Below are 55,969 nucleotides of genomic sequence, written 5' to 3'. Positions count from 1 at the left end.
GCGATCACCTTCATGATTCCGTACGGGCTGATTTTCGCCGAAACCGGCGGCGCTTTCACCGAAGAGGGCGGTGTCTATGTATGGACCAGAATGGCATTCGGCCGTATCGTCGCCGCCATTGCCTCGCTATTGACCTGGGTTACCCAGCCGGTTTGGGTGGGCGGAGCGATGGCATTCGTCGCGGTGGAAACATGGTCGGAATACGTGACGCCGGTTGAGTCTGGCTCGGTGTGGGACTATCTTTTCAAGCTCGCCTTCATCTGGATTACCGTCACCTCGGCAATTGTCAGCCTCAAGCACGGCAAATGGCTCCCATCGTTAGGGGCGATCTGCAAAGTCGGATTCCTGGTGTTCTTCCTGGCGGTCACCCTCATTTACGGGTTCGTCAATGGCTTTAATGGATTGTCCTTTGGGGATTTCACGCCGAGCATCGGTGGATTCCTCGGCTTGACGCCACTGTTGCTGTTCTCATTCCTTGGATTTGAATCCGGCAATAGCGCCGCAGGGGAAATGAAGAACCCCGCCAAGGATGTGCCGATTTCCATCGCGCGCACCTCCCTGCTCGCTGCCGGCAGCTACCTGCTGCCAGTGCTGGCAATCTTGCTGGTGGTACCACTGGAGCAGATCACCGGCATCGGCGGGCTGTTCGGCGCCGTGGAGGAGGTCTTCTCGATCTTCGGTGCCGGTGCGCCTGTCATGCTGGCCATTGCCGCCATCGTTTTCTGCTTCGTGCTGGTTTCCCAGGGAGGCGCCTGGATGATCATCTCAGACCGCATGCAGGCAATGGCGGCTGCTGATGGTTCGTTCTTTGGCGGCTACTTCGGCCGGTTCAATCCCAAGTTGGGCACTCCAATGCGGGTCAATACCCTCTCCGGTGTCGTGGCAACGATCTTCATGCTGGTCGCGATGCAGCTGAACGGCTCCAGCGCTGCAGTTTTCGGTATCGTGCTGAGCATCTCCATCTCCACTTTCCTGCTCAGCTATCTGATTGCGATTCCAGCTGCCGTGCGTCTGCGCGCAAAATTCCCGGCGGTCCAGCGTCCTTTCCGAGTCCCGGTTTCGAACGGTGTCTTCAAGATCCTCGGCTACGTTTGCTTCAGCTGGATCCTGCTTGGTTCATGGGTCGCGGTTTTCCCTGGCACCTTGGAAGCTCTGCTGGGCGTGGACTACGACTTCGAAGCAATCTGGGGCGTGTCTCCGATGGAGTTCGAGCTCTTTGCCGTGGGAACGCTGGTGGCGATCTTGGCCTTGGGCATCGTGGGCTACCTTCGCGGTGGAAAGGTCCGCAGGGCGGATCCCGGTTCCCCGGGAGTAGCAGCCGGCGAGCAATTGAAGCTTGAAGAGCCATCCCAGCCATGAGCCCTGTTGCAGCCAGAGACCGCCGCCAGGCTGGCCAATGGGTTCCTTGGGTTGTTGGTGTGCTGACTGGAGCTTCGGCCGCAGCGCACTTCATCCTTGCCGTTGAATCCACGGGCGTCATGGCAGTGTTCATGCTCGCTGGTGGCCTGCTCTGCCTGTGGTGCACCATCCATCCCTTGTTTCAGCACCATGATCTTCGCCGGCAAGCCATGATGGCCATGGCCATTTCCAGCAGCAGCGCATTGATCCATATGGGCGTGATTACAGCCCATGCCTCCTCTGCCGGCCATCGGCATGGCGGCCCACCGCAGGCGATGATTGACCATGGCGGGCACCTGCAGTTGATGCTGGGCCTCGTTGCCTTCGAACTGCTGATTGTCATGGTGCTGGCGGTGATCGTGCGCACGCAAACTGATATCCGCCAATTAGGCCCGGATCAATCGGCTGGTTCGCTTGATCGACCCTATGCCATGAGCGGCACGCGGGTCCTCGGCGGATAGTGCCGCATCCATTATCTGATTTTCAGATTCATATTAACGAAAAGAACTTCTTTACAGATGTAGTCCACTAGGGCGAATCTGGAATCAACACCAACTGACAGCTCCCCATGGACGGAGAAGAACAATGCAGAATACCCGCACAGAAGTAGTGGTGGTTGGCGCAGGCCAGGCAGGCATCGCCATGAGCGAGCACCTGGGCCAGCGCGGCATTAACCACATCGTGCTTGAAAAGGATCGCATCGCCGAACGCTGGCGTACCGGCCGGTGGGACTCGCTAGTAGCAAATGGCCCGGCGTGGCATGACCGCTTCCCGAACCGGGAATTCGGCGAAACCGCTCCAGAAAGCTTCGCAACCAAAGACCAGGTAGCCCAGTACTTCGAAGAATATGCAGCGCAGGTCGGCGCCCCGGTCCGTACTGGAGTGCAGGTTACCCGCGTGACCCGCAACGAGGGGCGCCCGGGGTTCACCGTGGAAACCAGCGACGGAACCATCGAGGCGAACTACGTTGTCGCCGCGACCGGCCCCTTCCAGAAGCCCGTGATCCCGCAGATTATCCCGGAAGATGCCCCGCTCAACCAGATCCACTCTAGCGACTACCGCAACCCCGGCCAGCTGCCTGAGGGCAACGTCCTGGTGGTCGGCGCAGGCTCGTCAGGTGTGCAGATCGCCGATGAACTGCACGAAGCAGGCCGCCAGGTGCATCTGGCCGTAGGCCCGCACGACCGCCCGCCACGCCGCTACCGCGGACAGGACTTCTGCTGGTGGCTAGGAGTATTGAACAAGTGGGAAATGTCCGCGCCTCCCGCGGGAGCCGAGCACGTAACTATCGCAGTCAGCGGGGCCCACGGCGGGCAGACCGTGAACTTCCGTGCCCTGGGCAGCAAAGGACTCACCCTGGTTGGCAGGGCCTCCAGCTATAGCAATGGGGTGCTGGGATTCGACGATGATCTGGCGGCGAACGTGGCCCGCGGAGACGCAAACTACCTCTCCATACTGGACGAAGCCGATGCCTACATCGAGCGCAACGGCCTGGACTTCCCGCAAGAACCCGAGGCCAGGGAACTGGGCGAGCTGCCCGAATGCATCACCGATCCATTAAGCGAATTGGACCTGCAAGCTGCCGGGATCACCACCATTGTGTGGGCCACCGGATTCTCCGTGGACTACAGCTGGCTGGAGGCAGACACCTTTGACGAGCGCGGACGCCCGCGGCACCAGAAAGGCGTCGGGCAAGAAGCCGGCATCTATTTCCTGGGCTTGCCTTGGCAATCCCGCCGCGGTTCCAGTTTCATCTGGGGTGTCTGGCACGATGCACAGTACATTGCCGACCAGATTGGCATCCAGCGCGCCTATGCGGCGCACCAGCCCATAGCCGCCAACGCGCTGTCCGCCGCAGCCACTGCCTAATCCCCACTGCAGCCACAAGGAATGAACTCAATGAAGCACACCCGCATACGCACCTTTAATACCAAGGAAACCTACCCAGAACAGAACCTGGATAACGATTTGTGCCAGGCCGTCGTGGCCAACGGGGTCGTCTACCTGCGCGGCCAGATCGGGCAGGACCTGGATACCCGCGAATCAGTGGGCATCGGAGACGTTGAGGCGCAAACGGAAAAAGCCATGGCCAATATCGACATGCTGCTCAAGGAAGCAGGCAGCAGCCTCGAAGACATCGTCAAGGTCACCGTTTACATTATCGACCCGCGCTACCGCGAGACCGTGTACCGCACCATGGGCAAGTGGCTCAAGGGCGTATACCCGGTATCCACCGGCTTGGTGGTCCAGGCCTTGGCTCGTCCAGAGTGGCTGGTTGAAATCGACGCCACCGCAGTAATTTCATAAGGAGCAGTCATGACTTTCAGCGTCATCGGTACCGACGGCAACGGCCGTTTTGGACTGGCGGTGTCTTCCTCATCGCCGGCGGTCGCCGCCCGGTGCACCCACGTGCGCGACAACGTCGGGGCGGTCAGCTCGCAGAACATCACCGATCCGCGGCTGGGCACCAGGATCCTGGATTTGCTCCAGGACGGAGCCACCGCACAGCAGGCGCTGGATGCGGCGTTGGACGGCTATGCGGACGCCGCTTTCCGGCAACTCACGGTGCTCGATGCCCAGGGCAACCAAGCGCTCTTCCATGGGGAACAGACCCTGGGCATCTATGCCGGAGCCCAAGGGCAGCACTGCGTTGCCGCTGGAAACATGCTGGCCAACACCGGCGTTCCACAGGCCGTGGCGCAAGGATTCGCCGATGCCGCCGGTGAACTGGAACAGCGGCTTCTTGCCGCCTTGCAAGCCGGGGTTGCGGCCGGGGGAGAAGCCGGCCCGGTGCATTCGGCAGGACTGGCGGTGGCCTCGGGGTACGGCTGGCGCGACACCGACCTGCGGGTTGATTGGCACGAGGATCCCATTGCGGAATTGGAACGCGTCGTGAAAATCTGGCTCCCACAGCGCGATGACTATGTGCAACGCGCCCTGGAGCCTGCGGCCTCGGCTGGTTACGGGGTGCCCGGCGATGCGCGCTGAATCATTGGAACAAACCGGCCAACTGGCGCGCTGGCGCCAACAGGTTGCCGAGAAGGCCAAAGCCTTGCAGGACGAGCTGGTTGAATTCTCCGAAAAGCTGCATGCCCATCCAGAACTGGGGTGGGAAGAGCACCAGGCCGCCGAATGGACCGCGCAGCTGATGGAAAAGCACGGCTTCACGGTCGAGCGCCACTACCTGGGGTTTCCCACCGCCATGCGCGCTGTTTACGGCAACGGCGCGCACAGGGTCGGGCTGATGGCTGAATACGACGCACTGCCGGGGCTGGGGCATGCCTGCGGGCACAACATCATTTCGGCGACTTCCTGCGCCGCGGCCATCGCCCTGGCCCAGGTAGCCGACGAGGCAGGGCTGCAGGTTCAGCTCTATGGAACTCCTGCCGAGGAAGGCGGGGGAGGGAAGATCGAGCTGCTTAAGCGAGGTGCCTTCCAAGACCTGGATCTGGCACTGATGGCTCACCCGGCCCCGGTGGACAGCGCTCAGGCCAATCCCTATGCGGTCGCCCACCACCATGTGGAATACCGTGGCCGCGCAGCTCATGCTGCGGCCTACCCGGAACAAGGAATCAACGCCAATGACGCCTTCATTGTGGCTCAGGTGGCGCTGGGACTGATGCGCCAGCAGCTTCCGGCCGGCACGCGCGTGCACGGTATCCAGACCAATGGGGGACAAGCGCCCAACGCAATTCCTGGCAAAACCGAGGGGCGCTGGTATGTGCGGGCGCAGAACCTCGTCGAGCTCGAAGAGCTGGAAACCCGTGTGGAGCGCTGCTTCGAAGCCGGCGCAGTAGCCACCGGCTGCGAACTGGAGATCACCCCTGAATCGGAGCCGTACTCGGAATTCCGCACCGATCTGCGCGCGCTGGCCATATACCAGCGGCATGCCCAGGCTTTGGGGCGCCGCTTCGACGCGCCGGCGGAGCAGGCCACGATGAACCGGGCCTCGACCGATATGGGCAATGTGTCACAGGTGGTCCCGGCCATCCACCCGTATATTGGTCTGGGCTGCTACCCGATCTCCAATCACCAGCCAGAATTTGCCTCCGAATGCGTGGGTCCGGCCGCCAACCAGGCCATCCACGACGGATCGATTGCCCTGGCGCTGACCAGTCTCGACTACCTCATCGCCGAAGCAGATTTCCCCGCCGCTCAAGGACCGCAGGCATGAGCGCGCCGGTCATGACTTCCGGCTGGCGCATGGAAACCGATTCGCTGGGAAGCTGCCGCCTGCCTGCCGGGGCCTACTACGGCATCAGCACCCAGCGGGCACTGGAAAACTTTCCGGTCAGCGGCCGAACCATCGGCAGCCAGCGCCATTTGATCTGGGCCTTCGGCGCGATCAAGCAAGCGGCGGTGCGCGCCAACGAAGCCCAGGGGCTGATCCCCGCCTTCAAAGCGCGAGCGATCGAGCAAGCCGCGCAAGAGGTGATGAACGCTGAATTGGACGAGCATTTTGTGGTTGACCGCATCCAAGGTGGTGCGGGAACCAGCACCAATATGAACGTTAATGAGGTCATCGCCAACCGGGCCTTGGAAATTCTGGGATTGGCCAAGGGAGATTATGCGCAGCTGAATCCGATCGATGATGTGAACCGCAGCCAGAGCACCAACGACACCTATCCCACGGCCGCCAAGTTGGCGCTGCACGTTGAACTGGTGGCGCTCTGCGACGAGCATCAGCTGCTGGAACAAGCGTTCCGGGCCAAGGCAGCAGCTTTTGGCCAGATCCTGAAGGTGGGTCGTACCCAGTTGCAGGACGCCGTGCCGATGACCCTCGGCCAAGAATTCCGGGCCTTTGCCGATACCTTGGCAGAAGACCGGGCCCGCATGCTGGAATTGCTGCCGCACCTTTGCGAAATCAATCTTGGTGCCACGGCCATCGGAACCGGGATTACCGCCACCAGCAACTATCGGAAAGAAGCCGTAAGGCAGCTGGCAGAACTTACCGGAGTGCCGGTAGCCAGTGCCCAGAACCTGGTGGAAGCGACCAGCGATACCGGAGTTTTCATGCTGGTATCCGGTGTCGTGAAGCGTGCAGCCATCAAGCTCTCCAAGATCTGCAATGATCTCAGGCTGCTCTCGTCTGGCCCGCAGGCCGGTTTCAACGAGATTCACCTGCCACCGGTACAGGCCGGATCCTCGATCATGCCGGGCAAGGTCAACCCGGTGATTCCGGAGATGGTCAACCAGGTGGCGTTCCGGATCGCCGGGGCAGATACCACGGTCACCATGGCGGCCGAGGCAGGACAACTGCAGCTCAATGCCTTTGAACCGGTGATGGTTGATGCGCTGCTGGAATCCATCCAGTGGCTTGGCACGGCAAGCCATCTGCTGCGCGAGCGCTGCGTTGAAGGGATCGAAGCCAACGAATCCCTGCTATCTCGTCGCATGGACGAATCACTGAGCGTGGTCACCGCTCTGACCCCGCTGCTGGGCTATGCGCTCTCGGCTTCGCTGGTCAAAGAGGCCCAGCGCAGCGGCACCAACCTCACCCAATTGATAACCCAACGCCAATTATTGGAGCCACAGCAACTGGCCCGCGCGCTGGATCCCAGCACGCTCACCGGCAGCGGCGCACAATGCCCACCCGGGTAAAAGAACCACGCCACGCACCACTTCGCATTGGAGAAGAAACAATGACCAAGCTATCTACAGACACTTCATGGCGGGAGCTCGCCGGATCGCTTCGCCTTGACGGGCGAGCCTTGATTGATGGGCAACGCCAGGACGCCTCGAACGCGCAGACCTTCCCCAGCATCAGCCCGATCGATGGGCGCCACCTGGTTGATATTGCCGCCTGCACCAGCGAGGACGTTGAAGCGGCAGTTGCTTCGGCACGGGCTGCCTTCGAGGGCGGGCAGTGGAGCCGCATCGGCGCCGCGGCCCGCAAGGAAACCCTGCTGCGCTTAGCGGATCTGATGGAGGAGCACGGCGCAGAGCTGGCCTTGCTGGACAGCCTCGACATGGGAAAGCCCATCGCGCAGAGCACCACGGTGGATATCCCGGGAAGCGTCGAGACTTTCCGCTGGTACGCGGAGCTTGTCGACAAGCTATCCGATGAAATCCCTTCAACCCCGCCGGGCACTACCGCACTGGTGACGCGCGAACCACTGGGCGTGGTGGCGGCCATTACTCCGTGGAACTACCCGCTGGAAATTGCTTGCTGGAAGCTTGCACCGGCCTTGGCAGCCGGAAACAGCGTCGTGCTCAAACCAGCCGGGCAGTCCTCGCTCTCAGCGTTGCGGCTGGGCGAATTGGCCGTGGAAGCGGGTATTCCCGCCGGCGTGCTCAATGTTGTTCCAGGTTCAGGGCGGATCGTGGGAGAAGGGCTGGCGCGCCATATGGATGTGGATGCTGTGGCCTTCACCGGGTCAACGGCGGTGGCCAAGGGGCTGCTTGAAAGCTCGGGGCAGTCCAATATGAAGCGTCTCGGGCTGGAAGCCGGAGGAAAGAGCTCCAACCTGATCTTCGATGATGTTGAGGATCTTGATGCGGCGGCGGCCAAGGCGGCTTTCGGAGCCTTCTACAACCAAGGCGAAGTCTGTTCGGCGAACTCGCGCATCTTGGTTCAGCGTGGCATTGCCGAACAGTTCATCGAGGCGCTGGCCAAGCACAGTGCCGACTATGCACCGGGGGACCCGCTGGATCCGGGACATGCCGGGGCCGGAGCACTGGTGAACAGCGCCCATGCCGATCAGGTGGAACAGGCCATCGAGAGCGGCCGGAATGACGGGGTCATCCGTGCTGGGGGTCGGCGGCTGACCCTGAATGGGTCCGATGCCTACATTGAACCGACCATCATTGCGCAGCTGCCGGCCACGCACCCGCTGCACCATACCGAGATTTTTGGCCCCGTAGCGACGATCAGCGTCTTTGATACCGAAGAGGAGGCGATTGAACTGGCCAACGGCACGGAGTATGGGCTGGCCGCATCATTGTGGACCACGAATCTTTCCCGCGCCCACCGCGTCGCTGCTCGCCTGGTAGCTGGAACAGTGTCGATCAATACTGTCGATGCGCTGGGTTTGACGACCCCATTTGGTGGATTCAAGCAATCGGGTTTCGGCCGTGACCTATCGGTGCATGCATTGGATAACTACACGGGCTTGAAAACCACATGGATCCAGCACGGCTAGTTCAACCAGGACCTGCACAGATCCTTGGTTCGGGCCCGGCTGCTTTCCGCTCCGCACGCGGTTGGCAGTTGGGCCCTTGCAACGCCAGCCTGGCTATTGAATACAAAATGGCCTCCGCGGCAATCCTGCACTCAAGATGAGAACTGGAGCCTCGGATTTCCCGTGGTCCCATGGCCAGCTATCCTCGCAATCCCCGCTTTTGTCATCGTTGAACTGGCGGTTAGTTCTATGCGCGGTAGAATAGAAATTGTGCCTGCACCAAAAACCACCCCAACCCAAGCCCAAGATGTTTTCCGCCCGGTCTTCCTGCGCGGACTCACTGCGGTGGCCTACGCGCTGCTCTCGATCTTCTGGATCGGGGCGGACCAGAAGGCCCTGGCCTATTCAACGGCAGGGTTCCTCGTAGTCACCGGCGTATTCATGTGGCAGTACGTGGTGGTTGGCAGTGCCCCGGAAAAGTCCCGCGGCGCCTATGCCGCAGGCGCCGGACTGATGCTGCTGGCCGGCATCGCCACCATCTTCGCCACCTCCGTGGCATGGATCGGATACATCGCGGCCTTCGCCTTCCTGGCCTCCGGCATTGCTGAACTCTACGTTTTCGCCAAGCTCCGCCACGCCTTCCCGCCGTTCAGGAACCAGCTGGTCACCGGTGCGGTGGGCGTGATTTTGGCCATGGCGCTGTGCTTCAGCGGCGGCATGGATGCCCACGCGCTCTTCGGCCTGATTGGCGGCGGCACCATTGTCCTTGCAGTCTTCGAGCTGATTGCCGGATTCGGCCATCGCCACGAGATGAAGGCAGAAGCGCCCCACGCGGCCGATATGCCGGAGCAAGAAAACAACTAGTCTTGAAGTCTGCAGGAAAAGTAGAAACGGAGTTTCTGGTGGGAAACAACAAGAAGAAGCAGCCGTGGAGCCAGTCGATCAAGGGCCCACTGAGCTTCTCGCTGGCCATGGCGATCGTCGCGGGAGTCGTCGGTCTGGTCAGCTCCACCGGCGGATCGCAGAATCCGCTGCGTTTCGACATCGGCTTGGCCTGTTTCGGCATTGCCTTCATCGCCTGCCTCCTGGTCATCTCGGTGATGACCATGGCAGGCAAGGAGAATGATCCAGACCTGGGCAAGGGGACCGGAGTGAACCGATCCTCAGCCAACCCGGACAAGAAGTTTGAAGACTGATAATAAAGCTTAGCCAAAGATCACGCGCTGGGACTGTCCTTTACCGATAGTCCCGGCGCGTTCCCGTTTGCGACAAATACGTATCAAGGATTTCCCGTGAGTAGCACCAGTACCACCCCGCCAGCCAGACACACCCCTTTGGGCAAGCAGCTGCTGCGGCGCAAGTCCATCAATGCGATGTCCAATGACGCCGCCAGCAACGCCGGGCTCGGCACGCTGAAGCGTTCGCTGGGTGTCATGCAGCTGGTGATGATCTCGGTGGGCGCCACCCTGGGCACCGGGATCCTGGTCATCCTGGGATCTGCCGTGCCGGTGGCCGGGCCGGCCATCTGGATCGCCTTTGTGCTGGCGGGCATCACCGCACTGCTCTCCGCGGTGTCCTACGCCGAGATGGCAGGCATGGTTCCGGTCTCCGGTTCCAGCTATTCCTATTCCTACGCCACCCTGGGCGAGGGAGTCGCCTGGATTTGCGGCTGGTGCCTGGTCTTGGAATACGCGGTCTCCGCGGCCGCAGTAGCTGTCGGAGCCGGGGCCTACGTGAACCAGACCCTGCAGATCTTCGGCTTGTCATTGCCCGAGAGCTTGGCCGGCGGGCCGGGCGAAGGCGGAGTGATCAACCTGTCGGCGTTGATCGTCGTGGTGCTGGCCACCGTTCTGCTGGTGCGCGGAGCCCGTGAATCCGCGATGGCCAATACCATCATGGTGCTGGTGAAAATCGCGATTCTGATCTTCTTCGTGATCGTCGCCTTTACTGCCTTTAACGCCGGGAACTTCGCCCCGCTGCTGCCCATGGGCGCAGCCGGTGTCACCGGTGCCGCCTCGATGGTCTTCTTCTCCTACATCGGTTTTGATGCGGCCTCCACCGCGGGCGAGGAAGCGAAGAACCCGCAGAAGGCCCTGCCCCGTGCCATCATGATCGCGATGGTTTTGGTGACCGCCATCTACGTGCTGGTAGCCGTTGCCGCGATTGGCGCCCGCGAATGGAGTTGGTTCGCCGATTCCGAAGCGGCCCTGGTGCAGATCGTCTCGGAGATCACCGGGCAGCGCTGGATGGTGCTGGCCTTCGCGCTGGCTTCGGTCATCGCCATCGTCTCGGTGGTGCTCACCACCTTGTATGGCCAGACGCGCATTCTGCTGTCCATGGGACGCGACGGCCTGGTTCCGCGCTTCTTCGCCAAGGTCTCGCCCAAGACGCATACCCCGGTGATCGGCACCTACGTCACCGGCCTGCTGGTCGCCATTGCCGCCTCGCTGATTCCGCTGGGGCAGCTGGCCGAAGCCACCAGCATCGGCACGCTGTTCGCCTTTGCGCTGGTCGGCGTTTCGGTCATGTACCTGCGCAAAACCCAGCCGGATACTCCGCGCACCTTCCGCGTGCCGCTGTACCCGGCCACTCCCATCCTCGGCATTGCCGCCTGCCTGTTCTTGATGTTCAACCTTGCCGGGATCACCTGGGTGGTCTTCGGGCTGTGGATGGTTGTCGGCGCCGGCATCTACCTTGGCTACGGGCGCCGCCATTCACGCTTGGGTTCCCTGGATGCCGCGGCGTACCAGCGGGAGCTTGAGCTCTAGGACCGTCATCTACTGGCAGGTACGCGGTGCGCGGATATGCTGAGTGGTGGAAGACCATCGCAGACCTCCGAGGAGCATCATGCAGCAGGATCCCATCAGCACCGCAGACCTGTACGACCAGCACGGTGAAGCGCTGCAGTCCGTCTCGGCGCAATTCCAGGACTTCGGCGGACGGCTGTCCTTCCACGGACCAGCCCGCACCGTGAAGTGCCACGAAGACAACGGGCTGATCAAGGAGATCCTGAGCTTCCCGGGCAACGGCGCAGTGCTTGTTGTCGATGGCGGCGGCTCGCTGCGCTATGCGCTGATGGGCGACATGATTGCCGCCAGCGCCGAAGTCAACGGCTGGGCTGGCGTGATCATCTACGGTGCCGTGCGCGACCGCGCAGCGTTGGCGGAATTGGAACTGGGCATCAAGGCCCTGGGCAGCAATCCGCGCAAAACCGTCAAGCGTTCGCATGGCGCGGTTGATGAAGTGCTGAACATCGGCGATGTGCAGGTGCGCCCTGGTGCGATGGTCTACGCGGACATCGACGGGATTCTCGTCGAGCACTAGTCCGGTGTGCGGCTACCGTTCCCGGTCAGCCGCCTGTTCCCACTCGGCACGGAATTCTTCGGTGCTCAGATTTTCCAGGTCCTCGCGGATCTGCACGATCAGGCGCTCTGCCTCTTCCAGGCTGGAGGTGGTGATGCGCAGCATCACCGAATCATCTTCACGCGAATGCACCACGACCTGCGGCTCGTTGGCTTCGAACTCGCCATCACCCAAGGTCGCCGAAGCCAGTGCGACAACCCAGCGTCCTGCCGCCACAATCGGGTTGCTGTGAGCAGCTTCCAGCCGTGCCTCGTAGTCGTCTGAAGCGTGTGTTTCCTGAGTCATGACCTGCCCTTTCAACTGCTGCACCACCGATGTACCGGTGGTGTGTTCATCATAGGGTGCTGATCGGGTTAAATGCGAGAACGCGCCGTGGACCTCGCCAGCAGTTCGCCTCCGCTAGGAAGACTTGCCGGACTTTCGCGCCCGGTAGGCGCGCACGTGCTCGCGGTTGGCGCAGTTCCCGGTATCGCAATAGATCTTTGACCGGTTGCGGGACAGGTCCAGCAGGGCATTGCGGCAGTCGGCAGAAGCGCAGATCCGCAGCCGCTCGATGCCGCCGGCGCGAATGACCTCGGCCAGCGACATGGCGGCGTCCACTGCCAACCTGTCGTACAAGGGCGTGCTGGTCGTCGTCGCATGCAGGTGGTAGCCGAGTTTCTCGCTCTTGATCAATTGCGGCTGGGCATTGGCATTGCGCAGGATCTGGTTGACCTTGAAAACGGCCTCTTCTTCGCTGCCGGTCCAGACGCCCTTGAGCTGGGAGCGCAGCTGGCGGATGGAACGCAGCTCCGCCTGGTTGTGCGCGCGGGACCCCTCGAAGTTCTCGGCGTCGAGGAATTCGTCCAGATCAGCGACGGTGGAGAGCATGTCGATGATCTGCACCTCGGTATTCAAGAGGTTCACGACGGTCTTCAGCGAAGCGACGATATCTGGGGCAAAGGTCATAATTCGTTCCTGGGCGAGGGGTGGATTGACTGCCTCTCAAGCCTAACCGTATCGTCATGCCCATATGCATTGTTGCCCCCTTGTGCGGGGCTTGGAATTCTTCGTGAAAGACATCGACACCCATGAGCGAAACCACCGGCTCGCAGCTGCCTGCAGGCACCCGGGAGCCATCAGCGCACGGCGGCAGCCAAGCCAGGGGAATCTGGATTGCCCTGGCCTCCTCGGCGGCCTTTGGAATTTCCGGTTCCTTTGCCAGAGGCCTGTTCGAAGCAGGATGGAGCCCCACCGCAGCGGTAGCCGCGCGCATGGCCGGGGCAGCGGTAGTGCTGGCCATCCCGGCTGTTCTTGCGATGCGTGGACGATGGGTGCTGGTGCGCACCAATTGGCTGTCGATCCTGCTCTTTGGCCTCTTCGGCGTGGGAGCCTGCCAGCTGTGCTATTTCTTGGCCGTGCAGCGGCTGGATGTGGGCGTGGCTCTGCTGCTTGAGTATCTGGCGCCGGTGCTCATCGTCCTGGTGCTGTGGGTGAGGCATCAGAAGCGGCCCTCGGCAGCCACCATTGCCGGCACGCTGTTGTCCTTGCTGGGCTTGATCGCGGTGCTGGATTTGACCGGAGCATCAGCCATTGATCCGATCGGGGTCCTCTGGGGACTCGGAGCAGCCGTCGGGCTGACCGTCTACTTTTTCATCAGCGCCAAGGTCGATGGGGCGCTGCCGCCGATCATGCTCTCCGCAGGCGGCATGGCCGTAGGGGCCATCACGATGCTGCTGGTGGGCGCCTTGGGAATCCTCCCGATGACCTTTGCTGCGGGCAGCGGATCCTTCGCCGGATTCCAGACTCCTTGGTGGGCAGCCTTGATCGGGCTGATCATGATCGCCACGGTGTTCTCCTACACCACCGGGGTCATGGCGGCACGGGCCTTGGGCTCCAAGGTCGCCAGCTTCATTTCGCTGACCGAGGTGTTGTTCGCGGTGCTCTGGGCGTGGCTGCTGCTCTCGGAATTGCCGGGACTGGTTCAGCTCTTTGGCGGCTTGCTGATTGTCGCTGGCGTGGTGCTGGTGCGTGTTGACGAATTGCGGGCCCTGCGAAAAGGGCAGTGATCGCCAAGGCGTCCTGTGCGCTCGATGGCAATGGCGCTGCACGCAGAGCCAATTCCCGGCCTGTGAGCCGGGGCACACTGGTTCCATGACTTCGCGGCCCGCAACGGCGTGGGCTGGTGGATTGCAGAAAGCGAGTTTCCATGGGCAAGGTATCTGTCATTGTGGTCGGTGCTGGTTCGGCAGGATCGGTGGTTGCCCGCCGGTTGATCGATGCCGGCGCCGATGTGACCGTATTCGAAGCCGGGGGAGAAGACACCAATCCGGCCATCCATGATCTTTCGCGGCTCGGGGAGCTGTGGCACAGCCCCGACGATTGGGACTACTACACCACGCCCATGGAAGGCACTGCCGGAAAACGCGTGCACCTGCCGCGCGGCAAGGTCCTTGGCGGCTCGCATGCGCTCAATGCAACGATCTGGGTTCGCTGCGCCCAGCAGGATTTTGATGGCTGGGCGGAGCACTGCGGTCCGGAATGGGCCTGGGAGAACGTGCTGCCGGTGTACCGCGATATCGAAGATTTCTCCGGCGGAGCCAGCGGTGTCCATGGAGTCGGCGGGCCCATTCCGGTCGACAATGACTATGAGCTGGATGAGATCCACGCGTCCATCATCAAGGCAGCCGAGCAATCCGGCGTCCCCTTCAACCCCGACTACAATTCCGGGGTCTTGGACGGGGTCTCCAAGGAGCAGGTCAACATCGTTGACGGGGTGCGCATCAATACCTGGAAGGCCTACCTGAAGCCGGTCCGGGGCCAGGCCACGATCATTACCGGTGCCGAGGTGCATTCGGTCATAGTTGAGCAGGGTGCCGTCGTTGGCGTGAATTACCGCCAGGATGGGCAAATGCGCCAGCTGACCGCGGACCATGTTGTGCTCAGCGCCGGTGCCCTGGGATCGCCGCAAATCCTGCTGCGCTCCGGAATCGGACCCAGTGAAGAACTGCAGCAGGCCGGGGTGGCCCCGGTGCACGCCCTGCAGGGTGTGGGAAAGAATTTGCATGACCATCTTCTGGCACCGGTCATCGCGAAGACTACTGCTCGCGATATTCCGGCACCGCGCCAGGGCGTATCGGTAACCCAGTCGCACCTGTTTGCAAAGTCGCGGGATGATCTCGAAGCACCGGATACCCAGCCGATCTTCTTTGCTGTGCCCATGTACTCGCCGGGAATGGAGCCCATCGACGGCACCGCGTTCACCCTGCATTCCGGGATCGTCACCCCATATAGCCGCGGCGAACTCACCCTGAGCGGCCCGGACCTGGATGATCCGGTGAATATCGATATCAACGCACTGGCTGACCCTCGCGACATCCAGGCCTTCCTGTTCTCCATCAAGCAGTGCCGGAGCATAGCCCAGCAAGAAGCGCTCGCGGAATCCTGGGGAGCGCAGGAAATCTATCCAGGGCCGGAAGTCCAGGATGACGAGCAGCTCGAAGAGTACATTCGCAACAATGCGGTGACCTACCACCATCAGGTCGGAACCTGCGCGATGGGCGTGGACGAACGGGCGGTTGTCGACCCAGAGCTCAAAGTGCATGGCCTGGCAGGGCTGCGCGTGATCGATGCATCGATCATGCCGAGAATTACTACAGGAAATACCAATGCGCCATCGATCCTGATTGGGGAAAAGGGCGCCAAATTCCTGCTCAAGGATCTCGGGTTGGCGGATTAGGGAGGCCTGCATGCCATGGGCTTCAGGGGGCCCAGGTGCGTGCAGGCAATCCCTCAGGACAATAGTGAAGGCATGAAAATTCTGTTTCAAGCCCGAATTCCGTTGCCAGCCGGATGCAGCTAGCAGCTGGCCCTCACTGGTTCTTGAAATCATGGAGGTCCAGCTGTTCAGCTTCTTGGCTTGTCGCGGCCCTCGACTTGGAACCGAGGAGCTGGATTGCCCCGTTCTTGGAAAATGCCGGCAAGATCTGCATTGGACTTGCCTGCTAGCGAAACTGGGCCATTCGCGCGGCTTCTGTGGTCGGCACCGCGCTGTTGATCTTTCACAAGGCCAGTTCAGAACTGGCTTCCAGCCTGCTTATTAACCGTGTGGATATGACGGCGCTGGGTGATGCGGTTGCGTGCCTGCCGGGCCAGCATCGGGAAGTTGTCCCATCGGCACATGAGCGCCAAGTGGGTCTTGGGAATTGGGTCAGGCAATTGCCTCACGGGATTCGCAATTAATCAAGGCAGCACCATCAAGCCGGTGCGCTTCGGCCGAAATGCGTCGGGCCAGGTTCACTTCATCCCCGGTCATCTCTGTGCTCGGGCCGTGGCCCAGGCGCAGGCTGACAATGTCAATGCGCCATTCCACGTGCGGGTGGACACCCACCTTTTCCGCGAGCAGCCCGACGAGTGTGATGAATTCCAGTGCGGTGCTGGTCGATTCGAATCGGTAGGACGCAGTGAATGATTCCTTGCTTCGAATCCAATCCTGGAGAACTGCTAATCGCTGTTCCGGCGCCAGGGGAACCGGTGATTGAGCGCGTGAAATCTGTCGGATATTAGTCATGGGGCATCTCCTTGCAAGGCGGAGGGTTATCCCATGGTGCTGGGCAGAGACCGCCACTTGTCATCGTCGCAGTAATCGAGGTCAACGTACAGGGCGCCCAGTGAATACGCAGGCTGCGGGGCAGTAGAAGGCGATGCTGGATCAGCTGGGGCCGCTGTCGAGCCTGGCGCATTTCGGCCTTGCCGACTGATAAACGGGCCGCTGCCGCTGGCCCTGCCATTGGTGGTGAGCCGGAAGTGGCCATTGGCTAGTCCGCAGTCGAGTGTGGGAGCAGAACTGGCGGTACTCATGCTGGTTGCCTTCCAGGAGCATGGCGTGACGCCTAGCAACTTACTTTGCTGAGAACGCCAGACTCGCCTGTGCTCCGGGAAGACAACTCCAGCCCGCTGCGCTGAGAGCAACTGCTGCCTTTGCCATTGGAAAGATCCCTCGAATCCTACGCGCTGAAAGCGGCACTGTTCGTGGCATCTCTCCATCTGCATTGGTACCTGGGAGTTTTCACTTCAACCCGACTACTGGGCGAAGCTTGCTCTCCCCGGTGAGCGCAGTCCTTTCTGCGCTGCTTTCCCGAGTTGCCGTCCCGTGGCGGTATGGCTGCTTGGGAGCTTTCCGGGGAGGAAATGGCTCCTGCGCCGCCCGCCCTCAGAGAGGACGGCTCTGTTCCGCCACGTACCAACGACAGTTGAGGTGATTACCATCACAGTATGCGCAGAATAATGAATGTGATGCAAATCGCATTTCAGAAGGTTTCGCTGTTGTTCATCGCGCAGACGCTCATCGCATCGACGAAAGGTGGTGCAGTGCCGCCGCTCATCAGCCCGATGAGCGAACAAGCGACCCCCATGAAGGTCCGGTGGACTTCACGGGGGTCGTGGAATGCAGTGCCGCCGGTGCTGCAGGAGAACCAGGGTGGCAATGTGCAAGGTGGCCCCAGCGGCCACGGCGGGAATTGCCGTTGGCGCGAAGTGGCCTTTGCTTTATTGGGGCCGTAATTAGCCGCCCAGGCCTCCGAGCAGGCTGGCGAGCAGTTCAAGAATGGTGTTGATCAGATCCATGATGTCCTCCGTGTTTTGTGATGATGAATGGTGCTGCATCAACTTGCGCTGACGCCATGAAATCTAGCAAGGGATCATGGAGGTTGATCCAATATTCGCGAATATTACGTATTTAACTATATTCACGGCTAACTCTTGCATAGTCAGATTGGTTAATTCACAAATAATCGCGATCTGTCAATCATACTTTTGTAGGATGCTGGGAGCTTGGGATGTGCCGGTTTCCAAGTGCAGCTGGGTATCTCCAGAGCTTCCACGTGGATTGCTTGCCGGCCCCCGTCCGCTGTGAGGGGCCCGGGGAGACCCCTCGCGGCGGACTATTTGCCAAAGCGGCGAAGGCGCAGCGAGTTCGCGACCACGAGCACCGAGCTGGCCGCCATGGCCGCCCCGGCGATCATCGGGTTCAGCAGCCCCAGGGCCGCGATCGGGATGCCAGCGGTGTTGTAGGCGAAAGCCCAGAACAGGTTCATCTTGATCGTGGCCAAGGTCTTGGCCGACAGGTCAATGGCGGCACTGACCTGGTGCAGATCGTTGCCCATCAGGGTAATGTCCGCTGCCTCGATGGCGACATCGGTGCCTGAGCCCATGGCGATCCCAAGATCTGCCTGGGCCAGCGCCGGCGCGTCATTCACTCCGTCGCCCACCATGGCCACGACCTTGCCCTGTTCCTGCAGGGAGGAAATGGCTTTGGCCTTATCGGCGGGGAAGACCCCGGCAAAAACGTCCTGCGGGTCGATGCCCACCTTTGCCGCCACCTTGGTGGCCACCGAGGAATTATCACCGGTGAGCAGCACTACCCGCAGTCCGCGCTGCTGCAATGCCTTGATGGCCGCCGCGGAGGAATCCTTGATCTGGTCGGCCACCGAGATGATGGCCTGGAACTGCTGGTCAACCGATACCAATATTGCGGTGGAGCCTGCAGCCTCGGCCTCGTTCAGCAGCGCGTGCGCCGTGGAATCCAGTACCGTGCCCTGTGCTTCCAGCCAGCTGGGCCGGCCGACAACAAGTTGCTTGCCAGCCACGACCCCGGACACTCCGCCGCCAGGCTCCGAGCGGAAATCCGTTGCCTTTACCAGTGGGCCGCGTTCGGCGCCGGCCCGGGCAATGGCCTGGGCAATCGGGTGCTCCGAATGGTGCTCAACGGCTGCTGCCAACGCCAGAATTTCGTCGGCATCGACCCCGGGAACCGGGCTGGTGCCCACATGCGCCATGACGCCGGTGGTGACGGTGCCGGTCTTATCCAGGACGATGGTGTCCAGCTTGCGGGTATCCTCCAGGACCTGGGGGCCGCGGATCAAGATGCCCAGCTGCGCCCCGCGGCCGGTGCCAACCAGCAGGCCGATCGGCGTGGCCAGTCCCAAGGCGCAAGGGCAGGCGATAACCAGCACGGCAACCGCAGCGCTGAAGGCCTGATAGGGATCGGAGCTAACCAGCCACCAGATCGCAAAGGTGGCGACCGCGATGGCCAAGACAATGGGCACGAAGACTGCCGAAATGCGATCGGCCAATCGGGCAATGGGAGCCTTGCCCGACTGCGCCTCGGAGACCAGCTTGCCCATCTGCGCCAGCGTTGTTTCGGAGCCGACGCGGGTCGCCTTGATGACCAGCCGTCCCGAGGTGTTCAGTGTTGCACCGGTGACCTCGGATCCGTCCATGACTTCCTGGGGGACCGATTCGCCGGTGAGCAGCGAGGTGTCGACGGCGCTGGTGCCTTCGACGACGATGCCGTCGGTGGCGATCTTTTCCCCTGGCCGCACCACAAAGTGCTCACCGACCTGCAATTGGGCGGCCGGAATCCTGATCTCCTGGCCATCGCGGAGAACCACCGCGTCCTTGGCGCCCAAATTCAGCAGGGACTTCAATGCATCGGAAGCCGACGACTTGGCGCGGTGTTCCAGATAGCGTCCGAGCAGCAGCAGGGTGGCCACCACGCCAGCTGTCTCGAAGTACAGCGCGTGCTCGCTCATGGCCATGCCGGTGTGCGCCGTCATCTGCGGATCGAGGATCAGCTGGATGGCGGAGAACAGGTAGGCGGCCAGCACGCCAAGGGACACCAAGGTGTCCATGGTGGAGGAGAAATGGCGGGCATTGATTGCCGCGGCCTTGTGGAACGGCCAAGCGCCGTAGAAGACCACCGGTGTGGCCAGGGCAAAAGCCACCCAGCCCCAGTGCGGGAACTGTGCCGCCGGGATCATCGAGATCACAAACAGCGGAATGGTGAAGAGTGCCGAAATGACCAGGCGCAGAAACAGGTGGCTGGGGACCAGATGCTGGTGGCCGGAGTGCTCGTCGTGGCCATGCTCGTGGTGTTCGGGGGCCATCGGCTTTTTGAGTGTGGCCGTGTATCCGGCGGCTTCGACGGTGCTGATCAGCGTTTGATCGCTGATATCGTGCGGGACCTGGACCTTGGCGGTTTCCAGGGGGAGGTTGACCGAGGCGGTGACCCCGGGAAGCTTGCCGAGCTTTCGTTCCACCCGGTTTACGCACGATGCGCAGGTCATGCCCTGGATATCCAGGTCGACGGTGCGCGCTTCGGGCAGCGCATGTTCTGGCGCATGGGAAGTCATTGTTCTACCTTGCACTTTCCTGCCGCCTATGGCGGCCTGGTGCCTGGCTGATGGGCTAGGCGTTGATTGCTTCGACGGTGTAGCCGGCCTCGTCGATCGCGTCGCGGAGGCTGGCTTCGCTGAGTTTGCCGGTCGCGGTGACGGTGGCGGTGGAGATGCCCTGGGCATCGAGAATGACATCGACGTTCTTGACTCCGTCCAGTTCCTTGAGCTCTTCGGTGACCGAAGCGACGCAGTGGCCGCAGGTCATCCCGGAGATCTTGATCTCGGTCCGGGTGGTCAGTTCGGTGGCCTGCTCACGAGTGGTGATCTGCAGCCCCTGGGAGCTGCTGGAGTTGTTTTCGGAGGAGCATCCGCAGTTGCAGTTGTGGCTCATGATCTTGCTCTCTTTCGATGAATTCTGTGTGAATCTGAAATCAGGGGAGGGGTGCGCCTAGCGCACCAGCCGGGAAATCGCGGCCGTGGCCTCGGCGATCTTGTCCTGGACGATGCTGGGGTCGCCGCTTTGAATCGAGGTCTTCGCGGCGTCGACAACACAATGGCCGATGTGATCGTCAATCAGTTGCACGCTGACCTTGTGCAATGCCGCGTTGATGGCGGAGATCTGGGTCAGGATGTCGATGCAGTATTTGTCTTCATCGACCATCTTGGCGACCCCGCGGACCTGGCCTTCGATGCGCTTGAGGCGGCGTTCCAGTGCGGACTTGTCCGCGTGATAACCGTGATGCTGTGCCTGGGCATCCGGGTTCTGGGTGATTTCCATACTTCGATAATACCCCTATGGGGTATTAAGTCAAGTACCCCCTGGGGGTATCAAGCCTCCCCGCTTAAGCCCGCGAAGCACGATAGGATTTCACCCGTGAGCCACAACGACCTGCACGTGCGTCCGATTTCCAGCGCCGAACACTCAGCCTTCCTCGAAACCGCCCACGACGTCAGCTTCCTGCAGCGTCCTGAATGGGCCCGGGTCAAGGGCGGGTGGCGTGGTGAATCCCTCGGCTTCTTCGACCAGGACGAACTGGTCGGCGCTGCACTGGTGCTGCACCGGGCCGCCCCCGTGATCAAGAAGACCCTGGCCTACGTTCCCGATGGCCCGGTGATCGACTTCCAGGCCCACCGTGCGGAAAACGTCATCCGCCCGCTGGCCGCCTACCTCAAGAACCGCGGCTCCTTCCAGCTGAAGATGGGCCCGGGCCGGGAGGTGCGCACCTGGGCCGCGGCCGCCGTGCGCAAGAACCTCGGCAAAGAAGGCTTCACCCAGCTGGCCGACCTGGAGCTCAAGAGCAGCTCAGCCCAAGCCCTGGCGCTGAACGACGCCCTGTTGGACCTCGGTTTCACCAAGGAAGACGTCGGACTGGACTTCGGCGCAGGCCAGCCGGAATTCGTGGCCCGTGTTGCCCTGCAGGATGAGGACGGCAACCAGCTGGACATGGAACAGGTCATGGCCAGCTACTCGGCCACCACCCGCAATGAAACCCGCAAGGCACTGAAGAGCACCTTGGAAATCGAGGTGGGCGACACCTCGGATATGGCACGCTTCCATGCCCTGTACAACCACACCGCGGACCGCCAGGAATTCACAGGCCGCCCGCTGGGCTACTTCGAAACCATGCACCGCGTGCTCAACGAAGCGGTGCCAGGATCCTGCACCCTGTACATCGCCAGCAACGAAGGCGTGGATCTGGCGGCCTCCATCGTGATCCGCTCGTCGAACCTGGCCTGGTACCTCTACGGGGCCTCGTCCTCTGAACAGCGCAAGATCTTCGCGCCCAAGGCGATCATGAACCGCATGGTGGAAGACTCCATCGCCGCCGGCTGCCGCTACCTGGACCAGGGCGGCGTCAGCGCCACCTTGGACAAGGAGCACCATCTCTCGGGCCTGACCAAGTTCAAGACCAACACCGGTTGCGACATTGTGCAGACCAATGGCGAATGGGACCTGGCGCTGAACAAGCCGCTGGCCTGGGTCTTCGAAAAGTACATGAACTGGCGCAAGAAGTAGGGAACACAGCACTGTGGCAATTGATCCAACCCAGCCATTTGTCCCCGTCATCCTCGGCGGCGACATCGGCACCTACACCCTGGCCCGCGAATTCTACGAGGCCTACGGGGTCCGTTCGGTGGTGCTGCCCGCCGCAGGCAATGGGGTGATCGAGCATTCGGTGGCCATCGAATTGCGCCCCATCGGCTCCATGGCAGATGAGTCGCGAGTGGTTGCGGCGCTGGCCGATCTGGCCGACGAGCTGGCCGCCGATTCGGCCCGCCCGCTGATGCTCTTCGGTTCCCTGGACTTCCACATAATGCTGATCGCCAAGCACCGCGCGCAGCTCGAAGCCCACTTCGTGATTCCCTATCCCGAATTGGAGATCATCGAAGCGGCGGCGCTGAAGGAAAACTTCTATGCGCTCGCCGAACAGCTGGCTATCGCCCACCCGCGCACCGCCGTCTACCACCCGGGCACCGAGCTGGAAGCCATGGCCAAGGACTTCACCTACCCGGTGATCGGCAAGCCTTCAAGCTCGGCGGATTGGATCGCCGCGAAGTTCGAGGGCAAGCAGAAAATCCACACCATCAACAACCGCGCCGAGCTGGAGGCACTGCTGTCCAGGATCGACGGCAGCGGCTACACCTCCGGCTACATCCTGCAGGAATACGTTCCCGGCGGCGATGACGCCATGCGATTGTGCACCTACTTCGCCACCCAGGACGGCAAAGTCATCTTCGCCGGCTACGGCGAAGTGGTCATCGAGGAGCATGCGCCGCTGGTGCTGGGCAACTCGGCAGCCATCGTCACCGGGCAGAACGACCAGATGGCCGCCGACGGTGCCCGCATGCTCGAAGAGCTGGGGTGGCGCGGCATCGCGATGATCGATGCGAAATACGACCACCGTGACGGGCAGATCAAGTTCTTCGAGATCAATCCCCGCCTTGGCCGCAATCATTTCTACCTCACTGCCGCTGGCGTGAACCCGGCACGATTCTACGTCACCGAGTTCCTCGGCGCCGACTTCGACAACTCGGATCCGCATACCGATGCCGTCGTGGAAACCGCCGCTGGGGTGCTGCAGCTGCGCCGCGAGCAGCTGTTCACCGTCTTGCCGCACCACTTGCTGCGCCGATTCCTCGATAGCGGGACCGGCAGGAAGGCGGCCGTGCTGCTCAAGGCCGGCAAGGTCTCCAACCCGTTGAAGTTCTCGGCGGAAAAGAACCCGCGCCGCAAGCTCTACCTGGTCTTGAATGCGGTCAACCACTACCGCAAGTACAAGAAGTTCCCGCCGCGCGCCCTGTAGTTCCTGCGCTTAAGGACGCCCTCCAGGCGACTGCTGGCCGGCCGTGCCAGGCACCGGCCAGCCTTCCAGGGCTTGAAGCCACGGGCTTTGGGAGATCTCGCCGCCGTCGAGAATATCGAGGCTCGTGGCAGAGCCCTCAACTTCGGGGACAAGCTCGGTGGGCTCGAATCCTGCAGCTGCCGCGATGTCCAGCGAGGTCGTCGCATCTGGATCATTCGCGGTGGACATGGCTTTCCACTTCAGCGCCGAGAGGATGCTTTCGCCGGCGGGGATAACCACACGCTGGGATTGAATGCTGGCCATCGGTGCCAGGCTGACATCTTGTTGTGCCTGGCCCTGGGAGTTGCGGAATTGAACCTGCGGGTACCCTTCGACGGCGCACGGAGCCGTTGAGATGTTCTTGGCGTAGACGGCCATGTACCTTGAGCCCAATGCGGCATCTGGAGAGCCTAGAGCTAGTTCCAAATCGTTCTCGGTGCAGGCTGGGGCAGCGGGATCTTGGGGCCAAGCAGCCACATTGTCGGGCAGCCGCGCCGGACGGGCGATGAGCTCTTCGGGCAGTTTCCCGCCAACCCAGCCTTCGATGACGTCTGAGTAGCCGGCATTGCTCAAGGTGAATGCCACTGGTTGTTCCAGTGGAGCATGCTTGGCGAGCCATTCTTTGATCCGGCCGGTGTCTTCCGAGCCTGCCTCAGCGGTGGTGTGCACCGACAGACCGCTGGAATCAAATACTGCGCTGTCAACGTCATCTAGTGCCGCTGCTTCCAAGGCCAGATTAAACTCGGCGGGATCCAATCGCTGATCAGAGCTATAGATCAGTGAAGAGTCTTCCAGCCGCAGGGAGAGCGGCTCGTCATGCTCGGCCGCATAGCGGCCAAGGGCCTTCATCCCTTGGATATCCTTGGCTACCGCGGATCCCTGGCCCACGCTGTCGGCACCGAGCTGGCGCAGGGAGAACGCTTGGATTATTTGCTCTTTGACGTTCTCGCTGTCCGACACATCCAGCGGGTACAGCGCCAGATTTGGGACGTCCGAATCCTGTGGTTCTCCGGCAACAAAACGAATGGAACTGTACACCTTGGATTGTTGGTCGATAAAGGCCTGTATGCGGGATGAAGCCCAGTGCGCGGTGTCGCCGGCCTGCTCAGGCGCCAGATGCTCATTGAGTTTCACCGTCCATGACGCTTGCGAGGAGTTTCCGTCCTTGGCATCAACAGAGGTGATTTCATGCTCGACGCTGGTCGAGTCGATCCCTTCCCTCTGATCCAATTGCGCAGCGAGAGCGCAATACTCCTTGGGAGCATCGCAGGAGTTGAACGCATCCCAGGGCTTCCAGATCAGCACGATGACCACCGCAAGGATCAGAGCCGTGATCATCGCTCCAAGGCGCAGTGGTTTCATTTAGCTACCGTACCAACACGACCACTGGATCGCAGGAGCCAGCGGGTAGAGTTTCAACCACACGTACTTTGAAAGCGAGACCCCATGAGTTTGAAAGATCGCCTGCGCGAAGACAGCATCGTCCACCTGAAGGCAGGCAACGAGCTGGAGAAAACCACCCTGCGCAATATCCTCAGTGCCATTGGCACCAAGGAGAAGTCGGGCAAAAACCCTAGCGAACTCAACGACCAGGATGTCGAGAACCTGTTGCGCAAGGAAGTGGGCAACCGCGAGGAAACTGCGCAGCTGGCAGCCAAGGATGGGCGAACGGAACTGGCAGAACGCGAGCTGGCAGAGGCTGCGTTCATTTCTACCTACCTCCCAAAAATGCTTGACGAGGCAGAAGCCCGGGGCATCGTGGAGAAGGTGATGGCCGAACTAGCAGCGGATCATGAGCTGTCCATGAAGGATATGGGGCAGGCGATGAAGCTGGTTGGAGCCGAAATTGCCGGCCGATTCGACGGCAAGGCCGTCTCGCAGATGGTTCGCGCCAAGCTCGGTTAATCGTCAGCTGGCATGAAGGGTCGTTCTTCGGAGCGGCCCTTTGTTGTACCTCCAGCTTTCACGGACGAGCGCGTTGAATCTATTCCACTGAAAATTTCCACTTAGAGAATCTAACTCGGAATTTTGGGGTAAAATTTCGAGTAAGAAATCCTAACTCGAAAATTTCTCGAGGAGAACCATGAATTGGCCAGCTCATGAAGAAGCGACCCGAGCATGGACCCCTGCAGGTAGAGTGCCACGCGAAGACCGGATGGTCGACGAAATCAAGGTATCTATTCCGCCAAAAATCGCGTCGTTGGACTATGCGCCGACAATGGAAGTGATTTTGGAATCAGAGAAAGCGACTGCCAAGATTGCATCGCTCAACAATGAATCTGGTGATCAGCTGGCCGCTGTTAGTGGGTTCCTTCTAAGGAGTGAAGCGGTCTCCTCCTCCAAGATCGAACACGTTAATGCTGAACGCAATGATTTCGCAAAGGCGACTGCTGGGCTAAAGGCAAGCAAAGAAGCCCATTCAATAGTCGCGGCCACCATGGCTATTCAAAAGATGATTGAGCGTGCTAGCGACGGAGCCATTTCCCTGGACTCGCTGCGTGAAGCACACCGCATCCTCATGAAAGATGACACAGTCGACGCCAGATACGCCGGTAAAATTCGTGACGTACAAAACTGGATAGGCGGTTCAGACTACTCGCCGCGTGGCGCAGTCCATATACCTCCTCCTTACGAGATGGTCCCGGAATTGCTTGAGGATTTGCTTCGGTACGCAAATCGTGATGATGTTCCCGTCATGGTCCAAGCAGCGGTAGCTCATGCCCAGTTTGAATCTATTCACCCATTTACAGACGGCAACGGTCGAATAGGACGCGCTCTTATAGGTGCCATTCTGAGAAGGCGAAATCTGACAACGGGTCCTGTAATCCCTATTGCTTCAGCAATGGTAGCTAACGTAAGTCGGTACTTTGAACTCGTAAATAATTACCGTCGTGGAGAAGTGACCGAATTTGTCCTCTACCTGTGCCGGTCAGCTGTCCACGCAGTTGAATCCTCGAATGAATCCATCGAAGCTCTACGCGCTTTGCCTGATGAATGGCGAGCGCTTGCTGGCGCTAGTCGGAATAGTGCGGCCGATAAGATCATTGGAAAGTTGCTAGATTATCCAGTGATCGACTCGTACCAGGCCTCGATTTTTGCTGGCGTCAAAGAAAACTCTGTCTACTATGCGCTGGATCAACTCGTGGAGAGTGGGGTGCTCACTCTGGTTTCACAGAGTAAACGCTATCGTGCTTGGGCTGCTGTGGACGTATTGGATGAGGTGGATCGACTGAACGGGCGCCTTCAAAATCCGTAGAACCTTGCGTGTTAGCTGGCTACTTCTCCTGCGGTCCCGTTGGACTCGACGTCTTTTCCAAAACCAAGATCGGCCCTGCTGCCGGCGACCCGTCCAGCTAGGGCGGCGTTCAAACTGCCGGTGGCAGCACGATTTCGGCTGCGCCGCAGGGAGGGATATTTGCTGCTGACAAAGTCGTCCACCTGTTCCTTGCGGCTCACCAATACCAGTTCGGTACCGCTGCCGCCCTGCTGGCTTTCTTCCCGGTAGAGCCCGCTGATGCGTTCGGCCACCTGGAGGTAAAAACTGCGCTGGAACTCGCGGCGCTCAATGACCTTCTCGGAATCGGTCCGATCCCAGGCCACATACTTTCCTTCTTCGCTCCACCAATGGCTCATCGCCAGGCTTGCCTGGATCACCAGCGACGAGAAGAGATTCTTGACGGTGCTCACATCGGACTCGTGGCCGATGACGTACAGGCGGCAGAAGTTCGAGTAGTTTGTTTGCAGCAGGGTCACGGTTCTGAAGGCATGTCCTACCGAAGACAGCCCATCGCGCTGGCCTAGCCGGTAGGTGCCGCGCATATCGAAGTGCTCTTCAATGATTGGCTCCTTCTTCTTGCCAGGACCGGTGGGCTGCGCGTCCAGTTCAGCACGTCCAATGCCATAGCGAACCATGAGCCGCTCGGCGTGTTCTTGGAAGGTTTGGGCCTCTGCAGGGAAATTGGTATTTTCCGCCTTGTTCAGCAGTAGCGCAATCCGTTCCTTCAGCCGCTGGAGCTTTTGTTCAGAGGTGCTCATGACATCTTCTTTCGGGGCAGTGCGATGGGTAGCGAATCGGCTTGTGCTGGTTCACGGCACCAGTGTTGCAGGTCATCGGGAATGCTGCTTGGCCGGGTGTGGGTAACTGTTTGGAAACGGCTCTAGCCGGTGCTGTGATCCGCGCGTAGAGTGAAGGCACCAAGCAGGTCCAGCACGCCCCGGGTCCTTGATTCGAGGCTGGTTTAAGAGAGGTTCTGATGGGTGATTTTCGGACATACACCATGGAAGAGCGGGCCACTTACCTTGCTCCTTCATGCGAGCGTTGCGGACAGCATCGTCACGTGGTGTGGGAAAAAGTCGAAGGTACGGAAACCTACAAGCCGCGTGATGCCGGATGCTCCAATGAAGCCTGCACCGCGTAGGCAATAACCAGTACAACCCATCGCTCAGGTATTTACTTCGGCCGGATTCCCAGAGCAGCAGAGATGCGCTCGGAGGCTGTGGTGAGTACCTGGGCGATATGGTTTTCATCCAATTCCAGCGGTGGATAGATTACCGCAACGGCCGCCGGCTTGTCCTGTGGCAGCAGCAAGGGGACCGCGATGGAGTGCAGTCCCGGGATGACCTCGTCGTGGCTGGATTCGAAGTCCTTGGCCGGGTATTGCACCGGATTGATTTGCGAGCGGATGACCCGTCCGGGTGCCCCGTTGTCAATGGGATGGCGCGTACCGGGGCGCTGGGCCACAGTGGCATCGGCCATTCGGGGCTCGGCCGTGCTCAACGTGACCGCGGCTTCGCCGTCAAAAACCACCAGCAGGGCAGTCATTCGAAGCTCGTCTGACACCGCTGCCAGGTGCGGGGCAGCTGCCGACTGCAGGGATTTGGCGACATTGCGTGCCAAGGCGCCCAGGCGTGCACCCAGTTCCAAATCACCGGAAGGCATGCGCTCGACAAAGCCGTACTGCTCGAAGGTCTTGACCAGGCGGTAGGCCATGGAGCGGTGAATTCCAAGTTGCGCGGCTAGTTCGGCAACGCTCAGCGGTGCCGTGGATTCGCCAATGAGGGTCAGCGCTTCGAGCCCGCGGCCCAAGGTCTGGGACCCGCCTTCGGTGGATTTGGTCATTGCTTCATCATTTCATCCCACCTGCCGTTAGCCCGGCAAGGTACTGCTTCACGTGATCTATTTCTAGCTCACAGCCTAGCCCAATGCCCCGATGCTGATTGGCAGGACTGCCGGGGCGATAGGCAACGGAAGGCAGGCTGCACGGTGCAGCCTGCCTTCCGTTATCAGCGCCCCTGCGCGGGGTCGCTACTGGAACTAGCGGATCGGTGGATCAGCCGGCAGCAGGTGCTCGCCGGTGCGATCCGTGGCCAAGGCCAGCGAAGAAATGTACTGCAGTTCTCCATTCGGGCCGGGCACCGCGGAGGCCAGCATGTCCGGGCGCTCGAAGCGCAGGCCGGTGACACAGCAGGTGTACAGCTCGTCGCTCGGGTTGCCTTCGGCGTCCAGCAGCGGGCTGTCGATGCCGTCATCGCTGCGGCGCAGGTAGTAGCGGCCCTTGGTGGCGATGGCCAGCAGCGGTGGCATCAAGAGCGCCAGGCCCACGGCCACCAGCGGGCTGAACGGCTGGATCTGCTCGCCGAGCAGCCCGAAGAACACGGCGATCGAGGCGATGGCAGAGGCGAGCATCGAGATGAAGCCCACCGGGTTGACCGCGTAGAGCATGCCGCGGCGGAATTCCGGCACCTTGGGGGAGAGCTTCAGCAGGTACTTGTTGATGGCGATGTCGCTGGCCACCGTGACCACCCAGGCCATCGCGCAGTTCGCGTAGAAGCCCAGCACGGTATTGAGGAAGTCGAACATGTTCGCTTCCATCAGGATCAGCGCGATGCCCAGGTTGACCAGTACGAACACCATGCGTCCTGGATAGGTCTTGGTCACGCGGGTAAAGGAGTTGGTCCAAGCCAGCGAACCGGAGTACGCGTTGGTGACGTTGATCTTGATCTGCGAGATGACCACCAGGACGACGGCCAGGCTCATGGCCAGCCATGCCGGCATCATTTCGCGGTAGACGCCCAGGAACTGGTGCACCGGCTCGTTGGCGGTGGCCGAGGCCTGAGGGTCCAGCGTGGCGATCAGGTAGACGGCGATGAACATGCCGGTGATCTGCTTGATGGCACCGAAGATGACCCAGCCCGGGCCGCCAAGAATCACCGCAGTCCACCAGCTGCGCGCGTTGGCGGCGGTTTTGGGAGGCATGAAACGCAGGTAGTCGATCTGTTCGGCGATCTGCGCCATCAGCGAGAGGCAGACACCGGCTGCCAGCATGGCCGACGCGAAGTTCACGCCCTCGCCGGTGCCCTGCTCGCCGGCATAGTTGACGAATGTCTCCACGGATTCCGGGTGGGTGGCCACGAGGTACACCATGGGCACAACCATCAGGATCAGCCACAGCGGGGTGGTCCATACCTGCAGCTTGGCCAGGGTTTTCATCCCGTAAATGACCAGCGGGATGACCATGAGGGTTGAAATCGCGTAGCCCAGCGGCTTGGGGATCCCGAGTCCCAGTTCCAGGCCCTGGGCCATGATGGCGCCTTCCAGGGCGAAGAAGATAAAGGTGAAGGTGGCAAAAATGACGTTGGTGACGATCGAACCGTAGTAGCCGAACCCCGAGCCGCGGGTGATCAGATCCAGGTCGAGGTTGTAGCGGGCGGCATAGTAGGCCAGCGGGAATCCGGTGGCGAAGATGATCAGCGCCGCGATCAATACGCCGGTGATGGCGCTCGCCGTGCCGTGGGCCAGGGCGATATTCGCGCCGATGGAGAAGTCCGCCAGGTAGGCAATTCCGCCCAGTGCGCTGGTGGCCACCACCGAGGGCACCCAGCGCCGATAGGAGCGCGGGGCGAAACGCAGGGTGTAGTCCTCCAGGGACTCCTTGGCGGCATTCAATTGCCCCTGGCTGGTGCCGCCGGCAAGGCTGGCCGGCGCTTGCTGTTGTTCATTCGTCGCTGTCATGTGCATCAGCCTAGTGAGCGCATGTTTCACCGGCCTCGGCCGTTCTGTGTCCGGCAGGTAAACAGGATCTCACCGCGTGAACCGGGGGTTACATGGGAATTGAAGTGGCCCTGTGAAGATGATTTCAGATCCTTGGGCGCACCTGTTTTCCCAGTTCAGTTCACCTATCATTTGTGGCATCGCAGAAAAATGCCGCTGGCCATGGTGCGCGAGGGGCAAGTAAAGCTACACTTGTTTCTATAGTTAGAACAGTGTCGCAACTATAGAGACAATGAAGTTTTGTGGCACGGACCTAGGAGTCACACCATGCAGATTCACCACCGGGGATACGTCTCGGGAGATCCACGCGTCAAGGAAGCCGCCGGCTACGGGATCAACCGGGCAGCAGAAATTCCCGACGAAATGGATGTACTGATTGTCGGCACCGGACCGGCTGCCTCCGTGGTGACCGCGCAGCTCTCCCGTTTCCCCAGCATCAACGTGCGCGCCATCGAAATGCGCCCGGGCCGGCTGGAAGTTGGCCAGGCCGATGGCATCCAGGCCCGCTCGGTGGAAACCTTCCAGGCCTTCGGCTTTGCCAACGAGGTCATCGAAGAGGCCTACCGCAATGTCGAGATGTGCTTCTGGACCCCGGATCCCGAAAACCCGGCGAACATCAAGCGCCACTCGCGCGCCGCCGACGATGCCACCGGGATGAGCGAATTCCCGCATATCTACGTGAACCAGTCGCGCATCCTGGACTACTTCCTGCGCGACGCCGAACGCGCCCCGGGCAAGGTCACTCCGGACTACGGGGTGGAATACCTCGGTTGCGAGATCGACCCTGGCGCCGAATACCCGGTCTCCGCGCACATCAAGTACGTGGCCGGAGAACGCGCTGGCGAAGAACGCACCGTGAAGGCCAAATACCTGGTCGGCGGCGACGGTGCCCGCAGCCAGGTGCGCCGCTCGCTGGGCCACAAGCTGCACGGCGACGCGGCCCTGCATGCCTGGGGAGTCATGGACGTCATGGTCAACACCGACTTCCCGGACATCCAGGTCAAGTGCTCCATCCAGTCCCATGAGGCGGGCAACATCCTGCTCATCCCGCGCGAAGGCGGCTATCTGGTCCGCTTCTACGTGGACCTGGGCGAACTGACCGCGGAAGACGCCGGGGCCATCCGCAACACCCCGGTGGAAGAGATCGTGGCCACCGCCAATCGCATCATCCACCCTTACACCATGGACGTGAAGAACGTCGCCTGGTTCTCGGTCTACGAGGTCGCCCACCGCATCACCGACGGCTTCGACGATGTGGAAGACCACGAGCGCGGCACCCGCTGCGCCCGGGCTTTCATCATGGGCGACGCCTGCCACACCCACTCGGCCAAGGCCGGCCAGGGCATGAACGTGTCCATCCAGGACGGCTTTAACCTCGGCTGGAAGCTGGCCGCCGTGCTCGAAGGCCGCGCCCCGGACGCGCTGCTGGATACCTACGCCGAGGAGCGCAAGGTCATCGCACAGAACCTCATCGACTTCGACAAGGAATGGTCGACCCTGATGGCCAAGTCCGTAGATGACTGGGAAGACCCGGACGAACTGGAGAAGTACTACACCAAGACCCAGGAATTCCCTGCCGGCTTCATGACCCAGTACACCGAATCGGCCATCACCACCGGGCTGGAGCACCAGGACCTGGCACCCGGCTTCCCGATAGGCAAGCGCTTCAAATCGGCCGAAGTGATCCGTCGTTCCGATAACCGCTGGCGCCATCTGGGCCACTTCCATGAGGCCGATGGACGGTGGCGGGTCTACGCCTTCGCCGATGCTGCAGCTCCTGCCTTGGAAGGCACCGCCATGGCCGACTTCGCGGCCTGGTGGGAAAAGGATCCAGCGTCCCCGCGCAACCGCTACACTCCAGCCGGGGTGGATCAGGATGCGGTCTTTGATGCCAAGGCCATCTACCAGCAGGACTACACCGAGGTAGAGCTGCACGACGTGCCGAAGATCTTCCAGCCGCTGAAGGTCCCCTACGGACTGCACGATATCAACCAGGTTTTCGCTGCCGGCCACGGACGCGATATCTTCCGCGACCGCGAGATCAGCAAGGACGGCGCCATCGTAATTGTCCGACCGGACCAGTATGTTGCTGGCATCTTCCCGCTGGATGCTCGTGAGGAAATCAGCGAGTTCTTCGCCGGGAATATGCTGCCGGTAAGCGGTAGCAATTCCTGATCTGACGTGAGAATCTGACACGTAGGATTATCTCTCAGCACCGCTTGCCCCATGAGAAATGCATGGAGCAAGCGGCGCTGCTGATTTCGGAGGCTGACACATAGCCACAGCATGATCGAGCCACGCCCCGGCCGAAATATCTGAGGAGAACGCAGTGCAGATCCGTGGTGCCAGTTCAAAACGGCGTTGAAACCATTCAGGGCTATTTATGCCCACAATTTGAGGCTTGCCCCGATCAAAGGGTCATAACCCTGAGAACATGAATTAAAAGCAGAATCCCGGCCGTGTGATCGGTCTATTGAAAAGACTACAGGGACGGTTCCGGGATGTTCTCTTCAATTCTAGACGAGGTGGGTATCGATGGCCGTCTGCAATCCTGAGACTTTTACGAGTTTCACTTTGGAGCAGCACGTCTCAAGCACTATCTAATTGAATGCCATGACGTTCAAAGCCAGGCAATGCTTCTTTATAGATGGAACTCCGATATCTCCGCCGCATTTTGGGAATCCCTAGGCCACCTAGAAGTGGGATGAGAAATGCCATTGACCGACAGATGAATTTACGGCATGAGGCAAAAGGACGACCAGGAAATTGGATTTTCGATGAGTCCAGGGAGCTAGGACGCGACTCAGGCAAGGGACACCGAGCTCATGCTTATCCATATGCCGATATTGAATTAGCTATTTCTCGTGTGCGTAGGAACCGTATGCCTTTGGCCCCGGGGCAGATTATCTCTGAAATCTCGTTCGGCTTCTGGCACCAAATGGTTTCAAAAGGTCAGATGTTCCTCTGGCCGGACCTCGCTGGGGCTTTCCCATATATGAAAGGACGCAATCAACTGCTAGTCAGCTCCAAAGTTGGCGCACTACGAGACCTGCGAAACAGGATTGGGCATCACCATCGAATCTGGACCTCAGACCTAGAGCAAAGGTTTGAGGACCTCGTAGCCTTGGCCGGTTATATACATCCAGATTTTGGGCACTGGATCAATGTTGAAAGCGATGTGCCACTTATCCTGTCGAAACGACCCAAATAACGCTGGCCTATGTCATGCGGCAGATCGTGCACTCATCCAGCGCCAACCTCCATATGCTGGTAACGAATGTGGACTGGGCCCGCAAGATGCAGACCCAGCCCCGTACGACCAGCAACTCGTCCTGTCGTGCGGGGCTGATACTCTCTGGGGCATGAACGCGTTCTTTGATTCCTTGCCGGTGCGCCGTATCGCCGAGCATCCCAAAGCACCCATGGACCGCACCGATTGGGCGGCCCAGATCCCGGCGGTGCGCCAGGTCCTTGATGAAGGACTGGAACTGGGGCAGCTGACAGTGCTGGTCGGGGAAAACGGGGCCGGAAAATCAACGCTGGTTGAAGGCATCGCCGGAGCTTTCGGGCTGAATCCCGAGGGCGGAACCCGCAACTCCATGCACCAAACCCAAATGACCGAATCAGGCTTGTCATCGCACCTGCAGCTGGAACGCGGCGCTGGCGCTTCCAAGGCCGGAGTCTTCTTGCGGGCCGAAACCATGCACGGGCTCTTCGCCTATCTGGGGTCCATTGGCTCGCGCGGCAAGCACAATTTCCAAAGCCATGGCGAATCCTTCATCGAGTTCTTCACTGAACGCTCCAGCGTCAACGGCCTTTGGGTATTCGACGAAGCTGAATCAGCACTTTCCTTCAACGGCTGCCTGATGCTGCTTTCGCACATTTCCGATCTGTTGCGCAGCGGATCCCAAGTCATCCTTTCCACCCATTCGCCTATTCTTGTCTCGCTGCCGCAGGCAAAAATCTATGAAATCGGCCAGTGGGGGATTCGCCCGGCAAGTTATGACGAATTGGAAATGGTCAGCAACTGGCGCTTGTTCCTCGATGCGCCAGGGCGCTACCTGCGACACTTCGACGCCTGAGTTCATCGAAACAACCCTCGGTTATTGAGGCAGGCGCTCTTCCCCTAAGCTTTTAAGCAAAGGACGATGAAGGGGACGCACCATGGCACAGAAACGCTCAATTTGGGCTCGAATTTTCGGTATCGGCAAGGCCAACGCCAACGCGGCACTGGACGCCCTCGAGGATCCAAAGAAGATGCTGGACCAGACGGTCCGCGATTACACCAACAACATTGCCCAGGCTGAGCAGGCTGTTGCCCAGACCATCGGCAATCTGCGGATGGCCGAGGACGACCTGGCCAAGCTGAGCCAGGAAGCCACCGAATGGGGCACCAAGGCTGTGGCTGCCTCGAACAAGGCGGACGAATATGCCGCTGCCGGGGACGCTTCCAACCAGCAGAAATTCAACCAGCTGGCCACCGTCGCCATCCAGCGCCAGATGTCGGCGGAGAAGAAAGCTGCCTCGCTGCAGTCCACCGTCACCAGCCAGCGCGAAGTGGTCGACAAGCTCAAGACCGGCTTGAATTCCATGCAGTCCAAGCGCCAAGAGCTGGTAGCCAAGCGCGATGAGCTGGTGGCTCGTGCCCGCAATGCCAAGACCCAGACGCAGATGATGGACACCATGAAGGCCTTGGACTTCAGCGATCCATCCAGCGAGATCAGCCGTTTTGAGCAGAAGATCCGCCAGGACGAGGCCAAGGTCCGAGGCGCCCAGGAACTGGCTTCCTCATCGCTTGATGCGCAGTTCGCCCAGCTTGAGGATCTGGGGGCTGCCTCCGAGGTTGACGCCCGGTTGGCGGCCTTGAAGTCCAGCAACAATCCGGAAGACGTCATCGAGCAGGCACCAGCCGGCCCAGAGCTGGAAGCCGCAGCACCTGATCTTTCCGAGGTTGAGGCACGGTTGGCCGCGCTGAAGAACAAGCAGGCCTAGTCCTCGTAGACCTCTTAAACGCTCCCGTAGAACACTCGCTGGGAAATCAGCGCGAAGTTCTGCGGGAGCTTTTTGTTCAGAAAACTAGACTGTTCCGTCGTTGACGGAGAGATGCTATTATCTGAACATGTCAACAGCCCGGGAGCTTCCCAAGCAGGTCACCGAGCGCATGCTCATCCAGGGATTGAAGCGTGCTCTTGAAGAGCGGCTTCCTGCTGGTTGGACAGTGGACAAGCCGCAAACGGCTAGCTCAGCGACGGCGGTTGACGCCCTGATGCGATTCTCCAGTCCTGCCGGAGAATCTGCTCGCATTGCCGTTAACACCAAGAGCGTAATTGATCCGCGAAATGTCGCACAGCTAACGGAACAATTGGTTTCCGGGCAGAGCGTGGGGGCATGGGACATAGGGCTAGTCGCTGCCCGCTACCTATCGCCTTCGGTGCGCAACAAGCTCGCAGATTCGGGAATTTCCTACGTTGACGCGACGGGCAACATCTACATTCGTTCCGATGCACCAGCTTTATTCATTGCCGATCGAGGATTGGACCTGGATCCATGGCGTGGACCTGGCCGTCCGCGAGGCAATCTGAAAGGCGAACCCGCCGCACGCGTGGCCCGTACATTGCTTGATGCGCCCGGGCCTTGGCGAATGAGGCAGCTGGCCACCGCCGCCCGTACGTCCACTGGCTCCGCATACAGGGTGGTTGAGTTCCTGGAATCGGAAGCCTTGCTGGTGCGCAACGACGACTCGACTATTGGAATCCCCGCGTGGGAACCACTCCTGCGCAGATGGTCCCTCGATTACGAGTTTCTTGCTACAAACGTTGTCACGCAATGGATTGCTCCACGAGGCATTGAGAGCGCAATCGGCTTGGCCTTGGCAACCGATCCCAGTACGTACGCGGTTACCGGGTCCGTCGCTGCCCAGGCGTGGGCCCCCTATGCGCCATCCCGATCTCTGATGGCCTATGCGCAGAACCCATCCGAAATTGCCCAACGTTGGGGATTGCGCGCTACGGACTCGGGAGCAAATGTCTTGCTTGCAGAACCAGCCTATTCAGTGTTGACCGACGGTGCTCGCCAGCGGGAGGATGGCTTGAGCATTGCCGCGCCTACGCAGGTGGCCGTGGACCTCCTGACCGGTCCAGGGCGCGCTCCTGGCGAAGCAGAAGAACTCATCAGATGGATGGCGGCCAATGAGTCCTTATGGCGGTGATTCTCATGGCCTTCTCGTTCGTGCGCGCGCAGGCCTGTTAGACGCGCTTCAAGCACTGGAGGGCCAACGCGATGCATTGGTAGTGATTGGCGCGCAGGCGGTCTACCTGCGCACTGGGGAGCTTGACGTCGCACTGGCTCCGGCGACGAACGATAGCGATTTTTCGCTGGATCCACGTCTTCTGCAAGACGATCCACGAATCGAACAAGCCATGCGGCGCGCAGGGTTTTTGCCAAGTGCTCAACCCGGATCGTGGCTGCGTGAGGATGGGATCCCTGTGGATCTGATGGTTCCCCGGAAACTGGCTGGGTCGGGTCGACGAAGCGTCAGCATCCCGCCTCATGATAAATTTTCAGCCCGGCAAACACGGGGTATCGAAGCCACACTTGTCGACTTCGATGTTCAAGAGATTACCTCGCTGGACCTTGCCGACAACCGGTCGATTTCTGCAAAAGTTGCGGGGCCAGCTGCGCTTCTAGTGGCAAAAATTCACAAGATCGTCGAACGTCTTCAAACTCCCATGCGCTCGAACGACAAAGACGCCCACGATTCGTATCGAATACTCCGAAGCGTAGAAACATCAGAACTTCGGAACCGGTTTTTGAGTCTTTTGAACGACGAATTGAGCCAGCAATCCACCATGGAAGCTCTGGTCTATCTCAGAGAGCATTTCGCGGCTGGTCCAGAATCGGCTGGTTCCATGATGGCCGGTCGAGCTGAAGCTGGACTCGGTGATCCTTCGCAGGTTTCCCTGTCGGTAGCGTTCTTGGCAGAAGATCTCATCAATGCACTCGTCGATGGCGGGATAGCGATCAGACGGCAGTAAAACCCGGTGCTTGCCGGCATCGCCGAAAACTTCTTCACAGGCAGGTGCGAGGCTGAGGTTGCTAGACAAAAGAGTGCTACACCGTGATAGCTTCAGACCAAAATGCTGTTCCGCTTGGCAGATCCCGATTTTCGGGTCTCGCCAGGACGGCAATTCCGATCATGATGCGAAGTTCTGCTGATCGCGGTCTGAGTTGCCCAGCATCCTGTTAAACCCGCGACAGCGGGCGGCCGGGAAAATTCCCGCCGCCCGCTGGCCTGGTGGATGATTCTTGATCATTGGCAGCCCGCGCTGTTTTGCCAGGTCCTGATTAGTTGTCCCAGGGGCCGGGGCCGGAGTCCTGCGGGTACAAGGTGGCATGGCCAGCTGATACATCCACCGAGATCTTGTTCGGCGAGTCCATGTCCGTGGCCAGCAGGTTGCTCACGTCCCCGGCCTCAACGCTCTGGCGCACATCGTAGGTGCCGCCGGGAAGCTCAAGATCCAGGGAACCTGCGCTGACCTTGGCGGTGATGTTCTGCGGTGCCGTTCCGGACAGGGCACCCGAGAGCCGGCCTGCCGAAATGTCGAAGTCCGCTGTTTGCACATCTTCCAGAGACACGTCGGCCCGGCCCGCTCCCAGCTGGACCTTGGCCGACTGCGCCGTCCCGGTCATGTCCAATGCACCGGCGCCTACCTCGATCTCCAGGTTCTTGTAGGAGCCGACAGCGTTGAAGTCTCCGGCGGCGAGTTCGAATGACGCATCCAGGCTGCCATCGTTCATTGACTCGGGCAGGGTCAGCACGGCGGTGTTTTCATCAAAGCCGCAGCCGAAGAAGCACCAGTCGCCCCAGGAATCCGGGGAGTCGACAACCAGCTTGCCGCCTTCGCGCTTCAGCTCCCAGTCCCGGGAATTGGTGCTCTCCACCTCCAAGGTGGCTTCCTGGATCTTGGCAAAGCGCAGATCGAAGCTTCCCGCGCTGGCGGTGATTTGCAGGCCGGTGACCCCCTGGACGCTGGCGCTCTGCGTGGCGTTATCCCGGCTCAGCGCGGCAAAGGCGCTGCGTGCCGAGCTGATCAGCACGGTCAGGATCACCAGGCCGCCGATCACGGCAAGGATGATATTCAGCGCCGTGCCGTTGCCCCGGGGCTTGCCGTTGGGCTGTGGAGGAACCGGCGGCATTGGGGTGGTTTGCGTGTCAGTCATGATCCGTTCCTGTCTGTGTGGCTGGTGCCCAGGTTGTGCATATGCGCCAGGGCGGCCAGCACACGCCGGTTGCCCGTTCCGTCGGCTTCCAGTCCGAGCTTTTGGAAGATGGAGGTGATGTATTTTTCTACGCTGGCTTCCGAGAGGAAGAGCAAGGCGGCAATCGCCTGATTGGATTTTCCTTCGGCCAGCGCGGCCAGTACGCTGCGTTCCCTATCGGTCAGCCGCTGCATCCGGTCGTCGTGGTTCCGCCGGGTCAACAGCTGCGCCACCACTTCCTGGTCCAGGATCGTGCCGCCATCAGCGATCTGTTCCAGCGAGGCGATGAACTCGCTGACATCGGCCACGCGGTCCTTGAGCAGGTAGCCGATGGCCCCGGGCTGGGTGGAGATCAGCTCCGAGGCGTAGCGTTCCTCCACATATTGGGAGAGAACCAGCAGCGGCAGCTCAGGGTAGGCCTTGCGGATCTGCAAGGCCGCCCGGATGCCCTCATCGGTGTAGCTTGGCGGCAGCCGCACATCCAAGATGGCGATCTGCGGGAAGTCCTCGGAGGTGGCCGAGCCCAGGAAGTCCATCAGCCCGGTGGCATCGGGCAGGTCGGCGACGACGCGGTGGCCGCTGTGATCCAGCAGGCGCACCAGCCCTTCGCGCAGCAGCACCGAGTCCTCGCAAATCAGTACACGCATGGCACGCTCACTTCCACGGTTGTTGGTCCGCCGGCAGGGCTTTGAAGGTGCAGGGTTCCACCGGCTGCCAGCACCCGGTTGTTGATGCCATCCAATCCGCCGCCGGGGGTGATCCGGGCCGAGCCCACGCCGTTGTCTTCAACCCGCGCCCACAGGTGCGGCTGCCCGTTGGCTTCGCGCACCCGCACGGTGACCAGGCAGCGCTGGGCCCGCGAGTGCTTGGCGGCGTTGGTCAGCGCTTCGGCGATCGCGAAGTACACGGCCGCTTCGGCCACCCGGGGGTAGCGTCCCTGAAGCTGCACATCGAGCTGGACCGGAATATGCGAGCGGCCGGCGACCGCGGATAGCGCCGCGTCCAGGCCGCGGTCATCGAGCACCGAGGCGTAGATGCCGCGGGTGAGCTGGCGCAGCTCGGTGATGGCCGACTTGGTGGAGGCGTGGGCCTCGGCCACCAATTCCTTGGCCTGCTCGGGGTTGCTGTCGATCTGCTGATGGGCCAGGCCCAGGGTCATCGCCACCGAGACCAGCCGGGGCTGGACTCCATCGTGCAGGTCGCGCTCGATCCGGGTGCGTTCCACCTCGGCGGCGCGCACCGCGCCTTCGCGCTGCACCGTGGTGCTGCGCACCCGCTCGGTCAGTTCGGTTTCCCGGGCCAGGGACCCGATGATGCCGACGGTGATGCTTCGGTGCAAGAAGGCGGTGCCGATGACAAGTCCGGCTCCCGCGATGGCCAGCAGCATCAGCCACGGGGCCTGGGCGGCCGGGGTATGCAGCGAGAAGGGACCTGCCACAGTCTCTGCACTGGAAAGCGGAGCGAAGGAAATGATCGCGAAGTGCACCGTCCACTGCAGCACGCCGAGCATGATTGTGCCGGCGATGCAGGAGAGCACCAGGCTGCCCAGGGCTGCCCACATGCGCCCGTCGCCCAGCGCGCGGCCGAGGGTTCTCAGGTACTCGCCGAAGCCGGGGCCGCGGCGGGCCGGCCAGTGCAGCGGCACCGCGTCGATGCCGTAGAGCCCGCTGATGCGCAGGATCTCCGCGCGGGCCACGGCGAAGAGGGTGGCCAGCAACGCGGCCAGGAAGAGCAGTCCGATGCCCAGCAGCGGGACCAGCCCTAAGCCCAGGGCCAGCCAGGCGATCAGCAGCGAAAGCCCGATCGTGCCGAAGCTGCCGAGCACTGCCAAATGCAGCAGGGTGAGGCCCAATTTCAGCGGAGGGCGCCCGGTTGAGGTGCCCGCGAGGGACCAGGGTGTCGAAGTCATAATTCAACAGTAGATTGCGCAGGTCAGTGCGGATACCGAGGGAACCGGAGAAGTTCATTAGGGAAAACCCGAACTTTTTCGTCCCCCGGGCTCTGGCCATCGATGCCGGTCAAGCGCAAGATGGTGGCATGAACATCGCTCCTGCCCTGAGAATTGAACCGCTGACCGAGCCGAGGATGCCGGATTTCGCTGCGGTAGTGAATCCCAATCACCGCGAGAAGCACTGCTGGTGCCTGTCCCATCGGCTCAGCGCCCAGGAGATCCGGGACCGCGGAGGGGAGAACCGCTATGAAGCGATGTGCTCGCTGAGCCGCGAAAAGATCGCCCCGGGAGTCATTGCCTACCTGGATGGCGAGCCGGTGGGGTGGTGCAGCATTGCGCCGCGGGCCCTAATTCCAAGGCTGCAGAACTCGAAGCTGATTCGCCCGGTGGACGAGGTCGCGGTCTGGAGCATCATCTGCATGGTAGTGCGGGCAGGCTATCGGCGCAGGGGAGTGAATCGCCAGATGGTGCTCGGCGCGCTGGACTATGCCAAGAGCCTGGGTGCTCCGGCGGTGGAAGCATACCCGGTGGATCCCGAGGGCAGGATGGATCTGACCATGGCCTTTGTCGGGACCCGCAAGATGTTTGAAGAGGCCGGCTTCGAGGTAGTTGGCGTCAGCGATGCCCTGGCCAGCCGGCTGCCCAGGCTGATCATGCGCAAGATGCTGTGAGGTCCGGTCTTGCGGCGGCGGACCGGGGCTAGCGTTTCTCGGTGAGCGCCTTGACTCCCAGCAGGCCCTGTTCATCCAGGCTCTTATGGAAGTACGAAGAGATCGCTGTTCTGGCCGCGTCCCCAGCGGCCACCGGGTCGCCGGCCTCGATGGCATCGAAGATGGCGCGGTCCAGGGAGACGACCTTCTTCATTTCGCGGGTTTCATTATCCGCGTGGCTCATCTGGTCATTCATGACCTGCAAGATGGCGCCGGCGACGGCTTCGCCGCAGATCCGCAGGATGCTGTTGTGGCTGGCTTCCCATACGGCGGCGTGGAAATCCAGGTCGGCGCGGTTGAAGGAATCGGAGCCGGTGCCGGACTCGATTTCCATGCGCTCGATGGCATCGCGCATCGCGGCGAGCTGCTCCTCATTGTGCATGACTGCCGCCAGCTGGCAGGCAGAGCTTTCCAGCACGATGCGGAATTGCACCAGCTCGTCGAGCGACAGCGAGGAAATCCGGGTGAGGTTGGCGAAGGACCGGCCCAGATGATCCGTGGACACCGGCAGGACCACCGGGCCGCTGCGGCCTCCGGGCTTGGAAGCAATGAGCCCCTGGCTTTGCAGCACCCGGAGCGCTTCGCGAACCGTGGGGCGGCTGACCGAGAATTGAGCCATCAGCTCGCGTTCGCTGGGCAGATGCTGTCCCGGCTTGATCTCCTTGGACAGGATCGCTTCTTCGATCTGCTGGACTACCCGCTCGTAGGTCAACGTTGGCACGGCCGGCGTAAAAGTCAGCTTGCTCATCTGGTGCCTTTCCTGGATCGAAAACACTCGGTTGAGGACAAAGATATCCCAGCTGGCGCTTCAATGGCAGGCAAAAACGAAAACTTCTCTAACTGGTAAGACCAGAAAACTTAGTAGAAATATCAGCATGGATGGTGTTTCATGGATCACATCACTCATTGTCACGTTGAACGATGGAGAATCATGAGCGCGAAGAAGAACCTCTGCCGGTTGGTTACGACAGCACTTGTTGGCACGCTGGCCTTGAGCGCTTGCTCGGCCGGATCAAGCTCGACCGCGACCCAGGACGCCAGCCAAAAGTCTTCGGTCACCGTGGCGTTGACCGGCGAGCCGGTCAACCTCGATTTCACCACGACCGCCGGCGCCGCAATTCCCCAGGCGCTCATGTCCAACGTCTACGAAGGCCTGGTCGAGATCGACCAGGACGGCAAGATCCAGCCCCTGCTGGCTGAATCGTGGGAACTGGGCAACGGCAACAAGACCTATACCTTCAAGCTCCGCGAGGGCGTCACCTTCTCCAACGGAGAAGCCTTCACCGCTGATGACGTCAAATTCAGCATCGACCGGGTCAAATCCGATGCCTGGGTTTCCAGCCTGAAAGCCAAGATGGACATCGTCGATTCGGTGAAGGTCATCAACGACACCGAAGTGGCCGTCACGCTGAAGAAGCCGAGCAACGCCTGGCTCTTCGACATGGGAACCCTGGTCGGAGCCATGTTCGACCCCAGCGGCGTCGAGGATTTGGCCAGCACCGCAATCGGCACAGGGCCCTATGAAATCGAAGCGTGGAACCGCGGCCAGTCGATCGACTTTGCCACCCGCGACGACTACTGGGGCCAGAAGCCAGCGGTCGACAAGGCCACGCTGCGCTACTTCGCCGACGCGGTGGCAACAACCAATGCCCTGCAATCCGGGGACGTAGACGTCGTGTACAACATGCAGTCTCCCGAGCTGCTTTCCTCCTTTGAATCCAATGACCAGTTCCAGGTCTTAGAAGGAACGTCCAATGGCGAAATCGTGTTGTCGATGAACAACAAGAAGGCGCCCTTCGATGACAAGCGCGTCCGCCAAGCGGTCATGTACGCCATCGACCGCCAAGCGGTGGTTGATACCGCCTGGAATGGCTACGGCACCGTAGTGGGCGGACCGGTCCCAACCACAGACCCCTACTACGAGGATCTCAACGACGTCTACCCCTATGACCCAGAGAAGGCCAAGCAGCTTCTGAAAGAAGCCGGGGCAGAAGACCTCAGCATCACCTTCACGGTACCCACCAGGCCTTACGCAACTGCGGTATCCGAAATCGTGGTCTCCCAACTGGCCGATGTCGGCATCAAGGCCAGCATCGAATCCGCGGAGTTCCCGGCCGTATGGCTGGATCAGGTCTTCACGAAGAAGGACTACCAGATGTCGGTGGTGCTGGCCGTGGAAAGCCGCGATGTGCTGGCCATGTTCAACAACCCGGACTACTACCTGGGCTACGACAACTCGAAAATCAAGGACATCGCGGCCAAGGCCGATGCCGCCGATGAAGCAGGCTATGTCGCGGGCATGAAAAAAGTCGTGCGGACCATCGTGGACGACGCTGCGGCCGACACGCTGTTCATCTTCCCCAACATCGTTGTCGCCAAATCGGGAGTCACCGGCATCCCGGAAAACTCCGTCACCGAAGCACTGGACCTGACCGGGATCGGCTGGAACTAGCAAGCCGCCGTTTGAGGGGAAACGCTGATGGGACTTCGAATACTGATCAATGTGGCGAGGTTTGTCGTCACCTATGTGGTTGCGACCGTGGCGGTGTTCTTCTTCATGAGGGCCATCCCCGGGGACCCGGCGCAGATCGCGCTGGGCGTGAATGCAACGCCCGAGCTGTTGGCCAAGACCCGTGCCGAATTCGGGACGGACCGTCCGCTGATCGTGCAGTACTTCGATTGGGCGCTGGGCCTGCCCTTGGGCGACTTCGGCACCTCATACGTCACGCGGCAGGATATCAGCCCGCTGATCGCCGACCGGGTCCAAGTCAGCTTGATCCTTGTCATCATGGCAATGATCGTTGCGCTGGCCATCGCGGTGCCCTTTGGAACCTACGCCGCGGTCAAGCACCGCAACCCCAGCGGCATCCTGATCAGCGGGATCAGCCAGCTGGGCGTGGCGATTCCGAACTTCCTTGCCGGCATCCTGCTGGTTGTGGTGTTTGCCGTGGGCTTGGGCTGGCTGCCAGCCAATGGCTGGACCCCGCCGGGGGCCGACTTCGGAGACTTCCTGGCCCGGGTCATCCTGCCGGTGCTGGCGCTGGCCTCGGTCCAGGGCGCGATCCTGACCCGCTACGTCCGATCGGCAGTCATGGAAGTAATGAGCGAAGACTATCTGCGGACCGCGCGGTCCAAGGGGCTGGGCAAAATGCCGGCACTGGTCAAGCACGGGCTGCGCAATGCATCGATTCCCGTGCTGACCGTGACCAGCGTGCAGCTGGCGGCGCTGATCATCGGGGCCGTGGTCATTGAACGCGTCTTCGTGATTCCGGGCCTGGGTTCCATGCTGCTCGATGCCGTGGGAAATCGCGATCTGCTCACCGTCCAGTCGGTGGTGATGGTCCTGGTGGCCATCACATTGATCATCAACCTCGTGGTGGACGTGCTTTATACGATCCTGGATCCGCGCATCAGAAAGGGAGCGTAATGGCACAAGTACACGCTGTGGCCAAGCCCGCGAGGCGCAAGCTCTCGCCGACCTTGATTGTGGGCGGATCGCTGGTAGCGCTGGTGCTGCTCGCTGCGCTGCTCTCCTTCATTTGGACGCCCTACGATCCCATCCAGGCGGTCCCCGCCGACAGGTTGCAGGGCTCCAGCGCCCAGCACCTGATGGGCACCGACCGCTACGGACGCGACGTGTTTTCCGGGGTGCTCTACGGTGCGCGCATCACGCTGCTGGTCGGCCTGGTGGCCGTGGGCATCGCGCTGCTGATCGGCACCCCGCTGGGGATCCTGGCCGGGATGCGCGGCGGGGTGGCCGAGGAAGTCTCGATGCGCGGCGCAGACATCCTGCTGGCCTTCCCGGCGCTGCTCGTCGCCATCATGTTCGGCGCGGTCTTCGGGGCCAGCACGCTCACCGCCATGCTCGCCATTGGCATCGGGTCGATTCCAGGATTCGCCCGGGTCGCGCGCAGCGGGACGCTGCAGGTCATGAGCACCGAGTACATCATGGCCGCCAAGGCTGCGAGCCAGAACGGCCTGCGGATCGCCCGGCGCCACGTGCTGCCCAACATCATCGGCATGGTGGTTGTCCAGTGCTCCGTTTCCTTTGCCATCGCGGTGCTGGCCGAAGCCGCGCTGTCCTTCCTGGGCCTGGGCACCCCTCCACCGGTTCCGTCCTGGGGGCGCATGCTCCAGGAATCGCAGCAGTTCCTGGGCACCTACCCGATGCTGGCGGTATGGCCGGGCCTGGCCATCGCCACGGCGGTCCTGGGCTTCACTCTGCTCGGTGATGGCCTGCGCGACAGATTCGACCCGAAGCTGAACGGAGAGCGCTGAACCATGGCTGACAACGACGTGCGCTCAAGCCTGTTGGACGTCTCCAACCTGGCGATCAAGACCAAGACCCGCACCTTGGTGGCCGATTTCAACCTGAGCATGAAACGCGGGGACCGGGTAGGCCTGATTGGAGAATCAGGTTCCGGCAAGTCGATGACCGCTTCGGCACTGATGGGCCTGCTTCCCGAAGGAGCCAGCGCGCAAGGCTCGATCCAGCTGGCCGGGCATTCCGGAAATCTCGTGGACGCCAGCGACAAGGAACTGCAGAAGATCCGCGGCAAGGACATGGCCATGGTTTTCCAGGAACCGCTGACCGCGTTGAACCCGTTGATGAAGGTCGGGCGGCAAGTCGCCGAGATCATGACCACCCACAAGGTAGTTGCCACCAAGGCCGAAGCCCGCAAGCGTGCCGTGGAACTGCTGGCCTCCGTGAAGCTGCAGGATCCTGAACGCGCCGCACGGGCCTATCCCCATCAGCTCTCGGGCGGCCAACGCCAGCGTGCCATGCTGGCCATGGCCCTGGCCAACGACCCCGGGCTGCTCTTATGCGATGAGCCGACAACGGCCCTGGACGTGACGGTGCAGCGACAAGTGCTGGAGTTGATCCAGGAATCGGTGGCCGAACGGGGCACCGGGCTGCTCTTCATCACCCATGACCTCTCCGTTGTGGCCAACGTCTGCGACCGGGTCCTGGTGATGAACAACGGGCGCATTGTCGAAGAAGGAAGCACCGCCCAGGTCTTCAGCAACCCGCAGCATCCCTATACCCGGGGCCTGCTGGCGGCCTCGGACCTGAACGCGACCGATGCCGAGGGAAGGCTGTTCACCGTCGCTTCGGCCGCCGCCTATACGCCGCCCACCATCGAGGATCCGCAGGCACAGCCTCAAGTGCAAGCCGAGGCCGAGAAGCCCGCTGCGACCGCTGCCCCGCAGGCAGCCGCCGAGGGCAATCAGCTGGTGATCAGCGTCAAGGACCTTGTCAGAACCTATCCTGCGGGCCGCACGGCGCTCTTCGGCAAGCCCGGCGAAGTCCAGGCCCTGCGCGGAATCTCCTTTGACGTGGCCGCCGGGCAAAGGTTCGGGGTGGTCGGAGAATCGGGGTCGGGGAAATCAACCCTGCTGCGCATCCTGGCAGGGCTCGACCAGCCGACCTCCGGCAGCGTGCAGGTGGCAGGAAACCAGATTGCCGGAGCCAAGGAAAAGGACCTGCTGCAGCTGCGCCAGCAACTGCAGATCGTCTTCCAGGATCCCATGGGCTCCCTCGATCCGCGCATGAAGGTCAGGGACATCATAGCCGAGCCTCTGCTGGCACCGGGCCAAAAGGTGGACAGCGCAAAGCATCGCCGGCAGGTCGCTGAGATGCTGGGGGCCGTGGGGCTGCCCGCGGAGGCTGCCGAGCGATTCCCGCACCAGTTCTCAGGCGGGCAGCGGCAAAGGATCTCCATCGCCCGCGCACTGGTTTGCCAGCCCAAGGTCCTGGTTGCCGATGAGCCGGTGAGCGCGCTGGATGTTTCGGTCAGGGCCCAGGTGCTCAACCTGCTCTCGGATCTGGTCGACGACTACCGGCTGACGCTGGTCTTCGTCTCCCATGACCTCTCCGTCGTGCGCTACATCTGCGACAACGTGGTGGTGATGAACCATGGGCAGATCGTGGAGAGCGGAACCACGGAGCAGATCTATGGAAATCCGCGCCATGAATACACCCGGACATTGGTCAATTCGTCGATGTCACTTCGCGAGGAACTAGCCTCCCGCTAGGCACGCAGCACATACTGAGAGGCCCGCATGTCACAAATATCAGAGCACTCCACAGCCCTGCACCAGCTCTCTGCCCGTGAACTCGGTGCGGGCTACGCGGCGCGCGGGCTTTCGCCGGTCCAGGTGGCTAGCTCGGTCATCAGCCGGGTCGAAGAACGCGAACCGGTGCTCAACGCCATGTACGCCTTCGATCCGCGTGAGGTGATGCGCCAAGCCCGGGAAAGCGAAGCGCGCTGGGCCAGCGGAAGGCCGCTGAGCGCCCTGGACGGGGTGCCGGTGACGGTCAAGGAGAATATCGCCCGCAAGGGAATCCCGATGCCCTCGGGCACCGCGCTGTCGAATCCCGCCATCCCCGCGCAGAACGCGCCGATCACCGATCGCATCCTGGAGGCGGGCGCGGTGATTGTCGGATCCACCACCATGCCCGACTGGGGCATGCTCTCTTCCGGGGTTTCCAGCCTGCATGGAATTTCACGCAGCGCATGGAACCCCGAATGGACCACTGGCGGGTCCAGCGCCGGAGCGGGGGCTGCCGCGGCCGCCGGGTATGGCCCGTTGCATGTCGGCACGGATATCGGTGGCTCCATCCGGCTGCCCGGCGGTTGGCAGGCGCTGGCAACGCTCAAGCCGAGCGCCGGGCTCATTCCCCTGGACGTGCCATATATCGGCCGGGCTGCCGGTCCGATGGGACGCAGCGTTGCCGATATTTCCCTGTTCATGTCGATCCTGGGCCAGCCGGACCTGCGCGATTACACGGCACGCCCGTATCCGGCCATGGACTGGGCCGCAGAGCTGCCTGGCGTGCGGGGCCTGAAAGTCGCGCTTCACCTTGATGCGAATGCCGGTGATCCGGTGGAACCGGAAATAGCCTCGGCAGTTTCCGCCGTTGCCGAGGTCTTTGCCGCGGCAGGTGCCCGGGTTCAGGTGCTGGCCCCCTTCATCGATCAGGGCATGCTTGATCGGCTGGATGGCTTTTGGAGGACTCGATCGCTGGCCGATTACCGTGAACTGCCGGCCAGCGAACAGGCGAAAGTGCTGGACTACATCGCCGCGTGGTGCACCGATGGCGCAAAATTCGATGGAGCGCAGACCATCAGGAACTTCGGAGCCATCGACCAGATGCAAAAGGCGACGATTGCCGCGACCAGCGCCTACGACCTGGTGATCTCCCCGGTGTCGCCGATGCCCGCCTTCCGCGCGGAACAGCCGATGCCGAACCCCGATCCCCACGCCACCATGAGCCACATCGGCTTCACCGTTCCCTACAACATGTCGGGGCAGCCCGCCGCAACGGTGAACTGCGGATTCACCAGCGACGGCAAGCCCATCGGAGTGCAGTTCTCCGGACGGGTGGGTGCCGATGACCAGGTGCTCGCAGCGGCCAGCTGGTACGAGTCGCAGCGGCCGGCCAGCGCTGTGCCCAACTGGCTGGCCCTGGACTAGGGCGGGAGGAGCGGCTACCGGGTGTTGCTGCCGAACGAGGCCAGAGCGGACAAGGCGATCTGCTCGTCCTTGGCCAGCAGGTGCCCGTAGTACTCGAAAAGGCTGCTTCGCGCCAGGTGCTCGGCGAGGTGGGCGTCCTGGTCGCGTATGGCCTGGAATACCTGGTCGTGGTGGTCGATGGTGCGTTGCATCAGCGCATGGTCATCGGGGCTCTGCTCGATGCTTGCGGCGATGAGCTGCTCGATGGAGTCGCGCACCGCCTCAGCGGAAATGCGCAACAGCGCATGGCCGCTGGCATTGGCCACAACATCATGGAAATCCAAGTCGGCCTTGCTGAAGGCCTCTTGTCCCTGTGCCCGGGCCGCGCGCATCCGCGCCATGGCCTTTTCCAGCTGCAGCAGATCGGCTTCGGTACGCCGGGTGGCGGCCAGGGAATTAGCCGATGATTCCAGGGTCATGCGGTAAATCAGCAGGTCCGCGAGGCTGGATGCCGAGGCCTGGGCCAGCCGGGAGATCACTTTCTGCAAGGGGCCCGAGGTCGGTGCCAGGATCACCGCCCCGCGGGGGTCGCCAGGACGTGAAGCGATCATGCCGTTGCTTTCCAGCACGCGCATGGCTTCGCGCACCGAGGAGCGGCTGACCTGGAAGGCGGTGACCAGTTCGCGTTCGCCGGGAAGGTGCTCTCCGGGATTGAGCTCGCCGGAAAGCACCTGGCGTTCAATGTGATCGACAATGGCTTCGAAGGCTCGCGCCTTCGGTGGTTCTGCGGGCTGCAGTGGCTGCGCCATGGGCGGTATCTTCCTCGACTCGGATCAATTTGGCGGTGTGAAACGGCCGTCGATGGCGGTCCATCCGCCGTCAACGCTCAACACCGATCCGGTGACGAAGCTCGACGCGTCGGAAGCCAAATACACGATGGCTCCGGCCATTTCCTCGGGTTTCGCCCAGCGCCCCAGGGCGCTCTTGGTGGCGTAGGCGTTGTACCACTGCTCATTGGCCTTGATCTGCGCGGTCAGCGGGGTTTCGACAACTCCCGGGGCGATGACATTGACCCGCACTGCCTGCTCGCCGAACTCTGCCGCGGCGGTGCGAACCAGCTGCACCAGCGCGGCCTTGGTTGCCGCGTAGACGCTTTGTCCCGGCTCCACCACGGAAGCGCGAATCGAGGCCACGCCGATAATGGATCCGCCGCCGTTGGCTGCCAGGCGCGGTGCGAAGGCCTGGATCAGCGAGAATGAGGCGCGCAAGTTGAGGTTGACGACCTTGTCGAATTCTTCCATCGTGTAATCGACGATGCGCTTGCGCACGTTCATGGCAGCGGTGAAGACCAGGGCCGAGATGTCCTGGTAGGTTTCGGCGGCGGCCCGGACCGCGTCGTGGTCGAGCACGTCGAGCCCGATGGCCGTCGCATGGCCGCCGAGCAGGGCTGCCGTTTCCCGGGCGGCCGCTTCGTTCAGATCGGCGCAAATGACCTGGGCATTGTGCGCATGCAGGGCGAGGGCCGCTTCGCGCCCGATGCCGCTGCCGGCTCCGATGACCAGCACGCGGCGTGAGGCGAACTGAAATAATTGCGTGTAGTCCACTAGTGGGCTTCTTTCTCTGTGGGCTGCTATGGCCGGATCAGCGCCATGCGGGTTACGGTGAACTCTTCTATGGCGAAGCGCGGGCCTTCCCGGCCAATGCCCGAGTCCTTGACCCCGCCGTAGGGCATGATGTCCGAACGGAATCCCGGGATTTCGTTCACGACCACGCCGCCGACCTTGAGGGTGTCGATGGCGCGGAATGCGGTCTTGAGCGAGCTGCTGTAGATGGCCGCCTGCAGCCCGTACCTGGAGTCATTGAGGATCTCGAAAGCCGTGTCGAGATCGGGGACTGTTTCCAGGCAGATAACGGGCCCGAAGATTTCTTCATTCCATAGCTGCAGATCCCGGGGGACATCGCGGACCACGGTTGGCTTCAGGGCCCTGCCCTCCAGCTCGCCGCCAGCCAGCACCTGGGCGCCATGGGCCGCGGCGTCGTTGATCCAGCCCAGGATTCGCTGTGTTGATGCCTCATTGATCACGGGCGCTACCCGCGTTTGCGCGGAGCGGGGATCGCCAACGGCGACTTCGCCGAGGCGCTCCAGAAGCTGTGCCTGAAACTCCTGGGCGATTTCCTTGTCCAGCAGCACCCGCTGGATTGAAATGCAGGCCTGCCCGTTGGCGTAGAAGCCGCCGCGCAGAACGGCGTCCACCGCCTGGGGAATGCTGGCGTCTGCGGCGACAATAAAGCCGGTGTTGGAGCCGAGCTCGAGCACGGTTTTCCGCGGGGCGGCGTTCTTGGCAATTTGATGTCCTACAGCCGCGGAACCGGTAAAGGAAACCACCGCGGAACGCGGGTCGCCCACGAGGCGTTCGCCAACGTCGATGCCACCGGTGACCAGTTGAACGGCTCCGGGGTTCACCGAATGCTCGGCCAATGCCTCGCGGATGATGTGCACTGCCCACAAGGTTGCGAGGGGAGTGTTGGGGGCCGGCTTGAGGATAATGGGGCAGCCAGCGGCAATTGCCGGGGCCAGCTTGTGGCTTGCCAGCAAGAGCGGGTAGTTGAAGCCGGCAATGCCGACGACGATGCCGGCGGGCTTGCGCACCCAGAAGCCCATCATGCCTTCGCCCGATGGCTGCAAGTCCAATGGAACGGTTTCGCCATGGATATGGGCGACTTCTTCGGCGGCCGAGGACCAGGTGGTCAGCGTGCGGGCCACTTCCACCCTGCAGTCAACCAGCGGCTTCCCGGTTTCGAGAACCAGAAGCTGCTCCAGTTCTTCGCGATGTTCTGCCAGCCGGTCATGAACAGAGCAAAGGATTGACCGACGGGTACCGGTGCTCAGCCCTTCGACCTCGTCGGCTACCTTCTCGGCGGCGTCCAGGGCCTGGGCTGCGTGATCCACGGTTCCCACCGGTGCGGAAGCAATCAGCGAAGAATCGAAAGGGAAGACGATATCGGCGCTGTCCTCGCACGGAACCCAATGGCCGCCGATCGGCAATCCTTCTGGATAGGCATTCAGGTAAGTCGACACCATTCCTACTTTCGAGCGGTCGCTAGTGGAAGTTTTACTGGTCAGACCAGTAGGTGTTCAAAGCTAATCAGTGATCTAGCTCGCAGTCAATGGATTTATTAAAAGTGACCCCATAACTGAGCAAAAATCGATGAAACCATTGACAAGCAAAAATGCTCGGGGAACAGTAATGGTCAATGAAGAGTCTCTGGATACCGAACCGGAGAATCGGTGGTTCCGGATCCGGGCGGTGAACATGTCAACCACGTGGCGCAGTAACGTATCCCTGGCGCGTGAAACAGCCGGACTCATCAGCGAACGCATACTTTCAGGGCGCTACCAACCTGGCGAGCAGCTGCCACAGGCGTGGCTATCGGAACAGCTCGGCGTCAGCCGGACCCCGCTGCGCGATGCGCTGAACCTGCTTGAAAACGACGGCATGATTCAGATTGATGACCTTGGCCGGGCCTCGGTAACCCGGATGGCAAGCCACCTGCTCAAGGAAGTCCTGGCCTACCGGCGGATCATGGAAACCGGCGCCTGCGAACTCGTGCAACACGGCACAGCAGCACAACTGGAACAACTCGCGGCTGGCAATCCCGGCCCATGGACGCCTCGAAGCCGTTCAGGATTCCACACCGGTCTTCTTGAGTGCAGCAGGAATAACCAGCTTCGCAGGTCTGTGCCGCTTGTGCGCATGAGCGAAGAAGTATTTCTGCCTGCTTGTGCCTGGTACGAAGAAGCCGCTGCATCCTTGGATCGCCATATCGAGACGTCGATGGCAGCGATCATCCGTGGCTCTGTTCCACAGGCGCAGCAGGAGCTGCAGAAGTATTTTGACGAACTGCTCAACTTGATCGATGGCAATGAAAGGACCGCGTCGTGAACAGCTATTCCATCGCAGTAATCCCCGGAGACGGCATCGGTCCCGATGTCATGGACGGCGCCCTGGAAGTACTGGCGGCGACCGAGGATATTTTTAGCCTCTCCATCAAGTACCACCACTACAAGGCAGGTGCGAAGCATTATCTAGCCACCGGCGAACTGTGGAATCACGATCTGGCGCAGCAGCTGCGGACCCATGATGCGGTGCTTTTTGGTGCCATGGGCGATCCCTCGGTAGAACCAGGAATACTGGAACGCGGTTTCATCCTTGCGATGCGCCAGGCCTTCGAGCAGGCAGTGAATCTGCGGCCGGTCAAGCTTTATCCCGGCGTTGCGACTCCCATCGCCGGGCTCACCCCTGAACGCTGCGACTTGGTCATCGTGCGGGAAAACACCGAAGGCGCCTATGTGGGGCAAGGCTCCACCATCCATGCCAATACGCCTAATACTGTTGCCATCCAGGAATCCGTGAATACCCGGCAGGGGATCGAGCGGGTTGTCGAATACTCGTTCAAGCTGGCCATGAACCGCCGCAAGAAGCTGACCCTGTGCCACAAGAAGAACATCCTCATTGAAGCCGGCAAGCTGTGGCAAGACGTCGTGAATTCCGTGGCCACACGATATCCGGAAGTCAACGTGGATTACGTCCACGTGGATGCGATGTGCTTCCATCTGCCGGTAGCCCCGGAAAAGTTCGACGTCGTGGTTACCGACAACCTGTTTGGCGACATCATCACGGATCTCGGCGCGGTCATCCAGGGCGGACTAGGGGTTGCGGCCAGCGGGAATCTGAATCTTGATGGCTCGGCACCGAGCATGTTTGAAGCGATCCACGGTTCAGCCCCGGACATCGCCGGAAAAGGTTGGGCGAATCCGGTAGGAGCGATTCTCTCCGCCGCGATGATGCTGGCCCACCTGGGCGAAAAGGCAGCGGCGCAGGCAATTGAAGCGGCCGCCGTTAACGTGCTGAAAGACCTTCCGGCGCTCGCCGGCCCGGGCATGGGCATGAGCACGACGGAAATAGCTGCAGTGGTTTCCTCGCAGATCCGAACCGACTTCAGCAAAGTCGAGGGGCTGTCGGTGATGGACAGCCTGGCGGAAAGCCGCTGAAGCCCAAGCCCTTGCGAAGCCCGGGTTGGCCGAACGTCCACCTCCAGGTGGCCATGCGTTTGCCATCCATCCATCGGTTCGTCAGCTATGGCCGATAGCGTCGCTATCATGGGACGGCTATTCATGGCGCTGGGAGATTCCTTCACCGAAGGCGTGGGGGACTGGGAGCCCCGGCTGCCCAACGGCGTGCGCGGCTGGGCCGACCGGGTGGCCAAGCAATTGTCCAAGGCGGACCCGCAGTGGCAATACGTGAACCTGGGGATCCGCAGCCGCCGCCTGGAACAGATTATCGAGGAGCAGATTCCGGTGGCGCTGGCACTGAAACCGGAAGTGATTACCTTCTATGCCGGCGGGAACGACATCTTGGAGTTCCGCAAGGATATGAAAATTTTCCTTGAGCGATACTCCCAGGCCGTGGCCGACCTCGTTTCGACCGGAGCCAAGGTCTTGCTGTTCACCGGCTTCGACATCCCGGTGCATCCGGTTTTGGCTCCGTTCAAGAGGCGGAACTGGCGTTTTAACGAGTGCGTGCGCGAATTGGCGCTGATGCATCCGGAGAATGTGGTGCTCGTGGATTATTGGCAGTGGCATGCCTACCGCGATAAGCGCATGTGGGATACGGATAAATTGCATATGAACCGTGCTGGCCACCGCTATATGGCCATCCGGATCCTTGAGATTCTCGGTTCAGAGCACCACTTGGAGTTTGATCCGCTCGGTGCTGCCGAGCGGGTGGGATTCTGGCAGGCCACCCAGCGCGATGTGGAATGGCTGCGGCAATGGGTGCTGCCGATGTTCGGGCGCCGGCTGCGCGGAGTGACCCTGGGCGATGTGCTTCAGCCGCGGTGGCCAGAACCGATGTATCCAGCCAAGGGGATGAAAAAGCAATTCCGCAAACGCCGCGCACTTTCGGATGCGCGGCATTTGCGGAATTCAGAGGTGTCCTAGCGTTTGGTCCGGGCCTAGCCCTCTGGTGCTTCCATGGACTGCAAGGCTTCTGGGCTCATCCAGGAAATTTCCCAGACGTGGCCGTCGGGATCCTGGACGGCTGCCTGGTACATTCCGGGGAATGGCTCATCAGCTGGGCGGTAGATGCTTCCGCCGCCGGCCTGGGCGTTGGCGACAAATTCATCCACGCCGTCGCGGGTCTCGGAAGACAGGGCGTTCAGTGCTTCGCGCTGGCCGGAGCCAAGGCCCGGCTTGTCGCCGTTGACCAGGAAGCTGGAGAAGAATTCTTGCTGCAGGCTCATGACGAAGATGTTCTCGTCGATGATCCAAGAGGTGGCATTCTCATCGGAGAAGGCGGGATTCTTCGTGAAACCCAATGCCTCGTAGAACTTGTCGGCTGTGGCTAGATCTGCGGTTGGAAGGTTGACGAAGATCATTCGGCCCATGGCTATTCTCGCTTCAGTCTCGGCGGGTGCTGCTTGATGGCAAGTACTACTCTGCGCCATGCTTCGTGCCAGATCAAGGGCACAGGCCAACTTCCGGCAGGATACGACAAGGCCCCGGCCAGGGCACTGTGGCAGTGCCGCTGGCCGGGGCCTTGAAAGCACCCTGAATGCAGTATGGGCTTAGGGCAAAAGTTGAGGAAGCCTAAACGAGCGCCTTGGTGATTTCCAGCGGAATGCGGTCACGGGTGTAGGTGATGTGGTCGTAGCCGTGCGGCTGAGGCGTGCCGTCCTCGCCGATGTTCACGAAGACGATCTTCTCGATGGTGAGAATCGATTCCTGGGTGAAGATGTTGCGCACTTCTGCGCGCAGCGAGATTGAAGTCCGGCCAAAGTCGATGGCAGTCAGGCCCATTTCGATCAAATCGCCTTCTTTTGCCGAGGCGATGAAGTTGATTTCGGACATGAACTTGGTGACAACGTGCTTGTTGCCCAGCTGGATGATGGAGTAGATCGCAGCTTCTTCATCGATCCAGCGCAACAGGCTGCCGCCGAACAGCGTCCCGTTTGCATTCAGATCTTCTGGGCGAACCCACTTGCGCGTATGAAAAGTAATACCCTTAGCCATGCTCAAAATGCTAAGCCAGCCGGGCCGCTTTGCGCTGTTAGTTGATGCACAGTGTAGGTGAAAACACATATGGTCCGCCGCGGGGA

Annotated in this window: 54 protein-coding genes (1 of these 54 cut by a window edge); 33 read left to right on the top strand and 21 right to left on the bottom strand. The window is 61.2% G+C overall.

All coding sequences use genetic code 11. From position 1 onward, the window contains the following. The 12 genes from AOZ07_RS15575 to rraA all read left to right on the top strand — a co-directional run. Window positions 1–1,359: the 3' portion of an APC family permease gene (locus AOZ07_RS15575; RefSeq protein WP_060702818.1), read on the top strand. Its footprint begins 174 nt before the window's first position; only the last 1,359 of its 1,533 coding nucleotides appear in the window; its start codon lies beyond the left edge, outside the window; the stop codon is at window positions 1,357–1,359. Continuing rightward, window positions 1,356–1,859, top strand: coding sequence for a hypothetical protein (locus tag AOZ07_RS15570; RefSeq protein WP_060702817.1), 504 nt, complete (start codon window positions 1,356–1,358; stop codon window positions 1,857–1,859). Before AOZ07_RS15575 ends, AOZ07_RS15570 begins: the two co-directional genes overlap by 4 nt. Window positions 1,860–1,983: 124 nt before the next feature. Continuing rightward, window positions 1,984–3,267, top strand: coding sequence for a flavin-containing monooxygenase (locus AOZ07_RS15565; RefSeq protein WP_060702816.1), 1,284 nt, complete (start codon window positions 1,984–1,986; stop codon window positions 3,265–3,267). Window positions 3,268–3,297: 30 nt separating this feature from the next. Next, window positions 3,298–3,705 carry a RidA family protein gene (locus AOZ07_RS15560; protein WP_060702815.1) on the top strand — a complete coding sequence of 136 codons (408 nt, stop codon included), beginning with the start codon at window positions 3,298–3,300 and terminating at the stop codon, window positions 3,703–3,705. Window positions 3,706–3,714: 9 nt separating this feature from the next. Next, window positions 3,715–4,386 (top strand): DUF1028 domain-containing protein, encoded by a 672-nt coding sequence (locus AOZ07_RS15555; RefSeq protein ID WP_060702814.1) that lies wholly within the window; start codon window positions 3,715–3,717, stop codon window positions 4,384–4,386. Beyond that, window positions 4,376–5,572, top strand: coding sequence for a M20 family metallopeptidase (locus AOZ07_RS15550; RefSeq protein ID WP_060702813.1), 1,197 nt, complete (start codon window positions 4,376–4,378; stop codon window positions 5,570–5,572). Before AOZ07_RS15555 ends, AOZ07_RS15550 begins: the two co-directional genes overlap by 11 nt. Continuing rightward, the gene (locus AOZ07_RS15545) at window positions 5,569–6,999 is read left to right on the top strand and encodes an aspartate ammonia-lyase (protein WP_060702812.1); all 1,431 of its coding nucleotides are present in this window, start codon (window positions 5,569–5,571) and stop codon (window positions 6,997–6,999) included. Before AOZ07_RS15550 ends, AOZ07_RS15545 begins: the two co-directional genes overlap by 4 nt. Before the next feature lie 41 nt (window positions 7,000–7,040). Continuing rightward, window positions 7,041–8,540 carry an aldehyde dehydrogenase gene (locus tag AOZ07_RS15540; protein WP_060702811.1) on the top strand — a complete coding sequence of 500 codons (1,500 nt, stop codon included), beginning with the start codon at window positions 7,041–7,043 and terminating at the stop codon, window positions 8,538–8,540. Window positions 8,541–8,789: 249 nt separating this feature from the next. Further along, the gene (locus AOZ07_RS15535; RefSeq protein WP_194943695.1) at window positions 8,790–9,383 is read left to right on the top strand and encodes an HdeD family acid-resistance protein; all 594 of its coding nucleotides are present in this window, start codon (window positions 8,790–8,792) and stop codon (window positions 9,381–9,383) included. 38 nt (window positions 9,384–9,421) lie between these two features. Continuing rightward, complete coding sequence (locus AOZ07_RS15530; RefSeq protein ID WP_236995204.1) at window positions 9,422–9,715, top strand: hypothetical protein; 294 nt, start codon at window positions 9,422–9,424, stop codon at window positions 9,713–9,715. Window positions 9,716–9,892: 177 nt separating this feature from the next. Beyond that, window positions 9,893–11,287 (top strand): amino acid permease, encoded by a 1,395-nt coding sequence (locus tag AOZ07_RS15525; RefSeq protein ID WP_236995338.1) that lies wholly within the window; start codon window positions 9,893–9,895, stop codon window positions 11,285–11,287. A 79-nt stretch (window positions 11,288–11,366) separates the two neighbouring features. Next, on the top strand, window positions 11,367–11,843 hold the full coding sequence (gene rraA / locus AOZ07_RS15520; protein ID WP_060702808.1) for a ribonuclease E activity regulator RraA: 477 nt from the start codon (window positions 11,367–11,369) through the stop codon (window positions 11,841–11,843). A gap of 12 nt (window positions 11,844–11,855) precedes the next feature. On the opposite strand, the gene AOZ07_RS15515 is transcribed toward rraA, so the two are convergent. Both AOZ07_RS15515 and AOZ07_RS15510 read right to left on the bottom strand, forming a co-directional pair. Further along, window positions 11,856–12,167: a hypothetical protein gene (locus AOZ07_RS15515; RefSeq protein ID WP_146276582.1), complete on the bottom strand. Its 312-nt coding sequence runs from the start codon at window positions 12,165–12,167 to the stop codon at window positions 11,856–11,858. Window positions 12,168–12,281: 114 nt separating this feature from the next. Then, on the bottom strand, window positions 12,282–12,830 hold the full coding sequence (locus AOZ07_RS15510; protein ID WP_060702806.1) for a CGNR zinc finger domain-containing protein: 549 nt from the start codon (window positions 12,828–12,830) through the stop codon (window positions 12,282–12,284). Window positions 12,831–12,952: 122 nt separating this feature from the next. Between AOZ07_RS15510 and AOZ07_RS15505 the strand changes: the two genes are divergently transcribed. Both AOZ07_RS15505 and AOZ07_RS15500 read left to right on the top strand, forming a co-directional pair. Then, complete coding sequence (locus tag AOZ07_RS15505; protein WP_084793301.1) at window positions 12,953–13,930, top strand: EamA family transporter; 978 nt, start codon at window positions 12,953–12,955, stop codon at window positions 13,928–13,930. A 140-nt stretch (window positions 13,931–14,070) separates the two neighbouring features. Then, window positions 14,071–15,600 (top strand): GMC family oxidoreductase, encoded by a 1,530-nt coding sequence (locus AOZ07_RS15500; protein ID WP_060702805.1) that lies wholly within the window; start codon window positions 14,071–14,073, stop codon window positions 15,598–15,600. Between the two features lie 335 nt (window positions 15,601–15,935). On the opposite strand, the gene AOZ07_RS18880 is transcribed toward AOZ07_RS15500, so the two are convergent. Genes AOZ07_RS18880 through AOZ07_RS18875 form a run of 3 tightly spaced genes read right to left on the bottom strand, consistent with a single transcriptional unit; the run spans window position 15,936 to window position 16,721 of the window. Next, window positions 15,936–16,079, bottom strand: coding sequence for a hypothetical protein (locus AOZ07_RS18880; protein WP_194943694.1), 144 nt, complete (start codon window positions 16,077–16,079; stop codon window positions 15,936–15,938). Then, window positions 16,072–16,431, bottom strand: a complete 360-nt coding sequence (locus AOZ07_RS15495; protein WP_060702804.1) for a 4a-hydroxytetrahydrobiopterin dehydratase — start codon at window positions 16,429–16,431, stop codon at window positions 16,072–16,074. The genes AOZ07_RS18880 and AOZ07_RS15495 overlap by 8 nt, the downstream gene beginning before the upstream one ends. Before the next feature lie 26 nt (window positions 16,432–16,457). Beyond that, window positions 16,458–16,721 carry a hypothetical protein gene (locus AOZ07_RS18875; protein WP_194943693.1) on the bottom strand — a complete coding sequence of 88 codons (264 nt, stop codon included), beginning with the start codon at window positions 16,719–16,721 and terminating at the stop codon, window positions 16,458–16,460. A gap of 435 nt (window positions 16,722–17,156) precedes the next feature. On the opposite strand from AOZ07_RS18875, the gene AOZ07_RS15490 reads away from it, so the two are divergent. Continuing rightward, window positions 17,157–17,423, top strand: a complete 267-nt coding sequence (locus tag AOZ07_RS15490; protein WP_060702803.1) for a hypothetical protein — start codon at window positions 17,157–17,159, stop codon at window positions 17,421–17,423. 380 nt (window positions 17,424–17,803) lie between these two features. Here AOZ07_RS15490 and AOZ07_RS15485 read toward each other — a convergent pair whose 3' ends face one another. From AOZ07_RS15485 to AOZ07_RS15475, 3 genes are read right to left on the bottom strand one after another with little or no spacing between them, the layout of a single operon-like run. Then, window positions 17,804–20,053 (bottom strand): heavy metal translocating P-type ATPase, encoded by a 2,250-nt coding sequence (locus AOZ07_RS15485; protein ID WP_060702802.1) that lies wholly within the window; start codon window positions 20,051–20,053, stop codon window positions 17,804–17,806. Between the two features lie 55 nt (window positions 20,054–20,108). Further along, the gene (locus tag AOZ07_RS19105; RefSeq protein ID WP_075972517.1) at window positions 20,109–20,429 is read right to left on the bottom strand and encodes a heavy-metal-associated domain-containing protein; all 321 of its coding nucleotides are present in this window, start codon (window positions 20,427–20,429) and stop codon (window positions 20,109–20,111) included. Window positions 20,430–20,486: 57 nt separating this feature from the next. Beyond that, entirely contained in the window at window positions 20,487–20,816 is a 330-nt protein-coding gene (locus tag AOZ07_RS15475) for a metal-sensitive transcriptional regulator (protein ID WP_060702801.1), read from the bottom strand. A gap of 96 nt (window positions 20,817–20,912) precedes the next feature. Between AOZ07_RS15475 and AOZ07_RS15470 the strand changes: the two genes are divergently transcribed. Together AOZ07_RS15470 and AOZ07_RS15465 are read left to right on the top strand one after the other, a co-directional pair. Next, entirely contained in the window at window positions 20,913–22,055 is a 1,143-nt protein-coding gene (locus tag AOZ07_RS15470) for a lipid II:glycine glycyltransferase FemX (protein WP_060702800.1), read from the top strand. Between the two features lie 13 nt (window positions 22,056–22,068). Next, window positions 22,069–23,343, top strand: coding sequence for a carboxylate--amine ligase (locus tag AOZ07_RS15465; protein WP_060702799.1), 1,275 nt, complete (start codon window positions 22,069–22,071; stop codon window positions 23,341–23,343). Window positions 23,344–23,352: 9 nt separating this feature from the next. Here AOZ07_RS15465 and AOZ07_RS15460 read toward each other — a convergent pair whose 3' ends face one another. Further along, on the bottom strand, window positions 23,353–24,744 hold the full coding sequence (locus AOZ07_RS15460) for a DUF4232 domain-containing protein (protein WP_084793300.1): 1,392 nt from the start codon (window positions 24,742–24,744) through the stop codon (window positions 23,353–23,355). Between the two features lie 84 nt (window positions 24,745–24,828). Between AOZ07_RS15460 and AOZ07_RS15455 the strand changes: the two genes are divergently transcribed. Both AOZ07_RS15455 and AOZ07_RS15450 read left to right on the top strand, forming a co-directional pair. After that, a complete protein-coding gene (locus AOZ07_RS15455) occupies window positions 24,829–25,287 on the top strand; it encodes a GatB/YqeY domain-containing protein (RefSeq protein WP_060702797.1) in 459 nt (152 codons plus the stop codon). A 178-nt stretch (window positions 25,288–25,465) separates the two neighbouring features. Next, on the top strand, window positions 25,466–26,638 hold the full coding sequence (locus tag AOZ07_RS15450) for a Fic family protein (RefSeq protein WP_060702796.1): 1,173 nt from the start codon (window positions 25,466–25,468) through the stop codon (window positions 26,636–26,638). Between the two features lie 11 nt (window positions 26,639–26,649). Here the strand turns inward: AOZ07_RS15450 and AOZ07_RS15445 are convergent, their stop codons facing one another. From AOZ07_RS15445 to AOZ07_RS15435, 3 genes are all read right to left on the bottom strand, one after another. Then, entirely contained in the window at window positions 26,650–27,417 is a 768-nt protein-coding gene (locus tag AOZ07_RS15445; protein WP_060702795.1) for a DUF2786 domain-containing protein, read from the bottom strand. A 415-nt stretch (window positions 27,418–27,832) separates the two neighbouring features. Beyond that, window positions 27,833–28,501 (bottom strand): IclR family transcriptional regulator, encoded by a 669-nt coding sequence (locus AOZ07_RS15440; protein WP_060702794.1) that lies wholly within the window; start codon window positions 28,499–28,501, stop codon window positions 27,833–27,835. Between the two features lie 195 nt (window positions 28,502–28,696). Beyond that, window positions 28,697–30,394: a purine-cytosine permease family protein gene (locus AOZ07_RS15435; RefSeq protein ID WP_060702793.1), complete on the bottom strand. Its 1,698-nt coding sequence runs from the start codon at window positions 30,392–30,394 to the stop codon at window positions 28,697–28,699. Between the two features lie 306 nt (window positions 30,395–30,700). On the opposite strand from AOZ07_RS15435, the gene AOZ07_RS15430 reads away from it, so the two are divergent. The 5 genes from AOZ07_RS15430 to AOZ07_RS15405 all read left to right on the top strand — a co-directional run bounded on the left by AOZ07_RS15430 (window position 30,701) and on the right by AOZ07_RS15405 (window position 37,467). Next, the gene (locus AOZ07_RS15430) at window positions 30,701–32,608 is read left to right on the top strand and encodes an FAD-dependent monooxygenase (RefSeq protein ID WP_060702792.1); all 1,908 of its coding nucleotides are present in this window, start codon (window positions 30,701–30,703) and stop codon (window positions 32,606–32,608) included. Between the two features lie 1,187 nt (window positions 32,609–33,795). Further along, complete coding sequence (locus tag AOZ07_RS15420; protein WP_060702790.1) at window positions 33,796–34,515, top strand: AAA family ATPase; 720 nt, start codon at window positions 33,796–33,798, stop codon at window positions 34,513–34,515. Window positions 34,516–34,597: 82 nt separating this feature from the next. Further along, window positions 34,598–35,425 (top strand): PspA/IM30 family protein, encoded by an 828-nt coding sequence (locus AOZ07_RS15415; protein WP_075972516.1) that lies wholly within the window; start codon window positions 34,598–34,600, stop codon window positions 35,423–35,425. 127 nt (window positions 35,426–35,552) lie between these two features. Further along, window positions 35,553–36,641, top strand: coding sequence for a hypothetical protein (locus AOZ07_RS18295; protein ID WP_207758455.1), 1,089 nt, complete (start codon window positions 35,553–35,555; stop codon window positions 36,639–36,641). After that, window positions 36,622–37,467, top strand: a complete 846-nt coding sequence (locus tag AOZ07_RS15405) for a hypothetical protein (protein ID WP_060702789.1) — start codon at window positions 36,622–36,624, stop codon at window positions 37,465–37,467. The genes AOZ07_RS18295 and AOZ07_RS15405 overlap by 20 nt, the downstream gene beginning before the upstream one ends. Before the next feature lie 310 nt (window positions 37,468–37,777). Here AOZ07_RS15405 and AOZ07_RS15400 read toward each other — a convergent pair whose 3' ends face one another. From AOZ07_RS15400 to AOZ07_RS15390, 3 genes are read right to left on the bottom strand one after another with little or no spacing between them, the layout of a single operon-like run. After that, entirely contained in the window at window positions 37,778–38,653 is an 876-nt protein-coding gene (locus tag AOZ07_RS15400; protein ID WP_060702788.1) for a DUF4097 family beta strand repeat-containing protein, read from the bottom strand. Then, on the bottom strand, window positions 38,650–39,339 hold the full coding sequence (locus tag AOZ07_RS15395) for a response regulator transcription factor (RefSeq protein ID WP_060702787.1): 690 nt from the start codon (window positions 39,337–39,339) through the stop codon (window positions 38,650–38,652). The genes AOZ07_RS15400 and AOZ07_RS15395 overlap by 4 nt, the downstream gene beginning before the upstream one ends. Further along, complete coding sequence (locus tag AOZ07_RS15390; protein WP_084793299.1) at window positions 39,327–40,601, bottom strand: sensor histidine kinase; 1,275 nt, start codon at window positions 40,599–40,601, stop codon at window positions 39,327–39,329. The genes AOZ07_RS15395 and AOZ07_RS15390 overlap by 13 nt, the downstream gene beginning before the upstream one ends. A gap of 128 nt (window positions 40,602–40,729) precedes the next feature. Between AOZ07_RS15390 and AOZ07_RS15385 the strand changes: the two genes are divergently transcribed. Further along, a complete protein-coding gene (locus tag AOZ07_RS15385; protein WP_060702786.1) occupies window positions 40,730–41,314 on the top strand; it encodes a GNAT family N-acetyltransferase in 585 nt (194 codons plus the stop codon). Between the two features lie 28 nt (window positions 41,315–41,342). Here the strand turns inward: AOZ07_RS15385 and AOZ07_RS15380 are convergent, their stop codons facing one another. Next, window positions 41,343–42,101 carry a FadR/GntR family transcriptional regulator gene (locus AOZ07_RS15380; protein ID WP_060702785.1) on the bottom strand — a complete coding sequence of 253 codons (759 nt, stop codon included), beginning with the start codon at window positions 42,099–42,101 and terminating at the stop codon, window positions 41,343–41,345. A 183-nt stretch (window positions 42,102–42,284) separates the two neighbouring features. On the opposite strand from AOZ07_RS15380, the gene AOZ07_RS15375 reads away from it, so the two are divergent. From AOZ07_RS15375 to AOZ07_RS15355, 5 genes are read left to right on the top strand one after another with little or no spacing between them, the layout of a single operon-like run. Then, entirely contained in the window at window positions 42,285–43,805 is a 1,521-nt protein-coding gene (locus tag AOZ07_RS15375) for an ABC transporter substrate-binding protein (protein WP_060702784.1), read from the top strand. Window positions 43,806–43,832: 27 nt separating this feature from the next. Next, window positions 43,833–44,780, top strand: a complete 948-nt coding sequence (locus AOZ07_RS15370; protein ID WP_060702783.1) for an ABC transporter permease — start codon at window positions 43,833–43,835, stop codon at window positions 44,778–44,780. Then, window positions 44,780–45,631: an ABC transporter permease gene (locus tag AOZ07_RS15365; protein ID WP_060702782.1), complete on the top strand. Its 852-nt coding sequence runs from the start codon at window positions 44,780–44,782 to the stop codon at window positions 45,629–45,631. Before AOZ07_RS15370 ends, AOZ07_RS15365 begins: the two co-directional genes overlap by 1 nt. Window positions 45,632–45,634: 3 nt before the next feature. Then, window positions 45,635–47,389 carry a dipeptide ABC transporter ATP-binding protein gene (locus AOZ07_RS15360; protein ID WP_060702781.1) on the top strand — a complete coding sequence of 585 codons (1,755 nt, stop codon included), beginning with the start codon at window positions 45,635–45,637 and terminating at the stop codon, window positions 47,387–47,389. A 27-nt stretch (window positions 47,390–47,416) separates the two neighbouring features. Next, window positions 47,417–48,832 (top strand): amidase, encoded by a 1,416-nt coding sequence (locus AOZ07_RS15355; RefSeq protein ID WP_060702780.1) that lies wholly within the window; start codon window positions 47,417–47,419, stop codon window positions 48,830–48,832. Between the two features lie 14 nt (window positions 48,833–48,846). Here AOZ07_RS15355 and AOZ07_RS15350 read toward each other — a convergent pair whose 3' ends face one another. The 3 genes from AOZ07_RS15350 to AOZ07_RS15340 are packed head-to-tail and all read right to left on the bottom strand — an operon-like array spanning window position 48,847 to window position 51,893. Further along, window positions 48,847–49,620 (bottom strand): FadR/GntR family transcriptional regulator, encoded by a 774-nt coding sequence (locus AOZ07_RS15350; RefSeq protein WP_060702779.1) that lies wholly within the window; start codon window positions 49,618–49,620, stop codon window positions 48,847–48,849. Window positions 49,621–49,644: 24 nt separating this feature from the next. Then, window positions 49,645–50,415: an SDR family NAD(P)-dependent oxidoreductase gene (locus tag AOZ07_RS15345; RefSeq protein ID WP_060702778.1), complete on the bottom strand. Its 771-nt coding sequence runs from the start codon at window positions 50,413–50,415 to the stop codon at window positions 49,645–49,647. 26 nt (window positions 50,416–50,441) lie between these two features. After that, window positions 50,442–51,893: an aldehyde dehydrogenase family protein gene (locus tag AOZ07_RS15340; protein ID WP_060702777.1), complete on the bottom strand. Its 1,452-nt coding sequence runs from the start codon at window positions 51,891–51,893 to the stop codon at window positions 50,442–50,444. A 166-nt stretch (window positions 51,894–52,059) separates the two neighbouring features. On the opposite strand from AOZ07_RS15340, the gene AOZ07_RS15335 reads away from it, so the two are divergent. The 3 genes from AOZ07_RS15335 (at window position 52,060) to AOZ07_RS15325 (ending at window position 54,812) form a co-directional block, all read left to right on the top strand. Beyond that, window positions 52,060–52,755: a GntR family transcriptional regulator gene (locus AOZ07_RS15335; RefSeq protein WP_060702776.1), complete on the top strand. Its 696-nt coding sequence runs from the start codon at window positions 52,060–52,062 to the stop codon at window positions 52,753–52,755. Further along, a complete protein-coding gene (locus tag AOZ07_RS15330) occupies window positions 52,752–53,864 on the top strand; it encodes a 3-isopropylmalate dehydrogenase (RefSeq protein ID WP_060702775.1) in 1,113 nt (370 codons plus the stop codon). Before AOZ07_RS15335 ends, AOZ07_RS15330 begins: the two co-directional genes overlap by 4 nt. Before the next feature lie 108 nt (window positions 53,865–53,972). Beyond that, on the top strand, window positions 53,973–54,812 hold the full coding sequence (locus AOZ07_RS15325; protein ID WP_060703507.1) for an SGNH/GDSL hydrolase family protein: 840 nt from the start codon (window positions 53,973–53,975) through the stop codon (window positions 54,810–54,812). A gap of 14 nt (window positions 54,813–54,826) precedes the next feature. On the opposite strand, the gene AOZ07_RS15320 is transcribed toward AOZ07_RS15325, so the two are convergent. Together AOZ07_RS15320 and AOZ07_RS15315 are read right to left on the bottom strand one after the other, a co-directional pair. Further along, a complete protein-coding gene (locus tag AOZ07_RS15320; RefSeq protein WP_060702774.1) occupies window positions 54,827–55,258 on the bottom strand; it encodes a VOC family protein in 432 nt (143 codons plus the stop codon). Window positions 55,259–55,460: 202 nt separating this feature from the next. Beyond that, window positions 55,461–55,883, bottom strand: a complete 423-nt coding sequence (locus AOZ07_RS15315) for an acyl-CoA thioesterase (protein ID WP_075972515.1) — start codon at window positions 55,881–55,883, stop codon at window positions 55,461–55,463. Window positions 55,884–55,969 lie beyond the last annotated feature (86 nt).

Source organism: Glutamicibacter halophytocola, from assembly GCF_001302565.1.
Lineage (GTDB): Bacteria > Actinomycetota > Actinomycetes > Actinomycetales > Micrococcaceae > Glutamicibacter > Glutamicibacter halophytocola.
This window is presented reverse-complemented; position numbering and strand designations above follow the sequence as displayed.

Coding starts and splice junctions, on each gene's coding strand:
- AOZ07_RS15455 (WP_060702797.1), top strand. CDS start 24,829: ATGAGTTTGAAAGATCGCCTGCGCGAAGACAGCATCGTCCACCTGAAG.
- AOZ07_RS15440 (WP_060702794.1), bottom strand. CDS start 28,501: ATGACCAAATCCACCGAAGGCGGGTCCCAGACCTTGGGCCGCGGGCTC.
- AOZ07_RS18875 (WP_194943693.1), bottom strand. CDS start 16,721: ATGAGTACCGCCAGTTCTGCTCCCACACTCGACTGCGGACTAGCCAAT.
- AOZ07_RS15550 (WP_060702813.1), top strand. CDS start 4,376: ATGCGCGCTGAATCATTGGAACAAACCGGCCAACTGGCGCGCTGGCGC.
- AOZ07_RS15420 (WP_060702790.1), top strand. CDS start 33,796: ATGAACGCGTTCTTTGATTCCTTGCCGGTGCGCCGTATCGCCGAGCAT.
- AOZ07_RS15400 (WP_060702788.1), bottom strand. CDS start 38,653: ATGACTGACACGCAAACCACCCCAATGCCGCCGGTTCCTCCACAGCCC.
- AOZ07_RS15335 (WP_060702776.1), top strand. CDS start 52,060: ATGGTCAATGAAGAGTCTCTGGATACCGAACCGGAGAATCGGTGGTTC.
- AOZ07_RS15430 (WP_060702792.1), top strand. CDS start 30,701: ATGCAGATTCACCACCGGGGATACGTCTCGGGAGATCCACGCGTCAAG.
- AOZ07_RS15385 (WP_060702786.1), top strand. CDS start 40,730: ATGAACATCGCTCCTGCCCTGAGAATTGAACCGCTGACCGAGCCGAGG.
- AOZ07_RS15565 (WP_060702816.1), top strand. CDS start 1,984: ATGCAGAATACCCGCACAGAAGTAGTGGTGGTTGGCGCAGGCCAGGCA.
- AOZ07_RS15355 (WP_060702780.1), top strand. CDS start 47,417: ATGTCACAAATATCAGAGCACTCCACAGCCCTGCACCAGCTCTCTGCC.
- AOZ07_RS15515 (WP_146276582.1), bottom strand. CDS start 12,167: ATGACTCAGGAAACACACGCTTCAGACGACTACGAGGCACGGCTGGAA.
- AOZ07_RS15510 (WP_060702806.1), bottom strand. CDS start 12,830: ATGACCTTTGCCCCAGATATCGTCGCTTCGCTGAAGACCGTCGTGAAC.
- AOZ07_RS15490 (WP_060702803.1), top strand. CDS start 17,157: ATGCAAATCGCATTTCAGAAGGTTTCGCTGTTGTTCATCGCGCAGACG.
- AOZ07_RS15395 (WP_060702787.1), bottom strand. CDS start 39,339: ATGCGTGTACTGATTTGCGAGGACTCGGTGCTGCTGCGCGAAGGGCTG.
- AOZ07_RS15315 (WP_075972515.1), bottom strand. CDS start 55,883: ATGGCTAAGGGTATTACTTTTCATACGCGCAAGTGGGTTCGCCCAGAA.
- AOZ07_RS15415 (WP_075972516.1), top strand. CDS start 34,598: ATGGCACAGAAACGCTCAATTTGGGCTCGAATTTTCGGTATCGGCAAG.
- AOZ07_RS15405 (WP_060702789.1), top strand. CDS start 36,622: ATGAGTCCTTATGGCGGTGATTCTCATGGCCTTCTCGTTCGTGCGCGC.
- AOZ07_RS15350 (WP_060702779.1), bottom strand. CDS start 49,620: ATGGCGCAGCCACTGCAGCCCGCAGAACCACCGAAGGCGCGAGCCTTC.
- AOZ07_RS15375 (WP_060702784.1), top strand. CDS start 42,285: ATGAGCGCGAAGAAGAACCTCTGCCGGTTGGTTACGACAGCACTTGTT.
- rraA (WP_060702808.1), top strand. CDS start 11,367: ATGCAGCAGGATCCCATCAGCACCGCAGACCTGTACGACCAGCACGGT.
- AOZ07_RS15340 (WP_060702777.1), bottom strand. CDS start 51,893: ATGGTGTCGACTTACCTGAATGCCTATCCAGAAGGATTGCCGATCGGC.
- AOZ07_RS15460 (WP_084793300.1), bottom strand. CDS start 24,744: ATGAAACCACTGCGCCTTGGAGCGATGATCACGGCTCTGATCCTTGCG.
- AOZ07_RS15555 (WP_060702814.1), top strand. CDS start 3,715: ATGACTTTCAGCGTCATCGGTACCGACGGCAACGGCCGTTTTGGACTG.
- AOZ07_RS15380 (WP_060702785.1), bottom strand. CDS start 42,101: ATGAGCAAGCTGACTTTTACGCCGGCCGTGCCAACGTTGACCTACGAG.
- AOZ07_RS15560 (WP_060702815.1), top strand. CDS start 3,298: ATGAAGCACACCCGCATACGCACCTTTAATACCAAGGAAACCTACCCA.
- AOZ07_RS15540 (WP_060702811.1), top strand. CDS start 7,041: ATGACCAAGCTATCTACAGACACTTCATGGCGGGAGCTCGCCGGATCG.
- AOZ07_RS18295 (WP_207758455.1), top strand. CDS start 35,553: ATGTCAACAGCCCGGGAGCTTCCCAAGCAGGTCACCGAGCGCATGCTC.
- AOZ07_RS15505 (WP_084793301.1), top strand. CDS start 12,953: ATGAGCGAAACCACCGGCTCGCAGCTGCCTGCAGGCACCCGGGAGCCA.
- AOZ07_RS15360 (WP_060702781.1), top strand. CDS start 45,635: ATGGCTGACAACGACGTGCGCTCAAGCCTGTTGGACGTCTCCAACCTG.
- AOZ07_RS15325 (WP_060703507.1), top strand. CDS start 53,973: ATGGGACGGCTATTCATGGCGCTGGGAGATTCCTTCACCGAAGGCGTG.
- AOZ07_RS19105 (WP_075972517.1), bottom strand. CDS start 20,429: ATGAGCCACAACTGCAACTGCGGATGCTCCTCCGAAAACAACTCCAGC.
- AOZ07_RS15475 (WP_060702801.1), bottom strand. CDS start 20,816: ATGGAAATCACCCAGAACCCGGATGCCCAGGCACAGCATCACGGTTAT.
- AOZ07_RS15370 (WP_060702783.1), top strand. CDS start 43,833: ATGGGACTTCGAATACTGATCAATGTGGCGAGGTTTGTCGTCACCTAT.
- AOZ07_RS15390 (WP_084793299.1), bottom strand. CDS start 40,601: ATGACTTCGACACCCTGGTCCCTCGCGGGCACCTCAACCGGGCGCCCT.
- AOZ07_RS15365 (WP_060702782.1), top strand. CDS start 44,780: ATGGCACAAGTACACGCTGTGGCCAAGCCCGCGAGGCGCAAGCTCTCG.
- AOZ07_RS15495 (WP_060702804.1), bottom strand. CDS start 16,431: ATGACTAATATCCGACAGATTTCACGCGCTCAATCACCGGTTCCCCTG.
- AOZ07_RS15320 (WP_060702774.1), bottom strand. CDS start 55,258: ATGGGCCGAATGATCTTCGTCAACCTTCCAACCGCAGATCTAGCCACA.
- AOZ07_RS15525 (WP_236995338.1), top strand. CDS start 9,893: ATGTCCAATGACGCCGCCAGCAACGCCGGGCTCGGCACGCTGAAGCGT.
- AOZ07_RS15435 (WP_060702793.1), bottom strand. CDS start 30,394: ATGACAGCGACGAATGAACAACAGCAAGCGCCGGCCAGCCTTGCCGGC.
- AOZ07_RS15500 (WP_060702805.1), top strand. CDS start 14,071: ATGGGCAAGGTATCTGTCATTGTGGTCGGTGCTGGTTCGGCAGGATCG.
- AOZ07_RS15545 (WP_060702812.1), top strand. CDS start 5,569: ATGAGCGCGCCGGTCATGACTTCCGGCTGGCGCATGGAAACCGATTCG.
- AOZ07_RS15450 (WP_060702796.1), top strand. CDS start 25,466: ATGAATTGGCCAGCTCATGAAGAAGCGACCCGAGCATGGACCCCTGCA.
- AOZ07_RS15485 (WP_060702802.1), bottom strand. CDS start 20,053: ATGACTTCCCATGCGCCAGAACATGCGCTGCCCGAAGCGCGCACCGTC.
- AOZ07_RS15445 (WP_060702795.1), bottom strand. CDS start 27,417: ATGAGCACCTCTGAACAAAAGCTCCAGCGGCTGAAGGAACGGATTGCG.
- AOZ07_RS15570 (WP_060702817.1), top strand. CDS start 1,356: ATGAGCCCTGTTGCAGCCAGAGACCGCCGCCAGGCTGGCCAATGGGTT.